49 protein-coding genes and 2 pseudogenes (2 of these 51 cut by a window edge) are annotated in these 57,671 nt (G+C 67.0%); 26 read left to right on the top strand and 25 right to left on the bottom strand.

Annotation, left to right across the window (positions count from 1 at the left end; genetic code table 11):
* Positions 1–564: the 5' portion of an energy-coupling factor ABC transporter permease gene (locus Q7514_RS05655; protein ID WP_330132272.1), read on the bottom strand. The gene continues 516 nt to the left of window position 1, outside the view; only the first 564 of its 1,080 coding nucleotides appear in the window; its start codon is at positions 562–564; the stop codon falls past the left edge of the window.
* Positions 565–688: 124 nt separating this feature from the next.
* Here Q7514_RS05655 and Q7514_RS05660 point away from each other — a divergent pair, with 124 nt between their 5' ends.
* Entirely contained in the window at positions 689–1,915 is a 1,227-nt protein-coding gene (locus Q7514_RS05660; protein ID WP_330132273.1) for an acyl-CoA dehydrogenase family protein, read from the top strand.
* 199 nt (positions 1,916–2,114) lie between these two features.
* Positions 2,115–2,798: a TetR/AcrR family transcriptional regulator gene (locus Q7514_RS05665; protein WP_330132274.1), complete on the top strand. Its 684-nt coding sequence runs from the start codon at positions 2,115–2,117 to the stop codon at positions 2,796–2,798.
* An 18-nt stretch (positions 2,799–2,816) separates the two neighbouring features.
* Here the strand turns inward: Q7514_RS05665 and Q7514_RS05670 are convergent, their stop codons facing one another.
* Positions 2,817–3,632, bottom strand: a complete 816-nt coding sequence (locus Q7514_RS05670; RefSeq protein ID WP_330132275.1) for an alpha/beta fold hydrolase — start codon at positions 3,630–3,632, stop codon at positions 2,817–2,819.
* Complete coding sequence (locus tag Q7514_RS05675; protein WP_330132276.1) at positions 3,629–5,215, bottom strand: ABC-F family ATP-binding cassette domain-containing protein; 1,587 nt, start codon at positions 5,213–5,215, stop codon at positions 3,629–3,631. Before Q7514_RS05675 ends, Q7514_RS05670 begins: the two co-directional genes overlap by 4 nt.
* 261 nt (positions 5,216–5,476) lie before the next feature.
* On the opposite strand from Q7514_RS05675, the gene Q7514_RS05680 reads away from it, so the two are divergent.
* From Q7514_RS05680 to Q7514_RS05705, 6 genes and pseudogenes are all read left to right on the top strand, one after another.
* Positions 5,477–7,258 (top strand): penicillin-binding transpeptidase domain-containing protein, encoded by a 1,782-nt coding sequence (locus Q7514_RS05680; RefSeq protein ID WP_330132277.1) that lies wholly within the window; start codon positions 5,477–5,479, stop codon positions 7,256–7,258.
* An 83-nt stretch (positions 7,259–7,341) separates the two neighbouring features.
* The gene (locus Q7514_RS05685) at positions 7,342–9,015 is read left to right on the top strand and encodes an NTF2-like N-terminal transpeptidase domain-containing protein (RefSeq protein WP_330132278.1); all 1,674 of its coding nucleotides are present in this window, start codon (positions 7,342–7,344) and stop codon (positions 9,013–9,015) included.
* Positions 9,016–9,076: 61 nt separating this feature from the next.
* Positions 9,077–9,814, top strand: coding sequence for a sulfite exporter TauE/SafE family protein (locus Q7514_RS05690; RefSeq protein WP_330132279.1), 738 nt, complete (start codon positions 9,077–9,079; stop codon positions 9,812–9,814).
* A gap of 79 nt (positions 9,815–9,893) precedes the next feature.
* Entirely contained in the window at positions 9,894–10,808 is a 915-nt protein-coding gene (locus tag Q7514_RS05695) for an SDR family oxidoreductase (protein WP_330132280.1), read from the top strand.
* The gene (locus Q7514_RS05700; RefSeq protein WP_330132281.1) at positions 10,809–11,396 is read left to right on the top strand and encodes a TetR/AcrR family transcriptional regulator; all 588 of its coding nucleotides are present in this window, start codon (positions 10,809–10,811) and stop codon (positions 11,394–11,396) included. It begins immediately after the preceding gene.
* 98 nt (positions 11,397–11,494) lie between these two features.
* A pseudogene (locus Q7514_RS05705) lies at positions 11,495–11,780 on the top strand (IS481 family transposase); the annotation flags it as partial.
* 389 nt (positions 11,781–12,169) lie between these two features.
* On the opposite strand, the gene Q7514_RS05710 reads toward Q7514_RS05705, so the two are convergent.
* The 6 genes from Q7514_RS05710 to Q7514_RS05735 form a co-directional block, all read right to left on the bottom strand.
* Positions 12,170–13,261, bottom strand: coding sequence for an IS110 family RNA-guided transposase (locus tag Q7514_RS05710; RefSeq protein WP_330132282.1), 1,092 nt, complete (start codon positions 13,259–13,261; stop codon positions 12,170–12,172).
* Positions 13,262–13,566: 305 nt separating this feature from the next.
* Positions 13,567–15,033, bottom strand: coding sequence for a peptide MFS transporter (locus Q7514_RS05715; RefSeq protein ID WP_330132283.1), 1,467 nt, complete (start codon positions 15,031–15,033; stop codon positions 13,567–13,569).
* Between the two features lie 67 nt (positions 15,034–15,100).
* Complete coding sequence (locus Q7514_RS05720) at positions 15,101–15,481, bottom strand: DUF3054 domain-containing protein (protein WP_330132284.1); 381 nt, start codon at positions 15,479–15,481, stop codon at positions 15,101–15,103.
* Between the two features lie 43 nt (positions 15,482–15,524).
* Positions 15,525–16,079, bottom strand: a complete 555-nt coding sequence (locus Q7514_RS05725; protein ID WP_330132285.1) for a YceI family protein — start codon at positions 16,077–16,079, stop codon at positions 15,525–15,527.
* Between the two features lie 134 nt (positions 16,080–16,213).
* The gene (locus Q7514_RS05730; RefSeq protein ID WP_330132286.1) at positions 16,214–17,356 is read right to left on the bottom strand and encodes a lysylphosphatidylglycerol synthase transmembrane domain-containing protein; all 1,143 of its coding nucleotides are present in this window, start codon (positions 17,354–17,356) and stop codon (positions 16,214–16,216) included.
* 39 nt (positions 17,357–17,395) lie between these two features.
* Entirely contained in the window at positions 17,396–18,871 is a 1,476-nt protein-coding gene (locus Q7514_RS05735; protein ID WP_330132287.1) for an adenylate/guanylate cyclase domain-containing protein, read from the bottom strand.
* A gap of 216 nt (positions 18,872–19,087) precedes the next feature.
* On the opposite strand from Q7514_RS05735, the gene macS reads away from it, so the two are divergent.
* The 3 genes from macS (at position 19,088) to Q7514_RS05750 (ending at position 21,605) form a co-directional block, all read left to right on the top strand.
* On the top strand, positions 19,088–20,257 hold the full coding sequence (gene macS, locus Q7514_RS05740; protein WP_330132288.1) for a MacS family sensor histidine kinase: 1,170 nt from the start codon (positions 19,088–19,090) through the stop codon (positions 20,255–20,257).
* A 10-nt stretch (positions 20,258–20,267) separates the two neighbouring features.
* Positions 20,268–20,891 (top strand): response regulator, encoded by a 624-nt coding sequence (locus tag Q7514_RS05745; protein ID WP_408016048.1) that lies wholly within the window; start codon positions 20,268–20,270, stop codon positions 20,889–20,891.
* Between the two features lie 63 nt (positions 20,892–20,954).
* Positions 20,955–21,605, top strand: coding sequence for a DUF1707 SHOCT-like domain-containing protein (locus Q7514_RS05750; protein ID WP_330132290.1), 651 nt, complete (start codon positions 20,955–20,957; stop codon positions 21,603–21,605).
* Positions 21,606–21,626: 21 nt separating this feature from the next.
* Here the strand turns inward: Q7514_RS05750 and Q7514_RS05755 are convergent, their stop codons facing one another.
* The 3 genes from Q7514_RS05755 to trmB are packed head-to-tail and all read right to left on the bottom strand — an operon-like array spanning position 21,627 to position 26,311.
* Positions 21,627–24,830: an MMPL family transporter gene (locus tag Q7514_RS05755; RefSeq protein WP_330132291.1), complete on the bottom strand. Its 3,204-nt coding sequence runs from the start codon at positions 24,828–24,830 to the stop codon at positions 21,627–21,629.
* Positions 24,831–24,839: 9 nt separating this feature from the next.
* A complete protein-coding gene (locus Q7514_RS05760; protein ID WP_054718760.1) occupies positions 24,840–25,532 on the bottom strand; it encodes an NYN domain-containing protein in 693 nt (230 codons plus the stop codon).
* The gene (trmB, locus tag Q7514_RS05765) at positions 25,529–26,311 is read right to left on the bottom strand and encodes a tRNA (guanosine(46)-N7)-methyltransferase TrmB (RefSeq protein WP_330132648.1); all 783 of its coding nucleotides are present in this window, start codon (positions 26,309–26,311) and stop codon (positions 25,529–25,531) included. Before trmB ends, Q7514_RS05760 begins: the two co-directional genes overlap by 4 nt.
* A 33-nt stretch (positions 26,312–26,344) precedes the next feature.
* Here trmB and Q7514_RS33165 point away from each other — a divergent pair, with 33 nt between their 5' ends.
* From Q7514_RS33165 to Q7514_RS05785, 5 genes are all read left to right on the top strand, one after another.
* On the top strand, positions 26,345–26,545 hold the full coding sequence (locus tag Q7514_RS33165; protein WP_408016040.1) for a pentapeptide repeat-containing protein: 201 nt from the start codon (positions 26,345–26,347) through the stop codon (positions 26,543–26,545).
* 10 nt (positions 26,546–26,555) lie between these two features.
* Positions 26,556–27,140 (top strand): hypothetical protein, encoded by a 585-nt coding sequence (locus Q7514_RS05770; RefSeq protein ID WP_408016041.1) that lies wholly within the window; start codon positions 26,556–26,558, stop codon positions 27,138–27,140.
* A complete protein-coding gene (locus Q7514_RS05775) occupies positions 27,137–28,513 on the top strand; it encodes a hypothetical protein (protein ID WP_330132293.1) in 1,377 nt (458 codons plus the stop codon). Before Q7514_RS05770 ends, Q7514_RS05775 begins: the two co-directional genes overlap by 4 nt.
* 61 nt (positions 28,514–28,574) lie before the next feature.
* Positions 28,575–28,925 carry a DUF6802 family protein gene (locus Q7514_RS05780; protein ID WP_330132294.1) on the top strand — a complete coding sequence of 117 codons (351 nt, stop codon included), beginning with the start codon at positions 28,575–28,577 and terminating at the stop codon, positions 28,923–28,925.
* A 275-nt stretch (positions 28,926–29,200) separates the two neighbouring features.
* A complete protein-coding gene (locus tag Q7514_RS05785; RefSeq protein ID WP_330132295.1) occupies positions 29,201–31,033 on the top strand; it encodes a phosphoenolpyruvate carboxykinase (GTP) in 1,833 nt (610 codons plus the stop codon).
* 77 nt (positions 31,034–31,110) lie between these two features.
* Here Q7514_RS05785 and Q7514_RS05790 read toward each other — a convergent pair whose 3' ends face one another.
* On the bottom strand, positions 31,111–31,587 hold the full coding sequence (locus Q7514_RS05790) for a VOC family protein (protein ID WP_330132296.1): 477 nt from the start codon (positions 31,585–31,587) through the stop codon (positions 31,111–31,113).
* 130 nt (positions 31,588–31,717) lie between these two features.
* Here Q7514_RS05790 and cysK point away from each other — a divergent pair, with 130 nt between their 5' ends.
* From cysK to katG, 4 genes are all read left to right on the top strand, one after another.
* Complete coding sequence (cysK, locus tag Q7514_RS05795; RefSeq protein ID WP_330132297.1) at positions 31,718–32,653, top strand: cysteine synthase A; 936 nt, start codon at positions 31,718–31,720, stop codon at positions 32,651–32,653.
* 8 nt (positions 32,654–32,661) lie between these two features.
* On the top strand, positions 32,662–33,240 hold the full coding sequence (epsC, locus tag Q7514_RS05800) for a serine O-acetyltransferase EpsC (RefSeq protein ID WP_330132298.1): 579 nt from the start codon (positions 32,662–32,664) through the stop codon (positions 33,238–33,240).
* Between the two features lie 148 nt (positions 33,241–33,388).
* The gene (locus tag Q7514_RS05805) at positions 33,389–33,832 is read left to right on the top strand and encodes a Fur family transcriptional regulator (RefSeq protein ID WP_330132299.1); all 444 of its coding nucleotides are present in this window, start codon (positions 33,389–33,391) and stop codon (positions 33,830–33,832) included.
* Positions 33,833–33,871: 39 nt separating this feature from the next.
* Positions 33,872–36,061, top strand: a complete 2,190-nt coding sequence (katG, locus tag Q7514_RS05810) for a catalase/peroxidase HPI (protein WP_330132300.1) — start codon at positions 33,872–33,874, stop codon at positions 36,059–36,061.
* Between the two features lie 125 nt (positions 36,062–36,186).
* Here katG and Q7514_RS05815 read toward each other — a convergent pair whose 3' ends face one another.
* From Q7514_RS05815 to Q7514_RS05825, 3 genes are read right to left on the bottom strand one after another with little or no spacing between them, the layout of a single operon-like run.
* Positions 36,187–37,635, bottom strand: coding sequence for an aldehyde dehydrogenase (locus Q7514_RS05815; RefSeq protein WP_330132301.1), 1,449 nt, complete (start codon positions 37,633–37,635; stop codon positions 36,187–36,189).
* Between the two features lie 36 nt (positions 37,636–37,671).
* Positions 37,672–38,832 carry a hypothetical protein gene (locus tag Q7514_RS05820; RefSeq protein WP_330132302.1) on the bottom strand — a complete coding sequence of 387 codons (1,161 nt, stop codon included), beginning with the start codon at positions 38,830–38,832 and terminating at the stop codon, positions 37,672–37,674.
* A gap of 19 nt (positions 38,833–38,851) precedes the next feature.
* Positions 38,852–40,036: a phosphotransferase family protein gene (locus Q7514_RS05825; protein WP_408016049.1), complete on the bottom strand. Its 1,185-nt coding sequence runs from the start codon at positions 40,034–40,036 to the stop codon at positions 38,852–38,854.
* Between the two features lie 115 nt (positions 40,037–40,151).
* Between Q7514_RS05825 and Q7514_RS05830 the strand changes: the two genes are divergently transcribed.
* A complete protein-coding gene (locus Q7514_RS05830) occupies positions 40,152–40,517 on the top strand; it encodes a hypothetical protein (RefSeq protein WP_330132304.1) in 366 nt (121 codons plus the stop codon).
* A 57-nt stretch (positions 40,518–40,574) separates the two neighbouring features.
* Here the strand turns inward: Q7514_RS05830 and Q7514_RS05835 are convergent, their stop codons facing one another.
* The 3 genes from Q7514_RS05835 to Q7514_RS05845 form a co-directional block, all read right to left on the bottom strand.
* A complete protein-coding gene (locus Q7514_RS05835; RefSeq protein WP_330132305.1) occupies positions 40,575–41,003 on the bottom strand; it encodes a CBS domain-containing protein in 429 nt (142 codons plus the stop codon).
* Positions 41,004–41,105: 102 nt separating this feature from the next.
* Complete coding sequence (locus Q7514_RS05840; protein WP_330132306.1) at positions 41,106–41,993, bottom strand: ROK family protein; 888 nt, start codon at positions 41,991–41,993, stop codon at positions 41,106–41,108.
* A gap of 18 nt (positions 41,994–42,011) precedes the next feature.
* Positions 42,012–42,767, bottom strand: coding sequence for a class I SAM-dependent methyltransferase (locus Q7514_RS05845; protein WP_330132649.1), 756 nt, complete (start codon positions 42,765–42,767; stop codon positions 42,012–42,014).
* A 184-nt stretch (positions 42,768–42,951) separates the two neighbouring features.
* On the opposite strand from Q7514_RS05845, the gene Q7514_RS05850 reads away from it, so the two are divergent.
* A complete protein-coding gene (locus Q7514_RS05850; protein WP_330132307.1) occupies positions 42,952–44,166 on the top strand; it encodes a glycosyltransferase family 4 protein in 1,215 nt (404 codons plus the stop codon).
* Here Q7514_RS05850 and Q7514_RS05855 read toward each other — a convergent pair.
* Positions 44,092–45,909, bottom strand: coding sequence for a hypothetical protein (locus Q7514_RS05855; RefSeq protein ID WP_330132308.1), 1,818 nt, complete (start codon positions 45,907–45,909; stop codon positions 44,092–44,094). The two genes, Q7514_RS05850 and Q7514_RS05855, sit on opposite strands and share 75 nt — an antisense overlap.
* Before the next feature lie 40 nt (positions 45,910–45,949).
* Between Q7514_RS05855 and Q7514_RS05860 the strand changes: the two genes are divergently transcribed.
* Complete coding sequence (locus tag Q7514_RS05860; protein WP_330132309.1) at positions 45,950–47,236, top strand: polysaccharide biosynthesis protein; 1,287 nt, start codon at positions 45,950–45,952, stop codon at positions 47,234–47,236.
* Positions 47,237–47,258: 22 nt separating this feature from the next.
* Here the strand turns inward: Q7514_RS05860 and Q7514_RS05865 are convergent, their stop codons facing one another.
* Positions 47,259–48,509: a DUF3068 domain-containing protein gene (locus tag Q7514_RS05865; RefSeq protein WP_330132310.1), complete on the bottom strand. Its 1,251-nt coding sequence runs from the start codon at positions 48,507–48,509 to the stop codon at positions 47,259–47,261.
* Positions 48,510–48,760: 251 nt separating this feature from the next.
* Here Q7514_RS05865 and Q7514_RS05870 point away from each other — a divergent pair.
* A pseudogene (locus tag Q7514_RS05870) lies at positions 48,761–49,690 on the top strand (acyltransferase family protein); the annotation flags it as partial.
* A 71-nt stretch (positions 49,691–49,761) separates the two neighbouring features.
* Here Q7514_RS05870 and Q7514_RS05875 read toward each other — a convergent pair.
* The 4 genes from Q7514_RS05875 to Q7514_RS05890 form a co-directional block, all read right to left on the bottom strand.
* Positions 49,762–54,120 carry an alpha-(1->3)-arabinofuranosyltransferase gene (locus Q7514_RS05875; protein ID WP_330132311.1) on the bottom strand — a complete coding sequence of 1,453 codons (4,359 nt, stop codon included), beginning with the start codon at positions 54,118–54,120 and terminating at the stop codon, positions 49,762–49,764.
* Entirely contained in the window at positions 54,101–54,274 is a 174-nt protein-coding gene (locus Q7514_RS05880) for a DUF2613 domain-containing protein (protein WP_169687267.1), read from the bottom strand. Before Q7514_RS05880 ends, Q7514_RS05875 begins: the two co-directional genes overlap by 20 nt.
* A 98-nt stretch (positions 54,275–54,372) precedes the next feature.
* Positions 54,373–55,455 carry an isochorismate synthase gene (locus tag Q7514_RS05885; protein WP_330132312.1) on the bottom strand — a complete coding sequence of 361 codons (1,083 nt, stop codon included), beginning with the start codon at positions 55,453–55,455 and terminating at the stop codon, positions 54,373–54,375.
* 81 nt (positions 55,456–55,536) lie between these two features.
* A complete protein-coding gene (locus Q7514_RS05890; protein WP_054718659.1) occupies positions 55,537–56,004 on the bottom strand; it encodes a universal stress protein in 468 nt (155 codons plus the stop codon).
* A gap of 120 nt (positions 56,005–56,124) precedes the next feature.
* Here Q7514_RS05890 and Q7514_RS05895 point away from each other — a divergent pair, with 120 nt between their 5' ends.
* On the top strand, positions 56,125–57,318 hold the full coding sequence (locus tag Q7514_RS05895; RefSeq protein ID WP_330132313.1) for a glycoside hydrolase family 3 N-terminal domain-containing protein: 1,194 nt from the start codon (positions 56,125–56,127) through the stop codon (positions 57,316–57,318).
* Between the two features lie 80 nt (positions 57,319–57,398).
* Positions 57,399–57,671 carry the 5' portion of a TetR/AcrR family transcriptional regulator gene (locus tag Q7514_RS05900; protein WP_330132314.1) on the top strand. It continues 336 nt past the right edge of the window, so only the first 273 of its 609 coding nucleotides appear in the window; the start codon lies at positions 57,399–57,401; its stop codon lies beyond the right edge, outside the window.

Here is a 57,671-nt window from a genome sequence, read left to right on the forward strand (position 1 = left end):
GATCGCGGCGAACACCGACGCGCAGCCAGCAGCAAATGCGATGGTGAAGGTGCGTGCAGTAGGTGACACCGTGTCGTGAAGGGCGGTGTCGTGAGGGGTAGCGGCATCGCGACGGGCGAAGAACGTGCGAAGAGCGACGGCGGTGCCGTATCCGCCGGCGACCCCCACGAGAGCTATGACGGTGGTGTTCGCCCCGAGTGCGGTGAGGCCTCCGTCGGCGAACACGAAGGCCTGCACGGTGAGCACGAACGTCAGGCACAGCGCGGCGGCGAAGGGGCCGAGGAGCAGTGCCGCCACGGCCCCGCCGAGGACGTGGCTGCTCACTCCGGGCAGGACCGGGACGTCGATCATCTGCAGCGCGAACACGAGTGCGGTCACGAGTGCCGCGGTCGCGGCGGACCTTTCGGTCAGCTCGGTCCGCGCGCGCCATGCGGCGAGCGCGACACCGATCACGGCGACGACGCAGAACAACACCGATGCACGCGGGGTGATCAGTCCGTCGCTCATGTGCATGGCCAGAGTGTCGACGGCCAGGTTCTCGACGGCCAGGCTCTCCACGATCACGATGCCCCCTCTCACGTTCGTGGGCGCAAGGCTAGCGCCGGGTGCGCGATTTCCGAGCGACTTTCGTCGGGTCGGTTTCGTGTCGACCGTATACACAAACAGGAACATGTTCTATATTTCGTTCATGTACGAGTGGTCCGACACAGACCTCATGTTCCGCGACGCGCTGCGCGGATTCATCGAGAAGGAAATCCGCCCCCACGTCGACAGGCTCGAGTCCGGTGAGCTTCCGCCGTTCGACATCATCCGCAAGATGTTTGCCGCATTCGGTATCGACGAGATGGCCCGCGAGTCCCTCGAGCGAGCCCTCGACAAAGAAGAGAAGGGGGAGCGTGCGTCCGGTGCTTCCGGCGGAATGGGTGGGTCACCGGGCATGGCAGCGCTGCTCAATATCGAGATCGCCGGGGTGAGCCTGGGACTCGTCGCATCGATGGGGGTGAGCCTCGGGCTCACCGCCGGCACGATCCGCGGTCGCGGCACCCTCGCTCAGAAGAAACGCTGGCTGCCCGAATTGGTGACCTTCGAGAAGGTCGGCGCCTGGGCCATCACCGAACCCGATTCCGGATCCGACGCATTCGGCGGCATGAAGACCACCGTGCGCCGCGATGGTGACGACTACATCCTCAACGGTCAGAAAACCTTCATCACCAACGGTCCCTACGCCGACGTCATCATCGTCTACGCCAAGCTCGACGACGGCGACGCGACGATCGACCGACGCGAGCGTAAGGTTCTCGCGTTCGTACTGGACAAGGGGATGGAGGGTCTCACACAGAGTCCGCCGTTCAAGAAGATGGGCATGAACTCCTCGCCCACCGGCGAGCTGTTCTTCGACAACGTGCGCATCACCCGCGATCGTCTGCTCGGGGAAACCGAGGACGGCGGGAAGAGTGACGGCAAGAGCAGCGCGAAAGAATCCTTCGCGGCCGAGCGGATCGGTATCGCCTATCTGTCGCTCGGCATCATCGAGCAATGCCTGGCGTTGTGCACCGAATATGCGAAGTCACGCAAGTTGTGGGGCACCGCGATCTCACAGTTCCAGCTCATCCAGCTCAAGCTCGCCGAGATGGAGATCGCACGGGTCAACGTGCGGAACATGGTGTTCAGCGCGATCGAACGTGCGCAGGCGGGAAAGCCGGTGAGCCTGTCGGAAGCGTCGGCGATGAAGCTGTACTCGTCGCGTGCCGCCACCGAGGTCGCGATGGAGGCGGTGCAACTCTTCGGTGGTAACGGCTACATGGCCGAATATCGTGTCGAGCAGCTCGCGCGCGACGCGAAGTCGCTGATGATCTACGCGGGGAGCAACGAGATCCAGGTGACCCACATCGCGAAGGGGCTCCTGGCAACCTGACCGATATGACCCTTTCGGGGTGAATTTCCGTAGATGCGGGTGCGGTTGGTAATACAAAACCGCGCCGATGGATACCGGGTAGTGGTAATCGCCCGGTGTCTTCGCATATCTTGGCACGTGGGTCTACGGACCGAGAGTAGTTTACCTGCGACAGGTGATAACTATTAACTGATGTGCACAAGTATCGGGGAGGATCACGATGCACGGGGGAGAGAATGGGCCGCGAGATCGGCCGATAATCCGGTTCGACGACCGACCGACCACGCCGATCAGTATCGACGGCCGGTCGGCACGCGCCGAACGCACGCGCCAAGCGGTCATCGACGCGCATATCGCGTTGATCCGTGATGGCGAACTCAAGCCGACCGGCGCGCAGATCGCCGAGCGGGCACGAGTCTCACTGAGGTCACTATGGGGCCACTTCGGCGATCTGGAGACGCTCTTCTCGGCAACGGGGGCCGAGTTGATGCGTCGTCAGGACGACGCGCACGAACCGGTGGACCCGAGCCTGCCGCTCACGGAACGCATCGACCGGTATTGCCGTCAGCGCGCCGAGGCGCTCGAGTACATCGCGCCTTTCTCGCGATCGGCAGAGGTTCGGGCGCCGTTCTCGGAGGAACTGCAGCGCAACCGTCACCGCTATCTCGAGAGAGCGGAGATCGAAGTCCGGATACTGTTCGCCCGGGAGTTCACCCGGGCCGACGACACGGCGCGTGTTCAGATCGTCCAGGCGATCGCCATCGCGTCGACGTGGCCCGCCTGGGTCTCGCTGCGCGACGTGGTGGGTCTGTCCGTGCCGGACTCGACCGAAGTGATGAAGCGGATGATCAGCGCTCTGGTGGAGTCGGTCATGTCGCCGGCGCCGCAACCGTTGGCCGTCTGATCGGAGTCCGAGAGTAGTTCACGGTCCGGTGTGCGCCGCGAGGAACGGTCCGATGACCGACAGCACCTCGGGCGCTGCCGCGACCGTGCCCGCGTGATCGACACCGCGAAGGATCGCCAGTCGCGCACCGGGAATCGTGCGCGACAAGGAACGGGTGTCGTCCACGCGCAGGTGATCCTCGGAACCGGCGACCGCCAGCGTTGGCACTGCCACCTCGGCGAGTGTTGCGTCGTCGATCCCCGGTTCGCGATCGGACCGGCGGAAATACGCGACGAGTGCGTCGGCGTCGTTGGCGCGGAATGCGGCGGCAGTGGTGGGGTCCACCGGCACGTCCCGATGGGCGCCCCACTCCGCGAGGAACCCGTCCATTCCCTTCTCCGCGAGCACATCCACGCATCCCGGAAAGAACAACGAGTCCATTGCCCCGCGCTGCGGACGGGCGCTGCCGCCGAGCGAGATCAGGCTGCGGAGCCGCTGCGGCGCGGCAACCGCCAGCGCCAGGCCGGCCCGCGCGCCGAACGAATACCCGAGGTAGTGCGCCTGCTGAACACCGGCTGCATCGAGAACCGCCATCAGGTCGCCGACGATCGCGTCCATCGCGTAGGCGTCCTCGTCGTGGGGTGTGTCGCTGCGCCCGTGGCCGCGCAGGTCGGGCAGGAGCAGTCGATAGTGCTCTCGCAGTACTGCCGCGTACCCGAGTCCTCGCCACACCGCCGACGACAGTGCGCTGCCGTGCACCAGCATCAACGCGGGTGCGTTCTCGTCGCCCGACCGGGCGGGCTGTGACGAGAACGCGATGCGGGTGCCGTCCGCGGGATTGGTCGTGTAGCTCACCCGTCCAGTCTCGCGCACTCTTCCGGCGCCCCGGCGTCCCCTGGAACAACCGACCGTGTCACTCCGATCTCGTCGAGGAATCGCTCGTCGTGGGACACCACCACGAGCGCGCCCTCGAACGCCTGCAATGCCTGGGTCAGGTGCGCGAGGCTCGGCAGATCCAGGTTGTTGGTCGGTTCGTCCAGGATCAGCAACTGCGGAGCGGGATCTGCTGCGAGGAGAATGGCCAACGCGGCGCGGAGCCGCTCGCCACCCGACAGGACTCCCACGGGCACGTCGGCGTCGGTGCCACGGAACAGGAAGCGCGCCAGACGTGCCCGCACTTCCTGTGGAGGCAGGTGCGGTGCGCGTAGTTCGGCATTGGCCACCACGGATGCGGTGTCGTCGAAGATATCGAGGCGCTGGGGGAGCAGCGCATACGGCACCAGCGGCCCGGCGTCGACGATCCGCCCCAGCAGTGTGGTCTTGCCGGAGCCGTTGGGTCCGCGCACCGCGATGCGTTCCGGTCCGACGATCTCGAGCGGCCCATCGGCGACCCGCCGCCCCGGGTGCACCGAGGTGTCGGGCAGGTCCACCCGGATCTCACGGTCGTTGCGCACCGCATCCTGTGCCCGATCGAGCTGGGCCCGGGCGGATTCGAGGTTTCCCTCGTGCTCGCGGCGATATTTACCGGCGGACTCCTGTGCTTGTCGTTTGCGCATGTTCATGATGATCTTCGGCTCACGCTTGTTCTCGAACATCTTCTTGCCGTAGCGCGCTCGCCGATCGAGTGCAACGTGTGCGGCGGAGAGCTCGCGGGCCTGCCGACGAACATCACTGCGCGCGTCCCGCACCGCGGCCTGAGCCGCCTCCTGTTCGGCTTCGATGATCTGCTCGTAATCGCTGAAGCCGCCGCCGAACATGCGCAGACTGCCGTCGCGCAATTCGGCGATCGTGTCCATCCGATCGAGCAGGTCACGATCGTGACCTGCGACGATCACGGTCCCCGGAAATCGGTCCAGAGCATCCTGCAGGCGTTCGCGAGCGGCGGTGTCGAGATTGTTGGTCGGCTCGTCGAGCAACAGCACTCCTGGTTCGGCGAGTAGCCGCGCGGTGAGCCCGAGCAGGACGGTCTCTCCGCCGGAGAGCGTTCCCACGGTGCGGTCGAAATCGTTTTCGTCGTGCAGGATTCGATCGAGACCGAGCCGGTGCATGGTGGCGAGCGCGCGCTCCTCGACGTCCCACCGGTCGCCGACGGTGTCGAAGTCGTCGCCGGTACCGTCTCCGGATTCGATTCGCCGCAACGCTGTTCGCACTGCGTCGATCCCGAGGACGGTCGCCACGGAAACAGCAGGGTCGAGTGTGATGTCCTGTGGCAGGTACGCGACATGTCCGGACGTGGTCACCGATCCGCGTGCTGGTGTGAGCTGTCCTGAGATGAGTTGTAGCAGTGTGCTTTTACCGCTTCCGTTACGTCCGACGAGCCCGGTGCGGCCGATGGTGAACGTTGCGTCGAGACCGTCGAAGACGCGGGTGCCGTCGGGGTGCTCGTACGTGAGCGCAGACAGCGTGACACTGCTGGATGCAGAAAGGGGTACAGACATGCAGACTCCTGGAGGTGAGAGACGGCCCGCACGCATCGTGCGGTGAGTCGAGAACCTCTACAGGAGCAATGCCTTCTCCGAACGCCGGGAACAGATGCGACTCCTACGATAAAGGCAGTGTCGGCGGTCGCGCAAGCGATTTGATTCCCTGTGGGACGCCACACAGTTCGGTTGTCGCACAGTTCACCGGATCGTGGTGTCGGGCGGCGGCACCGTTCTCGGATCTCCGGCATGATCGTGACCATGCATATCGGTCGACGGATGGTCACGCTCGTAACAGCGGCTTGCCTCACCCTCGGCGTGGTCGGTTGCGCGACGGGGCCGGATCAGCCCGACACGGTCGCTGAGGAGTTCGCTGCCGCGCTGGACTCCGGTGACGCGGCGTCCGCTGCTGCGCTGACCACGGATCCGGCTGCTGCGGAGGAGATGATCTCGGGTCTGTTCGAGGGGCTGGGCAACGACGATCCCACCGTGACGGTCGCGGGCATCGGTGACGGCGACACCTTCGATCTGGACGTGTCGTGGAGCTTCGGCGAAGAGCGGGACTGGTCGTATCGCACGACCGGCTCCGCGATGGAGGATCCGGCAGAAGAGACAGATGACGACGACGGATGGAGGGTCCGGTGGGACCCGGCCGTACTGGCTCCGCAGCTGAGCGAGGGCGCCTCACTGCGCTACACCCCGACGACGGGCACGCCGCCGACGATCTTCGACAGCGCGGGGCAGCCGCTGATGAGTGAGCAGATCGTGACGCTCGTCAACCTCGATTCGTCCGCCGACCCCGCTGTGGTGGCGCCACTGCTCGCCACGGCTGCGCCGACGATCACCGCAGATTCCCTCGCTGCCGACCTCGAGGCGGCGGCCGGTGCACCGATGACCGCTGTGGTCCTGCGCGAGGCGGATCTGGCGCCTGTGGAAGAGCAGCTCTCCGCGCTGCCCGGCGTCACGCTCGCGCCGCAGCCGCGGCTGCTCACCGCCAACCGCGATCTGTCGTCACCCGTGTGGTCGGGCCTGGATGAGATGTGGCACGAGAATCAGGCCGCGACCGCGGGCTGGGCGGTGCAGTCGGTGGCCGCCGACGGCACTGTTCGCTCGATCGCCGGCGTAGACCCCACCGAGGCCCCCGACCTGCACACCACCATCGATCCGGATCTGCAGTCTCGGGCGGAAGCCACGCTCGCGTCGTTCGACCGGCCGGCGGTGATCGTCGGGATCGACGCCGACACCGGTGCAGTGCGCACCGTCGCGCAGAACGCTGCCGCCGATCTGGAGGGCCCGGTCGCGCTCACCGGCCTGTATCCACCGGGTTCGACGTTCAAGGTCGCGACGACGTCGGCGGCCCTGCAGGCAGGGCTCGCCGAGCCCGACACGATGCTTCCTTGCCCGGGGGTTGCGACGGTCGGTGATCGGACCATTCCGAACGACGAGAGCTTCGACCTCGGCGAGGTACCGCTGCACACCGCGTTCGCGAACTCGTGCAACACCACGATGGCCGGACTCGCCGTGGACATGCCTTCCACGGCGCTGACAGAGGCCGCATTGCAGTTCGGACTCGGCGTCGACTACGTCACCCCCGGGCTCGTGACCGTCACCGGAAACGTCCCGCCGATGGAGACGGGGGCGGCGCGTGTAGAGGGTGCGATCGGGCAGGGGCAGGTGACCGCGTCGCCGTTCGGGATGGCGCTCGTCGCCGCGTCGATCGCGGGTGGGAAGACGCCGTTGCCGACGATCGTCGAGGGGCAGCCGGCGACCGCCGATCAAGAGGTCGCACCGGCCCCGGCAGACACAATTGCCGCACTGCGAACGATGATGCGAGAGACCGTAACCGACGGCACGGCAAGCGAGCTGAGCGACTTTTCCGAACTCATCGGAAAGACCGGAACCGCAGAGTACGGTGGCAACAACGGGGCAGCCGACAATGTGAGCGGGGCACACGGCTGGTTCATCGGCGCGCAGGATAACCTGGCGTTCGCAGTGTTCATTGCGGGTGCCGACAGTTCGGCTCCCGCTGTGGGGGCGGCCGGAGAGTGGCTGGGGAGGTGACCTCTCGGATGTAGCGCAATCGTGATCGCATCGTAGACGACTCGTGCTTGTGACCGATGTTGCTGGAGTGAAGGTTGGGAAGTATGGGATTTCGGGAGTGGCAGCGCCGGCGAGGCGTTCGCACCGTCGTCCTCGGGACTGCCGTGGCCGTGGCTGCGGCGGTAGGTCTGAATACCTTCGTGTTCGACGACCCGCGCAGCGATGCCGAAATCCTGATCGACGATTTCGTCGAGGCACTCAACGACCGTGAGCCCGGCGACGCCGCCGAACTCACCTCGTATCCGAACGCCGCCGAGCCCGTGCTGGCACAGATGTTCGACGGGCTGTCCGATGGCAGCGTCGACTACGACGTCACCCAGCTCGTCGAGCTCAACGCGGACTCCGGGTACTTCACCCTCACCGCAGACTGGAATTTCGGAGAGAACAAGGACTGGCACTACCAGGTCGACGGTTCCGTCCGGAAGCTGGCCGTCGGCTGGCGCGTGTCGTGGAGCCCCGATGTGGTCGTGCCCGACCTCGCGGGCCGGACTGTCCACCATGTGCGTACGGATGCCGCACCGCCCAAGATCTTCGATCGCACGGGCAAGCCCCTGATGGAGGAACAGACCATCAATGCGATCGTGCTCAATCCGGCATTCATGCCCGATTCCGTCGCCAGCACGACGCGGCTCGCAGAGATCCTCGCGCCCGTCGCGCCCGTCATCACCTCCGAGCTCATGCAGGAGCGGCTCGCCGGCGATCCCGGAGCTCGTATCACTGCGGTCAAACTCCGCGACCAGGACTATCAGTTCCTCGAAGACGACATCGTTTCGGTGCCGGGCGTCGAGGTCATCAAGACACCCACGTTGATCAGCTCCGACCGGCGTGTCTCGACGCCGCTGCTCGATTCGCTCCGCTCGGCGTGGCAGCTCGAACGCGACCGCACCGCCGGGTGGGCCGTGACGCTCGAAGACCCCGAACAGGGGCCGATCCAGGTCGCGGGATCCCAGGGGCCCCCGCCTCCGGATCTGACGGCCACCGTCGATTCGCACGTGCAGCTCGCGGCCAAGGAAGCAGTCGTCACCGTGGGTACTCCTGCGGCGCTCGTCGCGATCCAGCCGTCGACCGGCGGGATCCTCGCTGCAGACGTCAACAACCAGGCCATGGAACTCGGACCCGTGGCCACTCGGGGCCTGTACTCGGCGGGTTCCGTTTTCGATCCTGTGCGGTTGGCGGCAGGACTCGACCGCGGGGTCGCTCCCGATTCGGTGAACACCGAAGATCTGGCAGAGACCGCAGGCCGCCTCGGGCTCGGCGTGGGGTACTCGGTACCGGGCTTCGACTTCGAGACCGCACAGATCGGGCACGGCCGGTCCGGAGTGGTGCAGTTCACCGGCGACGGCGACGACGAATTACTCGTGAGCCCGCTCGGCGCCGCGTTGCTCGCCGCATCGATCGCGCGCGGCGAGGCTCCCGCGCCCATGCTCGTGCAGGGGCAGCCCGCGTCGGTCACCGATGCACCCGAGCCGTTGCCGTCGCACGTGACCGACGCTCTGCGCGGACTGATGATCGACAACGTGCAGAACGGACCCGCGTCCTTCCTGAAGGGGCACCCGGGCCTCGCGGGCATCGCCGCCTCCGCCGGCGACGACCGCTGGTTCTTCGGCTATACCGGCGACGTGGCGTTCGCGGTGTTCGTTGCCGACGCCGACGGCGGCGACCGCGCGGTGAAGATGGCCGACAGATTCCTGACCGAATTGGCGAAGCCGCCCGCGTGATCCTCGCGAGCACCGGCGCCGACCGACATCACTGATCCGGGTACCGGTACGTTCGATCATCGTGACGATTGTCGATGTACTGCTGCTCGTCGTCGCAGGGTTCTTCGCCGGCGTCGTCGGGTTCGTCACCGGTCTCGCGTCACTCGTGTCCTACCCCGCATTGCTCGCGGTGGGGTTGTCGCCCGTCGCCGCGAACGTCACCAATACCGTCGCGATGGTCGGTGTCGGCGTGGGTGCGCTCAGCAACTCCGCTCGTGAAGTGGTCGACACGGGGCCGCGGGTGTGGCGGTGGACGGCATACGCGGCGCTCGGTGGTCTCACCGGCGCTGTCGTGCTCCTCGTCGCGCCACCGGGGTCGTTCGAGGCCACGGTGCCTTTTCTCGTCGCGTTCGCGTCGCTGGCCCTGCTTCTGCAGCCGAAGATTCGTGAACTGGCCGGTGGGCGTGATCTTCCCCGCGTGTTCGCCGCCGCACTGTTCGTCGTCGCGGTGTACGGGGGCTATTTCGGGGCGGGTGCGGGCGTCATCTTCCTCGCACTCACTCTGATCTGTACCTCCGAGTCGATCTGGCGCGCGAGCATCCTCAAGAGCTATCTGCTCGGCGTCGCCAACCTGGTCGCGGCGATCGGTTTCGCGTTCTTCGGACCGGTCCACTGGATCGCTGCGGCGGCCATGGCGGTGGGGGCCTTCGCCGGCGGCTGGTGTGGTCCTCCACTGGTCAAGCGGATCCCTCCGAACCTGCTGCGGGTGGGGGTGGCCATCGCAGGGTTCGGTCTCGCCGCGTGGCTTGCTTTCGGCTGACTCGGTACTTCGGGTGCTCTCGGTACTTCGGGTGCCTCGGTGACCCTTATATAAATGATCGTTCATTTATAGTGAGGATATGAATACTACGCTTCCTCTGGACGGCAAGGTCGCCCTCGTAGCCGGCGCCACTCGCGGTTGTGGCCGCGCGATCGCGGTCGAGCTCGGAGCCCTCGGCGCCACCGTCTATTGCAGCGGCCGCAGTACACGCGAGCAGCGTTCCGAAATGAACCGACCGGAGACGATCGAGGACACCGCCGAACTGGTCGACGCGGCGGGCGGCACGGGGATCCCGGTCCGCTGCGATCATGGCCAAGAGGTCGAAGTTGCGGCCCTGGTGGACCGCATCCGGACCGAACACGGTCGACTGGACATTCTCATCAATGACGTCTGGGGTGGCGATCCGTTCACCCGCTGGGTGAAGGGTGTGTGGGAGCACCCGATCGAGGACACTCTTCGGATCGTGCGGAACGGCATCGAGACGCATCTCATCACCGCGCACTTCGCGCTGCCGCTGCTGATCGAGACCGGAGGTGGCCTCGTGGTGGAGGTCGGCGATGGCAAGGCAGGCGTTCCGTTTCGTGGGGTCGTGGCCTACGACCACGTGAAGGAGGCGGTCGTGCGGCTGGGCTTCTCGCTGTCGGCGGAACTGCGCCCGTACGGCGCGACTGCGCTGTCGGTGACTCCCGGCTTCCTTCGATCTGAATCGATGCTCGATCATTTCGGCGTCACAGAGGCGACGTGGCGCGATGCCGCTGACTCCCACGGCGGCTACTTCCGCTACTCCGAGACTCCCCACCTGCTCGGCCGCGGCATCGCCGCACTCGCCGCCGACCCCGACCGAGCCCGCTTTGCAGGGCAGTGCCTCGGCTCGTGGGACCTCATGCACACCTACGGCGTCTCCGACGTCGATGGCGAGCGTCCGGACTGGGGCGTGGTCGACCAGGAAGCGCGTCTGGCCGACGCCGAGGACGCGCTTCCGAGCGTCGAGTAGATGCCGCGCCCGCGTACTGTCTCCGACGAGGACGTCCTCGACGGGGTGCTCGCGCTCGCTCATCGCGTCGGCCCGGGCAAACTCACGCTCGCCGCGGCTGCTCGCGAGGTCGGGCTCTCTCCCGCCACGCTGATCCAGCGCTTCGGCACCAAGCACGCGCTGCTGCTCGCTGCCGATCGTCGCGGTGTGGAACGCTGGGTTCTCCCCATCGAGGAAGCGGAGCACCCTTCACCGCTGGACCGGATCATCGAGGGGCTGGTCGGTGCTGTGGACCCCGATATGACTCCGGAAGCGATGGCCAACTCGGTGGCCATGTTGCAGCTCGACTTGGCCGAACCGGATTTCCACACGGTGGCCTTGCTCGGCGCGCGCCGGCTCCGCGCAGCGATCGAGCATCACCTGGAGGCGGCTTCGATCGCGGGGGAAATCCGTGACACCACGGACGTCACCGCGCTCGCAAAGCTCATCGAGACGACATACCACGGCGCGATGATCGGTTGGGCACTGCACCGCGAAGGGTCTCTCGCTGACTGGATGCGAGAGCAGATCGAGGCGGCCCTGCAACCCAGCCGCGTTCTGTCGTCCTGAACACGCGCATCCCCCACAGGGTGTCAGACGCAGGTGCCACCCTCATCGATGTGAGCACGTCCTCACCTCTACGCACGGTCGCCGGCTTGCTTCTCTGATCGCCGACGCAGCTGTCGACACGGCGGGAGCATCGGATCGTGTCACTGCGGTTCACGAAGCGGTGGGGGCTACACCGGATCGGCTACCACCTCGGAATCCCGCGCTCGACGGTCGGGCGGGTGCTCGCCCGCTACCGGATACCGCCGCTGCACCACCTCGATCAGGCCACCGGGCTCCCGGTCCGAAAAGCCCAGATCTGTCCGTTATGAAAAGCAGATCCCGGGTGAGCTGGCCCACGTGGACATCAAGAAGCTCGGGCGGATCCCGGACGGCGGCGGCCGGCGCATGGCCTACGCCGCGACCTACTCCTCAGACGATGCTTGCGCGACGACCTACACCGATTGGCTCCACCACTACACAACCTCACAGGGAAGTACAGCTGATATGTAGAGAAGTTTGTCAAGAGGGCAAGGTGAGGCGCCGTCGAGGAGCGACCCCGACGGCGCCTCGTTGCTTCGCCCTCGAGTCTGCGTGGTGAGCGTGTCGACAATACAACGCGCGGTCAGACTGATATACGCGGATTGGATACCGCAGGACGGGATTTCGGCTGGACCGCATCCGCGTGTCTAGGATCGAGCGTCGGTCTCTCAGGGCCTGCTCATAGCTGTTTCGCGGGTCGATCCACGCGCTGCCACCACCGAACCCATGGGACGAAGCAGTCCATCAGGTGGGCTCTAGCAATCCATCACCGCCAGCGACCAGCACCAACCCGCCAGCTCCCGGGCGATCGCCGCATTCGCGACGACGGGTCGTTTGCGGCGTTCGAGGAAGCCCACCCACCGCTGATGCAACCGACGATTACCTTCATCGCCTCGGGCGCGGGCCGCAGCCGGCGCCCGGTCCCACCGCGACCGCATCACCGCCCCGACGTGATAGCGGGCGCGGTGATGCCAGGCAGCTTCCACCAGCAACCTACGAGCGTGAGAGTTGCCGGTCTTGGTGATCGACCCCTGGACTCGGGACGGCCCCGAGGAGTACTCCGAGGGAACCAGCCCGACGAACGAGCCGATCGTGTTGCCGGTGAACCGATCCCAGTCCCCGATCTCCACCGCCAGACCGAACCCGGTCAAGGTGGATACTCCACGCAGGCAGCACATCCGGCGCACGATCGGGGTGAATTCACTCGCCGTGGCCATATCCTCGATCGCCGCATCGAGTCGTCGGCGCCGGGCCTGCATGGTGAGCACCTGGTCGTAGTCGGCGTCGAACGCCATCCGCGTCGCCGGCCAAGTCAGCTGGGGTGCGGCCTCGGTGCGCAGCCAGCGGTCGTGCGCTCCGGTCCACGCCTGTCCGCCGTAGTAGACGATGCCGTGCCGCAAGAGCAGTTTCGACAGGCGGTGACGGGCTCGCATCAGATCTCCGCGGCAGTCTTCACGGGCTCGCACCAGATCGCGGGCCGCTTCCTGATCCACGGTGGGGATCGCCACCGAGGTGATCTCGTCGAGTCGCAGCAAGCGGGCCAGGTGCAGAGCGTCGCGGGCGTCGGTCTTGACTCGGTCCCCGGATGGTTTCTGCAGCTTCGATGGGGCGGCGACCTCGCACCGCACCTGCGCGGCAGTCAACGCCCGATACAGCCCGAACCCGGTCGGGCCGGCCTCGTAGGTCACTGCTGCCGGACCCGGAAGGTCCGCGATCCAGGACCGGATGTGGTCGTAGGACGGGGTCAACCGTGTCTGGAATACCTCGCCGGTGACGCTGTCGATGGCTGCTGCCGCGACCGAACGTGCGTGCACGTCCAGTCCAATGCTCGTACGCTCGGTAAACACCGGGGCCTCCCACAATTGTCGGATAGGCCGGACAGGCGGGTTCGCCTGCTCGGTAACCCACGAATCTTGTGCGTGAGGCCTCGGGCCACAGCCACCGGCCCACAAGTCATCGGGGGTGTCCCTCGATCATCGCTTCACCTGCCTGTGCAGGAGACTCGATGTCAACGTGGAGCACGCGCAGCGCAGCGAGCATGAACGACGTTGACCTCGGCCCTGCGCGGGCGCACCCTGACCGGACCGAGGGGACACTCCTCAGTCCCCCGGGGAGGCAAGGTCACGCCAAGTCGTGAGTCACTCCATATCGTCTAGTGCACGCCGTGCATGAGCTTCCGGATACGTGGAGTGAGCGCGATCAGGATCAGGCCGACGGCGATCGAGGCGCCGCCGATCCACAGGTAGTACGGCACCTCGTTGTCTTCGTCGTAGTACCCGGCCAGAGTGCCGGCCATGGCGCTTCCCAGCGCGACCGACAAGTAGAACAGGGCGACCATCTGCGTGTGGAAGTTCTTGGGCGCGAGTTTCGTCGTCAGTGACAGGCCGACCGGCGACAGGAACAGTTCGGCCAGGGTGAACAGCAGCAGAATGCCGACGAGGCCGAGGAGAGGGGCACTGTTGGCGCCACCACCGGCCATCGGGATGAAGCACAGGAACGCGATTCCCATGATGATGGTGCCGCACGCGAACTTGATGGGCGACGACGGTTGCCTCGGTCCGAGCTTCGTCCAGGCGGCAGCGAACACACCCGCGAACACGATGATGAAGACCGGGTTGATGGACTGGACCCACGACGGCGGGAAGTCCCAGCCGAACAGATTGCGGTTCAGGCGTTCATCGGCGTACACGGCGACCATCGTGAACTGCTGTTGGAACAGTGACCAGAATACGGAGCTGGCGAGGAACATCGGGATGAACGACCAGACTCTGCTGCGTTCGATCGACGTGATCTGCTTGCTGGTCAGGATGAGTGCGAAATAGGCGACTGCCGCGAAGATCGTCAGCCCGACCACGATGTCCGACATGTTGCCGGAGGTGATGACGCCGGTCGTCGCGAGGACGGCGACGACGACGATCGCGAGAGCTGCCCCGCCCGCGACCCGCAGCCGGAGGTCGGCGGGGAGCGGATGCGGCGGCGCCGCGCCGATGTCGCCGAACTGCCTGCGGTAGATCGTGTACTGCGCGAGACCGAGGAACATGCCGACTGCAGCCAGGCCGAAACCCCAGTGGAAGCCGTACCGGTTCTGCATGAAGCCGGTGAGCAGCGGTCCGAGGAGAGCACCCAGATTGATGCCCATGTAGAAGATCGAGAAGCCGGCGTCGCGGCGGTCGTCCTTTTCGTCGTACAGGTCGCCGACCATCGACGTCGCAGTGGCCTTGAGGCCGCCGCTGCCGAACGCGACGCAGATCAGGCCCACCCCGACTCCGATGAACCCGGGAAGTATCGCCAGCGCGATGTGTCCGATCATGACGAGCACAGCGCTGTAGAACAGTGTGCGTTCGGCACCGAGGAGGCGGTCGGCGATCCAGGCACCGACGATCGTCGACAGGTAGACGGTGCCGCCGTAGGCGCCGACGATCGAGGTGGCCGCCAGCTGGCTCAGGCCCAATCCGCCGTCTGCAGCCGAGTAATACAGGTAATAGATCAGGATGCCCTGCATGCCGTAGAACGAGAACCGCTCCCACATCTCGACACCGAAGAGGTTGGCGAGGGGGAGCGGTTGTCCGAAGAACCGGTGGTCGGTCCTGATCTCGGAGGTCGGGGCAGTGTCGCTCATGACGTCACTGTGGCACCGACGTGCATTCGGCGTGGCCGATTTCGGCCCAACCATCACATGGTCGTGATCACCCGGTGCTCACGCGACGGCGGGTGACGACCCGGGCGATGACGCGCCACCCGATGAGCACGGCACCGAGGAACAGCGTCGCGACGATGACGAAGGCCGCCGCGGTGCCCTGACCGGTCAGGGCGCGCAGCAGCATTCCGCCGACGAGCGTACTCACCCACAGGACCAGACCTGTCGGGACGGCAGCGTAGGCGTCGAACTTGTCGCGGTAGAGCCATGCGGTGAGGAACCACCCGATGGTGAGCCCTCCGAGGAACGGCCAGGCCGTTCCGGCCAGGCCCACGAGGTCGAGCCCTTCGTCATGGCTGGATCGTCCGAGTGCGGCGAAGACGATGACCAGGATGACGTCGATGACCAGCGCGGGTGCGTACTTTCTCACGGGTCCAGGGTATCCCCGGTTCTCGTGGGCCAGGCCAGAGGCATCAGGCCTGCTGAATGGCCTCGATCTCGATGTTCAGGGTGATCTTGTCGCCGACGACTGCTCCGCCGCCTTCGAGGGGCATCTCGATGGTGATGCCGAAGTCCTTGCGGTTGATCACGGTGGTGGCTTCGAAACCGGCGACAGCGCCCTGGCCCATTCCCGGGTTGACACCGTTGAACTCGAGCGTCAGCTCGATCGGGCGGGTGACGCCGTGCAGAGTGAAGTCGCCGGCGAGAACGTAGTCGCCGCCCTCGGCCCGCACACCGGTGGTGGCGAAGGACGCGACGGGGTAGTTCGCGGCGTCGAAGAAGTCGGCGGACTTGATATGGGCGTCGCGGTCGGCGTTCTTGGTGTTGATCGAGTCGACCTGGATCTCGGCGTCGGCGGTGGCGGTGCCGTCCTCTGCGACGACGATGCTGCCGGAGAAGTTCTCGAAGGTGCCGCGGACCTTACTGACCATGAGGTGGCGGACGGAGAATCCGACGCTGGAGTGGACGGGGTCGATGGCCCAGGTGCCTGCGGCGAGGCCGGGAAGGGTGGTGGTGCTGGCGGTCATGTGGTGCTCCTTGGGGTTGTTCCGGTCGTGATGTTCGGTCACGATGATTCGGGAAGCTCGTTGAACCTTCAACTGCTTGCGAAAGAAGCATGACACAATCTAGTTGAGTTCGCAACTACTTTTGGTGAACAGAGTCATTCGGGCTGCAGCACCGTGCGTGCTGCGCCGGAAGCTGTGCCTTCCACGGAAGGGGCTGAGTTGCCCGTATCGGGCGCCGTACGTTCGGCGACCGGGTCGATCTCCGTGCCGGCCCTCGCTCCGCGATACAGAACCGCGACGGTGATCCACCCGATCACCGCAACGAACACGACGCTCACCGCCCGGTAGACGAACACTGCGGCGAGTGCCTGCGATGCGCTCAGTCCTGCCGCAGTGAGCGTTGCGATCAACGTGCCGTCGACGAATCCGAGACCCGCGGGTGCCAGCGGAACACTCCCGACCGCCTTCGCTGCGGTGAACGCGATGATCAGGCCTGCCAACGAAGGTGTGCCGCCGACTGCCCAGCACGCGAATCCGAGGCAGATCATGTCGAACACGCGATTCAGACCCGACCACGCGGACGCGGCCAGCATGTCCCGTCGACGAAGCTGCACCGCTTCGAGCTGGGACAGGGCACGTTCGAACACGGCGACCCCGGCGTCGGCCGGCCTCTTGGTCAGCCGGTTGAACCGCTCCAGATTCCATGTGACGAAGGTCTTGACCGACGAAGGATTCTGCGCGACATATCGCAGGCCGAGGAGCAGTGCACCGGCCGCCGCGACCGACAGTAGCAAGGTGATGGGACTGATCGACGAGCCGACGGCGAAGGCGCCCACGACCCCCAGCGCAGCGAGTGCGGCGGTGGAGATGACCCCCGACACCGCGAGCTGCCAGGACGCGACCACCGGGGTCGCGCCCCAGCGGCGTGTCTGTCGGTAGGTGAACGCGGTCGAGAAGACGAGACCTGCGGGGAGTGTCACTGCCATCGCAGTACTTCCATAGACCACCGAGGTCGACCGAGGCAGACTCACCTGAACTCCGCCCGCACGCAGCACTTTGCGGAGGAGGCCTGCGAACGCGCTCAGCGACAGGAGTTGCGCGACCACCGCAGCCGCGACCCAGCCCCAGTGCATCTCCGTCAGAGCTCGCCACGATTCGCTCATCGAGGGCCACAGGTAGATCCCCTCGACGACGAGGAGTGCGATCAGCGCAACCGCGAATACCCACTTGATCCACCGAAAGCGACCCCGTCGCGGTGTAGCGTCGGGGCCATCTCGGTCTTCATGCGGCTGCGCCACTCGGCCAGCGTATCGAACGCCGTCGACACGGCCGTATGGTTACCCGGTGGTAGACGCTGGTTCGGGAGATCGCGCAGGCCATGCCAGCTGTGTCATGCGCCCCCGTCCACGCAATTGGACCTCGTCGCCCAGCTCCCAATGGCCGCGCTCCTCGTCGTCCGCGAAATACAGAGCACTCGACGATGCGAGCACGCGGCTGGGGCGCAGTTTCGCGAGTTCTGTCAGCCGCGACGCCTCGTTGACCGGGTCGCCGATCACCGTGTACTCGAAGCGCTCCGCGGCACCGATGTTCCCGGCCACTGCCAGGCCCGCCGAGACCCCGATGCCGATGTCGAGCCCGGTGATCTCGTCGAGTGCGAACCGCAGCTCGCGTGCCGCAGCCAACGCGGCGGTGGGGGCGTCGGGGCGGTCCAGCGGTGCACCGAAGATCACCAGTGCGGCGTCACCCATGAACTTGTTCACGAACCCGTGGTGCTTGTCGACGACGTCGACGACCACCCGGAAGAACTCGTTGAGCAACTCCACGACCTCGTTCGGGGGTCGTTCGGCCGCGGTGGCGGTCGAGCCCACCATGTCGACGAACAACACGGCGACATAGCGCGTCTCGCCACCGAGTTCGGTGCCGTACTGCAGGGCCCGGCGTGCGACATCCTCGCCGACGTGCTGGCCGAACAGTTCCCGCAGCCGTCGTCGCTCGTCCGACTCCGACATCATCCGGTTGAAGCCCACCTGCAGCCGACCGATCTCACTGCCGTCGAACACCTCGACCTGGACCCCGGACGCGCCGCGCTGGACGCGTTCGATGGCCCAGCGCAGCTGCTTGATGGGGTCGGAGATCTGCGACGACGTCAGCAACGACAGGACGAGCGCGAGCCCGATCGACATCACGGCCAATGCCAGCACCGACCATGCAAGCGCGTCGGAGCCGAATTCGTTGTCGGTGGTCAGTTGTGTGACGCACAGCAGCACGATCCCGGCGACCGGCATCAGGGTGCCCAGACCCCACGTCATCGCCAGACGGGTACCGACACCGGGCGCCATGGTCCGATCGAAACGTCCTTCGCTCAGAGCGCGTGCCGCCACCGGCCGCAGGATGCGTTCGCCGAGCATGTAGGTGAAACCGAACGTGCTCGTCGCGGCCATCGCGACGGTGATCGCAACGGTCACCGCCAGCGACGGCATCTCCTCTGCGGTGAGGAACACGAACAGCACCCCACCGAGCAACCACAGCACGAGGTGCACGATCGCCTGCCGCAGAGGCGCATGCAGGGCAGCCATCTGCTCCGATCGCGTCGGCGGGCCGCCGCGCAATTGCCACCGCACCACGGACCGCAGCATCAACGCTGCCGCGCTCAGGCTCACGACCCCGGCGAACCCCAGGTAGACGGCGAAGACCGCGAAATTGCGGACCCGGTCCGCGATGATGTTCTCCGACTCCTCGATCGGCAGGCCGTACCGGACGAACGCGAACACCAGCATGGCGCCGAACAGATTCGAAGCGCCCATCGAGACCATGTAGAGCGGCCAGCGACTTCGCAAAGTCGCCGCGACTGCTCGATATGACCTCAACACGACTTCAAATCAAACCACTGTGCGGACGGTCACATGACCTTGTGGTCGCACTTGGGGGTGACCGAGTGGTTGGATTCACCGAAAAAGCGGCCACGAAGGCTGCGAAAACGAAGGCTGCGAAAACGAAAGCAGCCACGACCGAAAGCGAGGAGCGCGGAGATGGTGGACTCCATACCCGTGCTCTCGCGGACAGCAGACCCCGACGCTCCGCTGTGGCGCGCCGCGCAGGTCTTCCGATTGGTCACCGTCGTCTACGCGGTCAGCTCACACTTCTCGACCGTCCCGTACTACACCGACAAGTCGTTGAGCTGGTTCCTCATCGGCGTCCTTGTGGCGTGGTCGCTGACCTCAGCGTTGCTCCTCTCGCGCGGGCGGCGGGGACGCCCGGTGGTGGTTGCCGTCGACCAGATCACGGCGATCGCACTGATGGCATCGACCCGGTTGATCTCCGATCACGACTGGTACAGCCACCACCAGACGATGCCGACCACGCTGTGGGTCGCGAATGCTGTCATCTCGGCCGCGCTGTTCGCCGGTCCGCTCGCCGGCATCGCCTCGGCGATCGTGATGGCTGCGGTCAGCGCGGTGGTGCGCGACCAGGTCAACCTCGACCTGTGGGCCGACGCGACCGCGCCCGTTCTCGTCGCCTGCGGTGTCGCGATGGGATTCGCGATGAGGACCGCCCGGGCCGCGCACCGTCAGCTCGAGGAAGCAGTGCGGATCGCGGCGGCCACGGAGGAGCGCGACAGGCTCGCACGGCAGGTCCACGACGGTGTCCTGCAGGTGCTCGCGCTGGTGCAGCGTCGTGCGGACGAGGACTCGGGGCGCGGTATCGACCGGGCAGAACTCGCACGGCTGGCCGGTGAACAGGAGGAAGCATTGCGTCGCCTGATCTCCGAACAGGACACCGAGGTCGATCGAGGCGGACAACACGTCGACCTGACCGCGATGTTGCGCATGCGGGTCGACGGGGATGTCACCGTTGCCGCGCCCGCGGATCCCATTGTGATGGACCGGCCGCGCGCGGGTGAACTCGTGGCGCTCGCAACCACCGCCCTCGACAACGTCGATCACCATGCCGGACGCGACGCCAAGGCGTTCGTGCTGCTCGAGGACCTCGGAGACGAGATAGTCCTCTCCATTCGTGACGACGGCGTCGGCATCGAATCAGGACGGCTGGCCGAAGCATCTGCGCAGGGGCGTCTCGGCGTGTCGAAATCGATCGTCGGCCGGGCGCGGTGGCTCGGCGGTGTGGCGGAAGTCGAGACCGCGCCCGGCCAAGGCACCGAGTGGGAGATACGTGTCCCCAAGGAGGAACCGAATGGCTGAGATCACCGTGATGGTGGTCGACGACCATCCCATCTGGCGCACCGCAGTGTCCCGCGACCTCACGGAGTCCGGCTTCCTGGTGGTGGCAGAGGCCGACAGCGTGAGGACGGCCAGAGCTCGGGCCATGGTCGAACCCACCGTGGTGCTCATGGACATGTCGTTGCCTGACGGCAGCGGGACGGATGCGACCCGCGCAGTGCTCGACGTGTCGCCGCGGTCGCGGGTACTGGTGTTGTCGGCGTCGTCCGAACGCGCCGATGTGCTCGGTGCCGTGAAGGCAGGGGCGTCCGGGTATCTGGTGAAGAGCGCGTCGGCCGCGGAACTCGTCGAAGCCGTCGTCAAGACCGCTGCGGGGCAGGCCGTATTCACGCCCGGCCTGGCGGGGCTCGTGCTCGGCGAGTATCGGAAGCTGTCGGTGTCGAAGGTGCGTCAGTCGTCGGCACCGACCCTCACCGACCGAGAAACCGAGGTCCTGCGACTCGTCGCGAAGGGGATGTCGGCGAAACAGATCGCGTCGCGCCTCGTGCTGAGCCACCGCACGGTCGAAAACCATGTGCAGGCGACGCTGCGCAAACTGCAGCTGGCCAATCGGGTGGAACTGACCAGATACGCGATCGAACAGGGCCTCGACTGACGTTCTGAGTCATCTCGGGTTCTGAACCCTGCATCGTGCTCGGACGACTCTAAAGTGGTCGGCATGGACCCGAAAGATCTGAGAGTTTCGGACGCGGAACGTGAACACGTGGGTGAACTGCTGCAGCGCGCAGTCGGCCAGGGCATGCTGTCGCTCGGTGAATTCACCGAACGAATGGACACCGTGCTCGCGGCGAAGACCCGCGGAGACCTGAACCAGGTGCTCGTCGACCTGCCCGGTATCCAGATGCGCCCGGAGTTCCAGCAGCAGCCGCAGACTCCACCCGCACGGGCATACGAGCCACACGTCGCCACGGCTACTCCGCCGATGTACCCGGCGGGTACCGGGACTGTGCTCAAAGGCCGGATGTCGACGATCGCGCGTAAGGGCCGCTGGGAGGTACCGCCGGTGTTGCAGGTCGACACCGTCGCGTCGTCGGTGTCGCTCGACTTCACCGAGGCGGTGATGCAGACGCAGGTCGTGCGGATCGAGGTCAGCGACTACCTCAGCTCGATCAGCATCGTGGTGCCGATGGAGGCGACCGCCGACATCAACGGTCTCGAAGCCATCGCCTCGTCGGCCACCTCGAAGGTGGGCACGGGTGCCCCGTACGGCCCGTTGCATCTGGTGGTGACGGGCAAGATGCGCGCCGGGAGCCTGACAGTCGCGCACCCCATGGGTGCGCGACTGCGCAAGTTCCTCCGGGGAACCTGACCGCGCTGAGGACGACCCTTCCTACGGTCGGCGCTGCCGGGCGATCAGCTCGCTGACGCTGATCGTCCGCGCGTCGTCATCGTCGCCGCGATGGCGCCGGCCCTGGGTGTCGGGTCCGCCTGAATCCCGGCTCAGGGGTGGCCGACGGTGGTCGCCGCGCTGGGGCAGCTCCGGTCTGTCGTCGGGGTTGTCCGCGATGGGATAGTCCGGGTCCTGCACCTCGCGTTGCTGGGGTGTCTCGGGTTGCTGGGGTGCCTCGGGACTGCGGCCGGCGGCCGACGGTGCCCGCCGCATCTGCGAAAGCCAGCTCTCGATGGCCTGCGGATCGCGATCCTGAGGGCGAGGAGCCTGAGGTTGAGAAACATGAGGTCGAGCGCTCTCGCCGGTGTTGCTCGTCGGAGCCTGAGGACGCACGTCCGTGCGCGGCAGCGGCGGAGGTACCGATCCGCGCTGTCGCCGCGGTAGCGGCGGCATCGCCGCGGTCGGCGGCCGTTCGCGCGGGGGCTGGGCCTGCTGTGGAGGACCCTGTTGTGCCGGACCCTGCTGGAGCGACTGGGCGGGACCCTGCTGTCGCGGTGACCCCGGCTGCTGCGGACCTGCCGCCCCACGCCGGGGGAGCGGACCGCTCGCGTTGCCGGGTGCCGGCATTCCGCGGGTAGGCAGCGGAGGCTGTGCCGGACCCTGCTGTGCCGGACCCTGCTGTGCCGGATCCTGTTGACGTGGAACGGGCGGTTGGCCCGGCTGCCCCCGACGTATCGGTGCGGAAACCTGATCGCCGCGGCGAGGCGGAAGTCCAGCGCTGCCGCGCGGTGCCGGTCCACCCGGCTGACTCGGCTGACGAGGTGCGGGCGGACGTCCCTGTGACCGCCGCGGAGGCGGAAGATCGCGTGTCCGCCGCTGCTCGGAGGCCGGGCGCGGTGCAGCGATCGTGGGCATCGGCTGCGTCATCATGTCGTTCGCACCCTCTGCATCGCCGAACGCGCCCTTCGGGAACCGGTGTGAGCCCGTTGCCGTGATCGTCGAAGGTCCGAACATGCCGACGGTGATGAGCTCCGGGACGTCCTCGGGCATGAGTTCGTCGGCGAGGATGGGCTCGGCGAGACCCGCCTTCGCCTGGATCCGTTTCATCCATGCGGGCGCCCACCAGCAATCGTCGCCGAGTAGTTTCATCACGGCCGGGACGAGGAACATGCGGATCACGGTCGCGTCGATGATCAGCGCCGCGATCATGCCGTAGGAGATGTATTTCATCATCACGAGCTCGGAGAACGCGAACGCGCCGGTGACCACGATGAGGATCAGCGCCGCGGCGGTGATGATGCGACCGGTGTGGGCTGTGCCGATCCGGATGGATTCGGTGGTGCTCGCTCCTTGCGATCTGGCCTCGACCATGCGTGAGAGCAGGAACACCTCGTAGTCGGTCGACAGGCCGTAGATGATCGCGATGATGAGCACGAGCACCGGCGACATGATGGGACCGGGCGTGAAGTTCAGCAGGCTCGCGCCATGTCCGTCGATGAATATCCACGTGAGGATACCGAGGGTCGAACCGAGCCCCAATGCACTCATCAGCGCGGCCTTGATCGGTAGCACCAGCGACCCGAATGCCAGGAACATCAGCAGGGTCGTGAGTGCCACGACGAACACGACCATCAGTGGCAACGTGTCGAGCAGCGCCGCGATCGAGTCCTGCTCGATCGCCGGGGTGCCGCCCACGTACACCTCGACACCATCGGGCCACGACGCGGAATGCAGGTAGTCGATCGTGTCGGCGGTCATGTTGCGATCGACGAGACCGGCCTTGAGGACGCGGACTCCGTCCTGCGCGGGACCTTCGATGGAGAATTTCTCGACCAGCCCGGGCGCAGCGCTACCGGTCTCGATGATCTTGTTGAGGTCGCCGCCCTCGGCGCCCTGGACAACGAGCTTGACCGGTTCGGTGCGTTGGCCGGGGAACAGTTCGTCGAACTGCGCTTGCGCAGCGCGGGTCGCGTGATCCGGCGGAAGATAGGTCTCGTTGATGCCGCCGAACTTGATGCCGGTCAGCGGAGTGATGAGAAGCAGCAGACCGATGACCGTCGGGATGGTCACCTTCATGGGGTTGAGCATCACCCAGCGGGTCAGGCGGCCGAGGAAGCTGTTCTCGATCTGCTCGTTCGACTGGATCTGGCCGAACTTCTTCATGCCGAACTTGTCGATGCGCTTACCGAGGATCGCGAGGATGGCGGGAAGGACCGTCACCGACGTCAGCGCAGCCAGCGACACGGTCGCGATCGCACCGTAGGCCACCGACTTGAGGAAGCCCTGCGGGAACAGCAACAGACCGCCCAGGCTGGTGATCACCATGGTCGCCGAGAACACGACGGTGCGCCCGGACGTGATCACGGTGCGGCGCACCGCGGCGGCCGTTTCGTAGCCTTCGGCAAGTTCTTCCCGGAACCGCGACACCATGAACAGGCCGTAGTCGATCGCCAGACCGAGCCCGATCAGCGACACCACCGGGGCGACGAATGAGTTGACCTCGGTGAAGTTGGTGATCAGACGGACGATGCCGTTGGCAGCGACGACCGTCAGGCCACCGGTGATCAAGGGGAGTGCCGCGGCGATGACACCACCGAACACGAAGAACAACAGGACGCCGACCGCGGGGATCGCGAGGATCTCCATGCGCTTGATGTCGTTGGCCATCGTGTCGTTGAGCGCGTTGGTGACCGGCTGGAGGCCGGCGAGCTGGACGTCGACACCGTCGATGTAGAACACGTCTTTCACGTCGCGGAAGTTGTTCGCGATCTCGGTGTCGTTGTCGCCGGCGATCGCGATCGACGCGACACCGTGCTGCTTGGTTTCGTCGGCGAGAGCCGGTAGCGCCGGGGCCGCGTCGGTGGGCCAATACGCGCCGTTGATCTTGAGGATCTTGTCCGAATGCTCGGCGAAGATCGTGTTCAGGCTGTCCACGACGGTCGCCGTGAACTCCGGGTCGTCGATCGTCGTGCCCTCGGGTGCGGTGTAGAGAACCAGGACGTCACCGTTGGTGTCGCGGCCGAACGTGCCGTCGGCCAGCTTCGCGGCCGTGACGGACTCCGAGCCGGGGTCGTCCCAGCCGCTCTGACTGAGGTGGTCGTTCAGGCTCAGGCCGTACCCGGCGAGCCCGAGCAACGCCGCGACCATCACCGCAATGACGGTGAAGCGCGCGCGGACGACGAGCTCTCCCCAACGGTCGAACACGTAAATCTCCTATTCGGCGACGCTCTTGCGCCCCGCAAGAAGGGCTGAAAGCGGTCGGAACGGCTGCAGCCACGCACCCTCGTCGGGCAGCGTTTCGAGGCTGACTCGCGGCAGCGGCTCACGGAACACACCGGGGATGTCCTCGAGATCGACGAAGTCGAGGATCTCCGAGGTCACCGCCCAGCTTGCATGCTCGCGGAATCCGAGCACCTGCACTGCGACGCCGGCTGCGGCAAGTTCCTCGAGTGGTTCCCGGAACGCCTGCCCGTCCGCGGACGCGACCATCACACCGGCGAGGCCCTCGCTGCGCCGCAGCTCGATGTGCTCGAGCATATCGGAGTCGACGTCGCTGTCCTCGTCGATCTTGGGCTTGGCGAACACCGCGAAGCCCACGTTACGCAAAGCTTCCACCCAGGGGCGCACGACGTCGGCGCTGCCCGGCGCGATGTTCGTGAAGACCGTCGCTTCGGCTTCGAGGGGCGAGGTGCGGTGACGCGACAGGTCGGCCGTGCGGCCGAGGAGCCAACGGCCGAGTGCATCGAACCGCGGCCGGTATGCAGCAGTCGGGCGGCCACCGAGGATCGCGCCGAGGCCCATGTCGAGGTTCGGTGCGTCCCACACGAGCAGCACGCGCCCGGGTCGTTCGGTGCTCTCGATCAGGGCGGTGTCGGTCGCACCGGACACTTCTTCATGGACGCTCATGCTCCGATCTTCCCCCAGATCATCTCGGCGATGTGGCTGCCCACCTGGTGAGCCTTGTCCTCGAACTTCGTGACGGGACGTTCGTGGCTCACGGGGGACTCCCACGTCACATCTGTGAGCTGGGGTTCGGCGTTACCCGCCTCCAGGATCCACTCTGCATATTCGGCGTGGTCGGTCGCGACATGCAACACGCCACCCGGCTTCAGCCGGCTCGCGATGAGTGTGAACGTCTTGGGTTGCAACAGCCGGCGTTTGTGGTGCCGTGCTTTCGGCCACGGGTCGGGGAAGAAGACCCGGACGCCGGTCAGTGATTCGGGCGCGATCATGTGCTCGAGGACCTCGACGGCGTCGCCGCGCAGGATCCGCAGATTGGACACGGGCGCATCGGTGTCCGATGTGCGTTCGATCCGCTGCAGAGTCTGCGCGATGCCCGGGCGGTAGACCTCGATGGCGATCAGGTTGATGTGCGGCTCGGCCTGCGCCATCGCGACGGCAGCGGTGCCGGTGCCGGATCCGATCTCGAGCACGAGGGGAGCCGAGCGGCCGAACCAGGTGTCGGCGTCGAGCAGATCATCGCCGACATCGCGACCGAGTTCGGGCCAGCGGCGGTCCCACGCGTCCTGCTGCGGATCGGTGAGAGATCCGCGGCGAGAGCGGAAACTCGTCACCCGCGGGTACAGGCGGTTCCCCCTGGACTGCTGCTCGTCGAGCGTGTCGGTCGTGTCCTGATCGGCGTGGTTCACCCGACCATTGTCACGTATCGGCAGAGTGCGTGGCAGGAGTGACCGGTGTGACCACAGGGTTTTCTCAGGATGCAGGCCTCGGAGACCACGCTCGGGCGTGCAGGGACGTGGTCTCTGACACAATCCGTCGAAACGGCCGGGGGGCGTCATGACAGGGAAGTCGAACGCGCAGTATTCAGGCGCGCAGTATTCAGGCGCGCAATATTCAGGGGCGCAGTATTCAGGGGCGCAGTATTCGGAGTTGGGCGCGTGGTGCCGGATCGCCGATGAGGTGGATCGGTTGGATCCGGACGCCGGACGCATGCTGCACTCTGCGCTCGCCCGGCACAGCGCACCGTTGCGGATCCAGGTCGCGGGACGTGCAGGTGTCGGACGAGAACACGTGCAGTGCGCACTCGCCCGGCTTTGCGGGCTGTCCCGTGCGTTGGAGCCTGCCGTCGTCGATGTCCCGGGGGTCTCCGACCCCGTTCTCGACGCCGACGTGATGGTTTATGTACTGCCCGCCCGGCTCGATCCGACCTCGGTGCATCCTGCCGACCGGCGGTTCCTGGAAACGCTCGATTCCCGTCGCGTCGTTGTGGTGGTCACCGGCGACAGGGCAGTCCCCGGCCTCGCGATGCCCGTGTGCGCGCAGGACGATCCGAATCTGGAGACAATGATCACCGACCGTGTCGACGGTGCGCGCTCCAGGCGGTTCGAGGATTTCGTGCGCACGGTCGCGGGGATCGCGGCGTCGCCGCAGGCACGGGACGTGATCGAGGCGGCACTCGAGGACGCCGCCGCGTGCGGCCTTTCGGTGTCCGAGCCTGCTGTGTCCGAGCCTGCTGTGTCCGAGTCTCCACTGCGCGGGACGATGGTCCGGTGAGCGATGCCGACGATGTCCTGCGTCGCTGGAACCCGCGCGGCTGGGTACGGCTGCACCGATCGTCGGTCTCGGAACAAGGTGGGGCGGTGGTGCGGGTCGCGGGGGTGGCGGGATCCGGCCGCACCACGCTCACGGCCGAACTCACAGAACTCGGCGGCGTCGAGTATATGGAGGACGGGGACGCTCCGGTGGTGCTCATGGTGCTCGACGCGTCGTCGGTTCTCGGTCGTACCGAACTGGCCGAACTCGACGCGGCGGCGCGCGGCGCGGCCGAGGTGGTGTTCGCGTTCACCGGCATCGATCGGTATCCGGGGTGGCGGTCGATCAGCGACCGGGACATCGAACTTCTGCATCGGCATGCGCCGTGGCTCGCACGCGTGGTCGTGATCCCGGTGTCGGCCGTCGCTGCGGCCCGTGCACGTGAACTCGGTGGTGATGCCGGTCGGGTGCTTGCGCTCGAGTCGGGGATCGTCGGCGTGCACGAGGCGCTCCTCGCCGCGGCAGCTGCATCCGCGACGGGCCGGGCGACGCGCGCCGCAGTGGTGGCGCAGACCCGCAGCATGATCGTCGACGAGATCGCTGTGCTCTCGGCCGCCGACGACACCGTGGAGCTCCGCGCAGAGCGCGAACGTCTCGCGACGCGACCGGTCAGCGTCGAACCTCGCCCGGACTTCCCTCGAGCCCGGGTGGAACTGATGCAGGAGTTCGCTGTGCGAGTGCGGGAGGCGTCGGTGGTGTTGCGCGACGTGCTGGACGAGGGCTCCGCCGATCCGGGCAGCGTGGAGCTTCTGCTGACTGCGCATTCACAGCGTCTCCGGGACGAGGTCGCGGCCGCCGTCGAGCGCAGGCTCGGAGTTGTGGCGCAGCCGCCGAGTGCGGAACCGGTTCCCGTCCCACAGGTGCCCGGCCGTCGCCTCGATGATCGCCTTGCGCTCGTGTTGGGGGCATCTGCCGGTGCGGGCCTCGGTCGAATGGCGGCCACGATGCTCGGCGCGATTCCGGTGTCGGTGTCGGTGCTGGTGACGGTGGTGTGTGGGGCGGTGGCCGCGTGGTGGCTGGTTCGCCTGCGCAGACAGCTGGCGCGTCGCGAGCTGATGCGTCGGTGGGTCGTCGACGAGTTGAGCTCGCTTCGCGCGGACCTCGAGGCGTGGATCCGCACGATGGCGTTCGACGCAGAATCGAAGCTCGGCCACGACGCTGCCGCGCGGGAGCGCGCACGCACCAGCGATCTGCACGAGCGGGTGGCAGCGATCGACGCGCGGATCCGTCGACGCATCGGAGAACAGCGGGCCCGTATCGCGGCGTGTGAACGGGACCTGTCGATCTTGAATCAGGTGGAACCGATCGATCATCCGGTGCGTCCAATGAGGTGAGGGAGCGGCTCAGGAGAACACCGCAGAGCAAGCACCGCAGAACCGGATCTCAGGAGCAGGCATGGCGGACACATTCCTCGGGCCCGACGGGCTCGGCGACCAGCACCTCGGCGGCCTCGACGTGTTCGATGCTGCGAGCGCCGCCGCATGGGCGGATTCGGTGGACGCGACGACCGACCTCGACGGTGACGGGTTCCACGACACCGTCGCCTTCGACAATGGGCTCGGTGCGCTGGTCGTGGCCACCGACACCGATCTCGACGGTCGCACCGATCGGCTCACTGCCGTCGCCGACGACGGAGAATTCGGTGTCTGGGAGTTCCACCGCGAGCTCGACGGAACACCCAGGTGGGACAGGATCGACGAAGGTACGATCGGAATGGACGAAAGTCATTCGACCGAGCACAAGTGAGGCGTATCGCCTGTACGAGTACGGAAGAGGGATGTATTCTGCGCGCCTCTGAATCGTTTCTGTGACATTTCCGACCGGCCCCGAGTGTTCCCGGCTGGTAGTCCAGCGTTAACCTCTATGAATAGGACATCCGGCGCCCGCGTCCTCCGTTCGGCCACGGACGAAGCGGGTGGTACCCCTGCCGAGAGGGGAAAGCCCGGGTTCGCCGCTGTCACTGCATTACAGATGCAGGTCGGGGGAGGGATCCGGTTCCGGGCACACCCCAGGAGAGTTTGATGACCTCAGCGACCATTCCCGGTTTGAACGGTACCGACGACAAGCTCCCGACCCAGCATGCCGAGCTGCTTGCGTGGGTCCAGGAGGTTGCCGAGCTCACCCAGCCCGATCGCGTCGTGTGGGCCGACGGATCCGACGAGGAATGGGAACGGCTGACTACTCAGCTCGTCGAAGCCGGCACCTTCACGCGTCTCAACGACGAGAAGAAGCCCAACTCGTTCCTCGCGAACTCCGACCCGTCGGATGTCGCGCGCGTCGAGTCCCGCACATACATCTGCAGCGAGAACGAGATCGACGCGGGCCCGACCAACAACTGGATGGCGCCCGACGAGATGCGCGCCACGATGACCGAGCTGTACCGCGGCAGCATGCGCGGACGCACTCTCTACGTCGTGCCGTTCTGCATGGGTCCGCTCGGCGCCGACGATCCCAAGCTGGGTGTCGAGCTCACCGACTCGGAGTACGTCGTCGTCTCCATGCGCATCATGACCCGCATGGGTGCCGCTGCTCTCGAGAAGATGGGCGTCGACCGCCCGTTCGTCAAGGCGCTGCACTCGGTGGGTGCGCCTCTCGAGGCGGGCCAGCAGGACGTGGTGTGGCCGTGCAACGACACGAAGTACATCACCCACTTCCCCGAATCCCGGGAGATCTGGAGCTACGGTTCCGGCTACGGCGGCAACGCACTGCTCGGCAAGAAGTGCTACTCGCTGCGTATCGCATCGGCGATGGCCCACGACGAGGGCTGGCTCGCCGAGCACATGCTGATCCTGAAGCTGATCTCGCCCGAGAACAAGCCGTACTACATCGCCGCGGCGTTCCCGTCGGCGTGTGGCAAGACCAACCTTGCGATGATCCAGCCGACCATCCCCGGCTGGCGCGCCGAGACCCTCGGCGACGACATCGCGTGGATGCGTTTCGGTGAGGACGGCCGTCTCTACGCCGTCAACCCGGAGTTCGGTTTCTTCGGTGTCGCGCCCGGCACCAGTGCTGATTCGAACCCGAACGCGATGCACACCATCGAGGCCGGCAACACGATCTACACCAACGTTGCGAAGACGGACGATGGCGACGTCTGGTGGGAGGGTATCGGAGGCGAGGCTCCCGCCCACCTGACCGACTGGCTCGGCAACGACTGGACCCCGGAGTCCGATACAAAGGCCGCACATCCGAACTCGCGCTACTGCACCCCGATGTCGCAGTGCCCGATCCTCGCCCCCGAGTGGGACGATCCGCAGGGGGTGCCGATCTCGGCGATCCTGTTCGGTGGCCGCCGTAAGACGACGGTTCCGCTCGTCAGCGAATCCTTCGACTGGCAGCACGGCACCTTCCTCGGCTCGACTCTGTCGTCCGAGCAGACTGCCGCTGCCGAGGGCAAGGTCGGCAACGTTCGCCGCGACCCGATGGCGATGCTGCCGTTCCTCGGCTACAACGCAGGCGACTACCTGAACCACTGGATCAACCTCGGCAAGAACGCCGACGAAACCAAGCTGCCGAAGATCTTCTACGTCAACTGGTTCCGTCGGGGCGAGGACGGCCGCTTCCTGTGGCCCGGTTTCGGCGAGAACTCTCGTGTGCTGAAGTGGATCGTCGATCGCATCGAGCACAAGGCCGACGCCCAGTCCACGGCAATCGGCTACGTGCCGACCGCAGCCGACCTGACCCTCGACGGCCTCGATGTGGACGCTGCCGACGTCGACGAGGCCCTGAAGGTCGACGTCGACGAGTGGAAGGCCGAGATCGACGGCATCGCCGAGTGGTTCGAGTTCCTCGGTGAGAAGGTGCCCTCGGGCATCCGCGACGAGTTCGAGGCTCTGAAGCAGCGCCTCGGCTGATCGATCGAACGACACCATGAATGCCCCGCCGGGTTCAGTCCGGGCGGGGCATTCGGCGTCTCGGGTGCGATTGCAGCTCAGCTGCTCTGCGAGGCCAGCCATTCGTCGATGCGCCGCTTCGCTTCGTCGGGGGAGACGTCCTCGACTCGGGTCATGATCGCCCACCGGTGTCCGAACGGGTCGAGGATCGTCGCGAACCGGTCGCCGGTGACGAACGTCGAGGGCTGCTCGAAGACATGTGCGCCGAGTTCTACGGCCCGCGCGAACACCACGTCGGAGTCGGCGCAGTACAGCACGTACGAGTGGTTCACGTCGTTCGTTCCGTCCGGGGCGTGCAGGCCCATCGTCGGGATGGGGTCGCTCAACTGCATGCGACCGTTACCCAGATCGAGTTCCGCGTGCGCCACGGAGCCGTCGGGACCGTCGGTGCGGTCGACGAGTGCAGCCCCGAACGCGTCGCAGTAGAAATCGATGGCCTTCGCGGCCCCGTCGACGACGAGAAACGGAGTGAGGGTGGTGTAACCCTCGGGAATGGGATTCACGGAATTCGTCATGCTCCCCAGTGTTGGACCTGAGGGTCGCACCTGTATTGAAGGAACCCGACATGGTGCGTCGTGGGCAACATGATGCAATAGGTATATCGCACACCACAGCCGGTCCCTGGCGGCCGGGAGAGGATCAGCTATGAGCGGGATCTACAACAATGTCACCGAGCTCGTCGGTCGTACCCCGATCGTCAAGCTCAACCGGCTGACCGAGGGCCTCGGCGCAACCGTCGCTGCCAAGCTCGAGTTCTACAACCCGGCCAACAGCGTCAAGGATCGAATCGGCGTGGCGATCATCGACGCCGCCGAGAAGTCCGGCGCACTGAAGCCCGGTGGCACGATCGTCGAGGGCACCTCCGGCAACACCGGTATCGCGCTCGCCATGGTCGGCGCAGCCCGCGGCTACAAGGTGATCCTCACGATGCCGGAGACGATGTCGACCGAGCGCCGCGTCATGCTCCGCGCCTACGGTGCCGAAATCGTCCTCACCCCGGGTGCCGAGGGCATGGCCGGTGCGGTCGCGAAGGCCAAGGAAATCGTCGAGTCGACCGAGAACGCGGTGTCGGCGAGCCAGTTCGCGAACCCCGCCAACCCGCAGATCCACCAGGACACCACCGGCGAAGAGGTCTGGAACGACACCGCCGGCGAGATCGACATCTTCGTCGCGGGTATCGGCACGGGTGGCACGCTCACCGGTGTCGGCCGCAACCTCAAGGCCCGCAAGCCCGGTGTGCAGATCATCGGTGTCGAGCCCGCCGATTCGCCGATCCTCACGGGCGGCAACCCCGGCCCGCACAAGATCCAGGGCCTCGGCGCCAACTTCGTTCCCGAGGTACTCGACCGGGAGATCTACGACGAGATCATCGACGTCCAGTTCGACGACGCCGTGAAGATCGGTCGCGCTCTCGGCACCGACGAAGGCATCCTCGGCGGCGTGTCGGCCGGCGCGAACGTGTGGGCCGCTCTCGAGGTCGCCAAGCGCCCCGAGAACGCGGGCAAGCTGATCGTCGTGGTCGTGCCCGATTTCGGCGAGCGCTACATCTCGACGCCGCTGTTCGAGCACATCCGGGACTGATCGTCGCTGTGAGCATTATTCGTACTCTCCGCGAGGACCTGCAGGCTGCGCGCGGCAACGATCCCGCCGCGCGCAGCAATGTGGAGAACGCGGTCGTGTACTCCGGTCTGCACGCGATCTGGTCGCATCGCGTCGCGCACCGGATGTGGGCGGTGCCCGCATTGAAGGGACCGGCGCGGATCCTTTCGCAGTTCACCCGGTTCCTCACCGGAATCGAGATCCATCCCGGTGCGACGATCGGCCGGCGCTTCTTCATCGACCACGGTATGGGCGTGGTCATCGGTGAAACAGCGGAGGTCGGAGACGACGTCATGCTGTATCACGGTGTGACGCTCGGCGGCCGGTCGCTCGCGAAGGAGAAGCGGCATCCGACGCTCGGCGATCGCGTCACCGTCGGCGCGGGAGCCAAGGTCCTCGGACCTGTCGTGATCGGCGCGGACAGCGCGATCGGCGCCAACGCGGTCGTCACACACGACGTGCCGGCCGACTCGATCGCCACGGGTATCCCTGCGACTGTCCGGTCGCGGAAGAAACATGAACCGCTGGTGGATCCGACCACCTACATCGATCCGGCGATGTACATCTGACGGGGCTTCGCCCCAGCCCGACGCCCCCTCCCCACGGTGATGGAAACCTTCATTCGGTCGACGAAATGAAGGAACCGCTCACCCGGGTGGGGGCGTTTCTGTCCCGAAAACGCGACTCGTTCCAGAAAAGTGCGCCATAGTAGGTGGCGTGTCCCCAACACCCGGATACGTAGCGCAACTGCGTGGTGCAGGGCTGCGTGTGACCCGTCCTCGGGTCGCGGTGCTCGAGGCGGTCCACGGTCATCCGCACTCCGACACCGACACGATCTTCGGCGCGGTGCGCACCGTGCTACCCGACGTGTCCCGTCAAGCCGTGTACGGCGTACTCCACGCACTGACCGCAGCCGGACTGATCCGGTGTATCCAGCCCGCCGGTTTCATTGCCCGGTACGAATCCCGGGTCGGCGACAACCATCATCACGTCGTGTGCCGCGTGTGCGGCGCGATCGAGGACGTGGACTGCGCGGTGGGACAGGCGCCCTGTCTCACCGCGTCCGACCCGAACGGTTTCGTCGTGGATGAAGCCGAGGTCGTCTACTGGGGCACGTGTGCCGTCTGCTCGACACCACAGGTTGCACGATCCGATCCGTAATCGCGGTCGCTACAACCACTCTGGGAAGGAAGGGCCGAAGTGTCCAACAGTGAAAGCGAAAATCCGGTCATCGAGTCGCCGAAGCCGAAAGCGCACCGTCCGCGGAGTAACCGAGACTGGTGGCCAGAACAGGTCGATCTCTCAGTTCTGCACGCACATTCGTCGAAGTCGAATCCGCTCGGCGCCGACTTCGACTATCCGTCCGCTTTCGCCGAGCTCGATGTGGACGCGCTCGAGGCCGATGTCATCGCAATGATGACCCAGTCGCAGGACTGGTGGCCCGCGGACTTCGGGCATTACGGCGGGCTGTTCATCCGATTGAGCTGGCACGCCGCGGGTACCTACCGAATCAGCGACGGGCGCGGCGGCGGCGGACAGGGAGCGCAGCGGTTCGCACCGCTCAACAGCTGGCCCGACAACGCCAACCTGGACAAGGGCCGTCGCCTCCTGTGGCCGATCAAGCAGAAGTACGGCAACAAGATCTCGTGGGCGGATCTGCTGGTCCTCGCAGGCAACTGCGCGCTGAAGTCGATGGGCTTCAAGACGTTCGGCTTCGGCTTCGGCCGCCCCGACATCTGGGAGCCCGAGGAAGTGTACTTCGGTCTCGAGGACGAGTGGCTCGGCACCGACAAGCGTTACACCGGCAAGCGCGAGCTCGAGAAGCCCCTCGGCGCGACCACCATGGGCTTGATCTACGTCAATCCCGAAGGTCCGGAGGGGCAACCGGATCCGGTCGCCGCGGCCTTCGACATCCGCGAGACGTTCGGTCGGATGGCGATGAACGACGAGGAAACCGCCGCTCTGATCGTCGGCGGCCACACCTTCGGCAAGACTCACGGAGCCGGCGACGGCGATCTCGTCGGACCCGAGCCGGAAGCGGCTCCGATCGAGCAGCAGGGGCTCGGCTGGAAGAGCTCTCACGGCAGCGGCAAGGGGGGTGACACCGTCACCAGCGGTCTCGAAGTGGTGTGGACTCCCACACCGACCCAGTGGGACAACAGCTTCCTCGAAACTCTCTACGGATTCGAGTGGGAGCTGACGAAGAGCCCGGGCGGGGCGTGGCAGTACACGGCGAAGGACGGTGCCGGTGCGGGAACGATTCCCGACCCGTTCGGAGGTCCGGGCCGCGCCCCCACGATGCTCGTCACCGACGTGTCGATGCGCGAAGATCCCATCTACCGTGAGATCACCCAGCGCTGGCTCGAGCATCCCGAAGAGCTGGAATTGGCGTTCGCGAAGGCGTGGTACAAGTTGCTCCACCGCGACATGGGTCCGCTCAGCCGGTATCTCGGTCCGTGGATCCCGGAGCCGCAGCTGTGGCAGGATCCGGTACCGGTCGTCGACCACCCGCTCATCGACGACGCGGACGCTGCCGCGCTGAAGGCGAAAGTGCTGGAGTCGGATCTGTCGGTACAGCAGCTCATCGGTACGGCATGGTCAGCCATTGCGAGCTTCCGCAGTACCGACATGCGGGGCGGCGCGAACGGTGCCCGTATCCGTCTCGAGCCGCAGAAGAGCTGGGAGTCCAACGAACCAGACGTGCTGAACGCAGTTCTGCCCGTGCTCGAACAGATCAAGCACGACTTCGATGGTTCAGCAGCCGGTGGCAAGAAGGTCTCACTCGCCGACCTCATCGTCCTGGCTGGGGACGCCGCGGTCGAGAAGGCCGCCGCGGATGCGGGAGTCACCGTCACGGTGCCGTTCACTCCGGGCCGCACCGACGCGTCGCAGGAGGACACCGACGTCGACTCGTTCGAGGTCCTCGAGCCGCGTGCCGACGGATTCCGCAACTATGCGCAGGACGGCGAGAAGGCCCCGTTCGAGCACCTGCTCGTCGAACGCGCGTACATGCTCAACCTGACAGCGCCCGAACTGACAGTGCTCATCGGCGGTATGCGTGCGCTCGGTGCCAATTACGGCGGTAGCAAGCACGGTGTGTTGACCGACCGTCCGGGAACATTGACGACCGACTTCTTCGTGAATCTGCTCGACATGGGTACCGAGTGGTCTACTTCGGAGACATCGGAGAACCTGTACGAGGGCCGCGACCGCGGGACCGGAGCAACGAAGTGGACTGCGACGTCGGCCGATCTGGTATTCGGTTCGCATTCGCAGTTGCGTGCGCTCTCGGAGGTCTACGCCTCTGCCGGTGCGGAGCGCAAGTTCGTCGACGACTTCGTCTCCGCGTGGACGAAGGTGTCGAACCTGGACCGTTTCGACGTGAAGTAGTCCCTCGACGACCCAGCAGGCGCCGACGAGGATCGAGCGGGAGGTTGTGTGCGGATTCCCCGAAAGGGGTGCACACAACCTCCCGCTCGACGGGCCGGATGAGGGCCGAACAGGGGGCTGGGAGATCAGCCCTGGTAGCCGGGCGGGTACAGCACCGACTTCGTCTCGCAGAACGCTTCGAGCCCCTCGGGGCCGTTCTCCCGGCCGATACCGGAGTTCTTGTATCCGCCGAACGGTGATCCGGGATCGAACGCGTACCAGTTGATTCCGTAGGTGCCCGTGCGGACTCGCGAGGCGACGTCGAGGCCCTTCTCCACATCGGTGGTGTACACCGACCCGGCGAGGCCGTAGTCGGAATCGTTCGCGATCTTGATCGCGTCGTCGACGCTGTCGTACGGCAGCACCGACAGCACCGGCCCGAAGATCTCTTCGCGGGCGATGGTCATCGAGTTGTCGACGTCGGCGAAGACCGTGGGTTCGACGAAGTAGCCCGTGTCGAGACCGGCGGGGCGGCCACCACCCAGCACGAGGCGTGCACCCTCTTCGAGGCCCTTCTTGATGTAGTCCTCGACGCGGTCGCGCTGCTTCGCGGAGATCAGGGGGCCGAGCTGGGCGGCTTCGTCCGACGGTGGGCCGACGGGGAAGAAAGCGGCGGTGGCGACGATCTTCTCGACCACCTCGTCGTACCGGGAACGCGGTGCGAGGATCCGAGTCTGGCCGACGCAGGCCTGCCCGGTGTTCATCAGACCGGACATGACGAGCATAGCGATGGTGGAGTCGAGATCGGCGTCCTCGAGGATTATCGCGGCGGACTTGCCGCCGAGTTCGAGCGAGCAGCGCTTGAGGTTGCGCGCGGCGATCTCGCCGATGTGCTTGCCGACTGCAGTGGAGCCCGTGAAGGTGATCTTGTCGAGGTCCGGGTGCGAGACGAGGTGTTCGCCGGTCTCCGCGCCACCGGGCATCACCGACAGCACACCTTCGGGGAGGCCGGCCTCGGCGAAGATCTCGGCGATCACGTTGACGGCCAGTGGGGATTCGGGTGCGGGCTTGAGGACCACGGTGCAACCGGCGAGCAGTGCGGGACCGAGTTTGTTGGCACACAGGAACAGCGGCACATTCCACGCGATGACCGCGCCGACCACACCGACGGGTTCGCGGGTCACTCGCGTCCGCCCGAACGAGCCGTTGCGTTCGTCGACCCAGGGAAACGTATCGGCCAGTCCTGCATAGAAATTCAGTGTCGCGAGTGACGGAGTCATCTGCATCATCTGCACAGACGCGGCGGGCTGCCCCATCTCGGACGAGACGATCTCTGCGATCTCCGCGCCTCGTTCTTCGATGATCTTCGCGGCCTTGCCGATCACCTCTGCACGCGCGGCCGGGGTCATCCGCGGCCACGGTCCGTCGTCGAACGCGGTGCGTGCTGCGGCTACCGCTGCGTCGACGTCCTTCGGTCCGGCGACGGGTACCGAACCGACCCGTTCTTCCGTGGCCGGGGAGAATACGTCGAGCCTCTCGTCGGTCGACGGCGCCGTCCACGTGCCGCCGATGAACAGCTTGTCGTAATCCGTCATTGCCTCATCCTTCTCGATGCGGTGTGCTCGTACTCGTCACGGTGATCGGGTCTCGTCGGCGTCGACGAACCCGGTGAATCCGTACTGTCGGTGCGGTCCGATCACCGCGACCTCGAACAGTCCGGTGCCGACGACTGCGCTGCCGTCGCCGCCGGTGATGTGGAACCTGGCCAGATGGTCGGTGGGGCAGAACATCAACATCGCCGGGTCGATCTCGCGGGTGTCGCGGCGCAACGACTGCACGACGAGGTCGCCCTGCCACATGCCGTGTCGCCAGTCGGGTTCGAGCCCGTATCCCGTGCCGATCGCCAGCAGGTTCGCGACCAGCAGTTCACATTCGACGACCAGCGGATCGCGGCCGGGGCGGTGGAAGGTGAGTGTCGCACTCGTGACCGTGCGGGTACCCGGCGCGAACCGCAGGGCGTGCTCGGGTCTTCCCAGCCATTCGGGTTCGGTGTCGGGCCGGATGCGGATAGCTTCCTCGAGCAGGCGGCGGCCGGTGTCGTCCTCCTGCACGATGACGACGATCGTGTCGCTGCCGAACTGCATCACCGAGTAGATCCAGAAGAATCCGGGTGTGCCGTCGGCGGCCTTGCGGCCGGGTGGTTCGGCCTCGCCGACCGGCCGCACACCCCACGATCTGTCGCGGTTGCCCCGCCAGACCTCCGGATCGACCTCGCGGCTGTGCCCGTCGACGGTGAGGGTGCCCGACCACGTGCCGGATTGCACGAACCGCGACGTGTCCATCACGACACGTTCGAGTTGCCGTAGCTTCTGTGGATCTTCCTCCGTCGCGGGTACGTCGCCGTCGAAGGTGAGATCGAAGGACAGGTCTGCGGTTTCGGGATGCCCCGCTTCGAGTACCACGCGCAGTCGCTGCAGACCTGCGAGCACCTCCACTCGCAGCGGTCCCACCGCGGTGTCGGTGCGGTCGGTTCCGAGCGCCTTCGAAGCCCGGACGACGATGTGGTCGTTTCCTCGGCGTAGCACTGCGAATCCGTCGCACACACCGAGATTCGGATACTGGCCGAGACCGACGACGAGGAACAGGTCGGCTTCGTCGGACGGATAGCAATTGAAGTAGTAGCGGTCGTAGAAGTTGCGGTCGGAGGTTGCTACCCGGCGGATCGGTTCGGCGGTCTGGTGTACCGGGTAGTCGTCGAGCGGCGACAGTGAGCCGCGCGGGTCCGCTGTCACGTCAGTGCCTCCCAAGCTCTCACGTCAGTGCCTCCCAATAGGTTCCGTCGAGCATCGATTCGAGGGTCGTGCGATGCATGATCATGGCGTCGGGGTCGTCCGGCTGTTCGGAGGTCGAGCCGACGACGGACTGACCGAAGTGCGCGGCCCGGGTGGCGATGCGCAGCATGATGATCGCGTGCTGCACCGCGGCGTAACAGGTGTGGAAGTCGAGGTGTTGCGGGACGTGCCCGGTGCGCTGCGCGTAGGTGTCGGCGACCTCGTCACGCCGCAGGAAACCAGGTAGTCCCTCGAGTCCCGCGAGACCGGCGATGTCCTCGAAGAATCTGTGCAGAAAGATCATCCATGCCAGGTCCATTTCACGGGCGCCTGTCGCGGCGAGTTCCCAGTCGAGTACTCCGGCGGGTTCGAAGTCGTCGAACATGATGTTGCCGATGCGTGCGTCGCCCCAGCACAGCACCGCCGGGTGGGGGTCGTCGGGGACGTGTGTGTCGAGCCAAGTGAAAGCACGTTCGATCAGTGGGGAACGCGGCCCGGTCCGGGTGGTCCACTCGTAGTAGGCACGTTGTGCCGCGACATGCGCGCGGATCGCGTCGCCGGCGCAGGGGTGTGAGGCAAGGCCCGCGGTCGTGGGGTCGACGGTGTGGATCTGCGCGAGGACATCCACAGTGCGGTCCTGCAGGGTGGCGCGCTGGTCGTCGGTGGCCTCGGTGACCCACGAACCGAAGTTGTAGGGCATCACATCGGGCGGCACGACGCCGTCGATGCGCGACATCACGAGGAACGGTGCGCCGAGCACGGCGGTATCGGATTCGGTCCAGTGCACGTGTGGCACGGGGATGGTGGTGGCGGCCGCGACGGCGCGCATGACGCGGGCTTGAGCGTCGAGGTCATAGTGCGGGAACACCGGTATCGCGCTGTCGGCGGGGGCGACGCGGGCGACGAGCCGGTGGTCGGTGCCGTCCCAGCGGGCATCGAACAGCAGGGTCTCGCTGGACATGCCGTTGGATTCGGGGATGTGTACGTCGCCGACGACCGGGTCGATGACACGCTCGGTGAGCCAGCGTTGCAGGCCGGTGCGTACGACGTCTGGATCGCGGCGGGACTCGCGTGGACGGGCGGCCTCGCCGTGGTGGGCTGTGTCGTGCGGGTCGATCGCCACGAGGGCCCCTCCCTTGCATGTTGCAGGTTTCGTGTGCCGCATCACATCGGCACGCCAACACTAGAACACGTTCCATCTTTTTGAAAGGGAGCGTCGGGTCGTGGCGAAGACCGGCCGGGCCCGCCACACTGGAGAGTGCCGACCGTCAGGAGCAAACATGGCAGAGAACAATCCGTTCGGATTCGACCCCGAAGACATCGACCGGGTCGTCCGCGAGGCCGGAGAAGAACTGCGCGAGCTCAAGGGCCGGATCTTCGCATTCCTCGACCAACCCGTAGCAGCGCCGCAACAGTCCCAGCCGAAGCCGCGACCCGAGACCACGGGCGACGCGGGTGACGGCGTGTGGGTCGTCTACACGGCGGATGCCGGCGGCGTCGCCCGCGTCGACCAGGTGTATCCATCGGAGCTCGAAGCGCTCCGCAGTCTCAAGGGCAACACCGACCCTGCCCGGTCGGCGCGGTTCCTGCCGTTCGGGATGAGCGTGAGCGTGCTCGACCGTCAGGCCGACTCGCCGACCGAATGACCACGCAGACCTGATGACCAGGGCAGAGTAGGGCCTGCGGAGGAGAACCGAGCCGGGTCAGCCGTTGTGGATGTACGACCGGAGCTGGTCGCGTTCGGCCTGCAGCTCGTCGATCCGGCTCTTGACCACGTCGCCGATACTGACGATCCCCAGCAGTTGCCCGTCGACGACGACGGGCAGGTGCCGGATGCGACGGTCGGTCATGGTCTCGGCCAGGCTGTCCACGCTGTCGGTGGGCAGGCACATCGCCACATCGGCCGTCATGACCTCGGAGGCCGCGGCGACGAGTATCGACGGGCCCCGCTCGTGGAGCTGCCGGACGATGTCGCGCTCGGTGACGATGCCGACGACGACGGTGCCGTCGACGACGACCATCGCCCCGATGTTGTGGCGCGCGAAATCCCCGATCAGCTCACAGACCGTGGTTCCCGGGGGAACCGTCTGCACCGCTGAACCCTTGTTCCGCAAAATTTCGGCAATCCTCATCGGATACCACCGATCCGTCCCACCGGGCCCGTTGGGCTTGTCGAGGTAGCGCTGGTCCAGTCAGGGTAGGTCCTCGGAACCCGTGTGCCGCCGAATGGTTACCTACTCGTGACCATGCGTGAGGGCAGCGGAGCCCACGAGTGTTCCCAGCGCACCCAACGACGCCGGCACGATCCGCAGGTCCCGGATGAACTCCAGCCGGGCCTGCCGCGCGGCGGACGCCAGCATCGGACGCCACAGCGGTGTTCCCGATTCCGCGAAACCACCGCCGACGACGACGAGCGAGACATCAGTCAACGCCGCCGCAGATGCGATGACCTGGCCCAACGCAGTTCCTGCGCGCTCGAGTGCCGCTGCCGCGACACCGCTGCCGTCCTGCGCCGCTGCCGCGAGCGCAGCGCCGTCCTCCCCCTCCCAGCCGTGTGCCCGGGCCCATTTCGCCGCGGCGGTCCCGCTGGCCACCGTCTCGATGCAGCCTGCGCCGCCGCACGTGCACTTCTCGAATCCGTAGGCCGAGACGATGTGGCCGATGTGACCGGCGTTCCCGGTGCGGCCGGCCACGAGGCGACCGTCGAGCACGATGCCACCGCCGATCCCGGTACCGAGTACCACCCCGAGGAGATCGTTCGCTCCGCGACCGGCGCCGAATCGCTGCTCGGCCAATGTTGCGGCCGCACCGTCCATCGCCAACGCGACGTGCGCGCCGGGAAAGAGGCTGCGCACAGCCTCCACCAAGGGAAATCCTGACGACCACTCGGGGATGTTGATGGAGGAGACGGTGCCGCTCCGCGTGTCCACGGGCCCTGCCGCCGCGATCCCTACCGCAGTGATCGGTTCGGCACCCGCGACCTCGCGTAGCAACGCGGCGCACGTGTCCCACACGCCGGCCCCGGGTACGGGCACGGTCTTCGGTTCGACGGGTGTCCCGTCGTCCGCGACGAATGCCGCGGCGAACTTCGTGCCACCCACGTCGAGAGCCAATGCGGTCATGCCCGCGAGGTTAGGCGATCAGCGGCGCCGCAGCACGAGCACCAGGTTGCTCACCAGGAACTCGCGCACCCCCGGCACCCGAACGAGCGACCACGCCCACTGCGGGTGGTAGCGGGGGAACGCGGCGAGCAACTCGCCGTCCGGCGTCGACCGGGCCCAGTCGAGGCCGTCGGTGCACCCCACCTCGAACAGCGACACACCGTATCGGTTCTTCGGTTCCTTCCCGTGTTTCCGGGCATAGCGACGCGCTGCGTACTCGCCGCCGAACGCGTGCCACGGACCGGTCTCGTGTCCACCGAACGGACCCCACCACAGCGTGTACGAGAGCACCATCAGCCCGCCGGGTCGCGTCACCCGCAGCATCTCGTCGGCCATCACCCACGGCTGCGAAACATGTTCGGCGACATTCGACGAGAAGCACACGTCCACCGACCCGGTGCGCAGCGGCAGCGCGAGGCCCGACCCGCGGATCGCGCCACCCACCTGCAGTCCGGCCGCGTGCATCTCGGACGGATCGGGCTCGATCGGCACGTAGCGCGACCCCACTTCGGCGAATGCGTCGGCGAAGTAGCCGGGTCCACCCCCGACGTCGACGACGGTGGTCCCCGCGAGACTGTTGCCGGTCAGGCCTGTGTAGAGGTCGCCGACGAGATCGACGGTGTCGTGGGCGAGACCACCGTAGAATTTGTCGGGTGCGGTCTGCTCGAAACGGAAACTGCCGAGCAGGCCGATGGAGCGCCGCAGGGTAGCGCGGCGTTCGAACAGCCGGGTCACACGCGGAGCGGACGTGGTCTTCGATGGCACGTCGAACCACAGTAGTGCCCGCACGGCTGTGCACACCGCGGCCCTCGCCGACTCCGAAGGCCGTCGTGCACCTCCATCGCGAGCGCACCCGCTAGTGTGTCCGTGACATCCACCGCGTCCATACGGGCGTGCGCAATCACCGGGGGGTATCCGCGTGCGGGAGGTTCTCTTGCTCTGCTGGCGTGACAGCGGGCACCCGCAGGGAGGTGGCAGTGAGCGCTACCTCGAGCAGGTCGGGGCGCAACTCGCTGCCCGCGGCATCAAGGTCACCCTGCGGACCGCGTCGTACCCGGGCGCGAGCAAGCGCGACACCATCGACGGTATCGCCGTCAGCCGCGGTGGCGGCCGCCTCGGGGTGTACCCGCGCGCCCTCGCGGCCATCGCCGCCGGACGCCTCGGATTCGGCCCGCTGAAGGGCATCCGCCCCGACGCCGTCATCGACACCCAGAACGGCATCCCGTTCTTCTCCCGATTCGTCGCCGGCGCACCCGTCACCGTGCTCGTGCACCACTGCCACCGCGAGCAGTGGCCCGTCGCGGGACGTGCGATGGCGAAGCTGGGCTGGTGGATCGAATCCACGTTGTCGCCGCGTGTGCACCGCCGCAACCAGTACCTGACGGTATCTCTGCCGTCGTCCGACGAACTGCGGATGCTCGGCGTCGACCACGACCGCATCGCGGTGGTCCGCAACGGTGCCGACGCCATCCCTGCAGACGTCATCCCCGGTAGCGAACACACCCGTACCCCGCACCCGAGCGTGTGCGTGCTGTCGCGGCTCGTGCCGCACAAGCAGATCGAGGACGCACTCACTGCGGTCGCTGCGCTTCGCACGCGCATCCCCGCCCTGCACCTCGACGTCGTCGGAGGTGGCTGGTGGGAACAGAACCTGCGCGACGTCGCCGCCGAGCTGGGCATCGAGGCCGCCGTAACCTTCCACGGCCACGTCTCCGAGGACCGCAAGCACGAGGTGCTGGCACGGTCCTGGCTGCATGTGATGCCGTCCCGCAAGGAAGGATGGGGGCTCGCGGTGATCGAGGCCGCACAGCACGGCGTCCCGACGGTCGGATACCGCAGTTCGAAGGGCCTCACGGATTCGATCGTCGACGGCGTGACGGGTGTCCTCGTCGATTCCGCCGGCGACCTCACCGACGCGGTCGCAGAACTGCTCGGTGACGCCGAGCGCCGCACCGAGCTCGGCGACAAGGCCCGGATCAGGGCGGGTGAATTCTCTTGGGAGGCCACCGGATCCGGTGTGCTCGAGGTACTGGCCGACGTCGCGTCGGGACGGTGGGCGTCAGGCCTGTTTCCTCGAATCGCGCCGGAGACGACCGGCGAGGGCACGGAGCAGCTCCGATACTCGGGTATGTAGACGGGTTGCGAGCATGCCGGTGGCCCCGGCGGCCACCACCAGCATCAGCAGCAGGTGCGCAAGGATCGCCACGTTCCGACCGGTCGTCTCCCGCGCCCACGCGCCGTCGACCTGATAGAGAGCCAGATCGTCGTCGCTGTAGACCTGGGTGAGCATGTCGAGGGTCTCCTCCGACCGGCCGTGATCGCCGGGGGTGCCGTGCTCGACCACGACCCATCCGACACCCCGCGCCGTCAGCTCGGACGGATCCGACCCATCGAGCAGGAGACGCTCGACGTCGACGGCACGTGCGCCCTCCCCCTCCACCGCGCCGCCTTCGACGATGAGGGTTCCGGTCTGCAACACGTCGGCGCGCAGCATACGGGGCGCCGGGTCGAGGACCGCCACCGGGCCGGAGTAGTCGAACCGGCGGAACATTCCAGTGGGCAGCACTGCGGCGTCACCCTCGCCCGCGGTGACGATGCTCGCGACCTGTTGCCATCCTTCCGGGTATCGGACAGGTCGTACCTGTCCGCCGACACCCCATGCCAGGTCGGGGAGCGCACCCACCACGGCGACGACCGACAGCGCCGCCCACGCGATGTCGCTGCGGGCGCGGTCGGGAGTGAAATGCTGCCGCAACGCCCCGACTCCGGCGGCAGCGGCCAGCACGTAGAGCGGCATCAGCAGTGCCACCCACTTCTGGGTGTCGCGCAGCAGCCCCGCCCCGGGGACGTTCACCATCGCCCATTCCCCGAATCGCAGACCCGGTGCGGTGGCGCCGAGAGTCGTGCCGAGTACCGCGACGACCGCGACGACCGCGAGCGCGACGATCACCGGGTTGCGACGTCGGCGCCACAACGCGGGCAGTCCGCACGCGACGACCAAGAGCAGCAGGACGGTCCCGATGAGCGCCCACGGCGTCGTGCGTGAGCCCGGAACTGCATCGGCATTCCAGATGCCGCCGAGACCGGCGACCGACCCGATCGTGCCCAGGAGCGGCTCGGCGCGGGCCGCGAACGCACTCACACCTGCCGGGTCGGCCTCGGTGCCGCCACCGGACAGAGCGGTTGCGACGAGCCACGGTGCCGACACCGCCACGGTCAGGGCGGCGGCACCCACGAGCCGCCCCACCCGCGACACGCGGCCCCCGGGCATCGCGAGGACCACGACCGCGGTCACCCCGGCGAGAAGTACCCCGGTCGGGGTCAGTCCCGCGACCCCGAGCCAGAACGCGAGCGCCCACCATCCGCCACCTGCGCGTCGACGCACCGCGACCGCCGCGCAGATCGCCCACGGCAGCGCGGCGTAGCCCGCGAGGAGACTCCAGTGCCCCTGCAGCAACCGCTCGCCCACGTACGGGTTCCAGATCGCGACGGTCACGGCCGTCACCTGCGCAGGCACGCCGGAGCCGGGCAGTAGAACCGAAACGAGCCGCGCTGCACCGAATCCCGCCGCCCACAGTGACGCGGTGAGAAGGACGGTCACCGCGACACCGCCGTCGACGACCGTCGTCACCCACGCAAGCAGCGCATCCTGAGGGACCGCCCGGGCCGCGGCGTCGGACAGCCCCAGCGCCGAATCGGTGAGATACGAACGGGGGGTGCTCACTGCGTCGCGCAGCAGCAGATAGCCGGGTGAGGTGAACATCGGACCGAGCACGACGACGGTCAGGACAAGCGACCACACCGCTGGAACGAACGTCGGTGCCAGTGCCGGCGCGCGTGGCGTCGCGCGATGACGGTGCAACCCCTGCGTGGACATGGCCGCAGACTACGGTGCGCACGGGTGCGAGGATGGGCGGATGCCGCCAGAGAACACGACGCGTCGCTCCGGGACCGGAACTGCGGTGGCCGGGATGACGATGGTGACCCTCGGTGCGATGACCGCCAACATTGCGTCCTACCTGCTGCATCTGCCCGCGGGGCGGTGGCTCGGCCCGGCCGGGTACGGGGAGTTCGCGAGCCTGCTCGCGGCCCAGTTGGTTCTTGCGGTACCGGCGCTGGCATTGCAGACCGTGATCGCGCGTGAAGCTGTGCACGGTGCCGGCACCGCGGTGCTGCGTCGGCTCGGTCACCGATGCGCATTGATCGCCGTCATCGCCGCTGTGGCTCTCGTGCCGGTGGTGTCGTGGGCACTGGACACGAGCATCGCGGGTGCGTTCGGGGCGCTGGTGACGGCGCCTCTGTTGGTGCTTCTCGCGACCGAACAAGGACTGCTGCAGGGACGGGCCCGGTTCGCGGCGCTGAGTGTCGTCCTCGCCGCTGCCGGGATCGCGAAGGTCGTCCCTGCCGTCGCGGTGCTCGCCGCCGGTGGCGGCCCGGGTGCTGCGCTGCTGGCCGGCGCGGCGGGAACCGGAGTGGTGGCGGTGGCTGCCGCGCTGTTCGTCGGTCGCAGCGAGCCCGAACACCCCGGCGAGCCCGAACATCCCGGGGACGCGGAGGCTGCGCCCCGCATACCGGGAGCCGCGGCGGTGATGCGCGCGTCGCAGGTCCAGCTCGCGCTGATCGCGTTGACGTCGCTCGATCTGATGCTCGCGCGCATGCTGCTCGATGCAGACTCCGCCGGCCTCTACGCGCTCGGCGCGGTCGCGACGAAGGTGGCGTTCTGGTTGCCACAGGCCGTGGGGGTGGTGTTGTACCCGCGGATGGCGAACCCGGCAGAGTCGGCGTCTGCGGTGCGTTCGGCCCTCGCGGTCCTCGTCGGTCTCGGCACGGCCCTTGTCGCGGCTGCGGCGATCTGCGCGCCCGTCGTGCCGCTGCTCGTCGGCGACGCCTACGAGCCCGTCCAGTCCCTGCTGTGGTTGTTCGCGCTGCAGGGCGCGTGCCTCGCGGTGCTGCAGGGCGCATTGCTGTCTGCGATCGCCGGGGATCGCACCTCGCTGGCCGGTGTCGCGTGGGTGGGTCTCGCAGTCGAGGCCGTCCTGATGTCGACGGTCGCGTCGACGATGAAGCAGTTCATCGCGGTGGCAGTCGGCGTCGCAGCCCTCACGGCCGCGGTGGTCTCGGTACTCGCGGTCCGCGGGGCTTCCGCGGCGACGAAGACAACTCGGCTCGAACACACGAACGCCGCCCCGCGCCGGGAGGCGTGAGGCGGCGTTCGTTCGGCCTTGATCAGTCCTGAGTGGGGGGCTTGTTCAGGTCTGTGCGGGGAATTTCCTGTGTCGGGTCGGTCGTCCAGTCCCGCTGCTCCGGCTCCTGTGGAAGATCGGTGCGCGGGATGACCTCGGTGCGGTCGTCCGTGAAGTCGCGCTGCGTGTCGGCGGCATGCGCACCACCGGCACCCGCTGCTGCGGCCGAGGCCGGACCGGCGGGAGCCGGGCTGCCCGCCGCGGCGGCACGGCGACCGCCGTTTCCGCCACCGCGGAGACCGAGGACGAAGCCGATGATCAGCAGGATGACGCCGAGGATTCCGGCGATGATCGGCAGGGTCCTGCCGAAGAGCGACAGCTGGTCCTGGCCGTCGCGGGCCTGCTCGAGCTGGTACTCGATCGTCGGCTCGTCGAACGGCAGTGTCACGTCGAGGACGGTGACCTCGGGGGTGTTCGCCTCACGCGCGTAGTACTGGTCCTGCTGTTCCTGACCCTTGACGACGACACCGGTGATCGGGTCGACCCACAGGTCGCGGACGTTGTTGTACCAGCGGGTCATCTCGACGGGCTCGTCGCCTTCACCGACACCCCACGTCGAAGCGGGGAGCTCCAGCTTGTACGTCGGGGCACTGGGGTCGGCCTCCGACATGTCGACCGGGCCGATCTCGTGCTTGAAGTGGTAGACGGGCATGCCGTTGATCTCTTCCTCACCGACGAAGTCGATGGGGTAGGTCTCACGCGCATTGATGTCGTAGTACGGGTACGACTCCTGCTTGACGTCGAACGGGAACTTGTACTGCAGGCCCTCGCGGTTGTCGATCTCCTCGCCCGGCGAATCTGCGGACGTCTGGATCGTGCTGACCCGATCCGGGAACTCCTCCTGCGACACAGGCATCGACGACACCCGGTCGATCGTGAGGCGGTCGACGGTCGCGGACACGAGTCCGGTGTCTCCCTGCATGTCGAGTCGGCGCACCGTCTGACCGGCCTGGAGCGTCATGATCTCGCCGTCTGCCGGATCCTCGACCGTGACGAAGCGCTGGGCGACGATCGGGACGTCGGTGTCGACCTGAGCGTTACCGGCGAGCAGGGCGCGCGAATTCAGAATGTCGCCGGTGCCCTCGGCGACCGTGGTCACCTCGAGGTCGAGCGGCGTCTTCTTGAGCTTCCCCACGGTGTACGTCGGGATCAGAATTGCGATGGCCAGAAGGAATGCTCCCAGGCCCACCAGAATCATTGCCAGTATCCGGCCCGAGCTGGAACGCTCAGCCATGCTGTATCTCCTCACTCAACGGTTTCATCGAGTACCCCCACCGGCAGCAGGGCTGCACGGATCGCCTGGCATCCGACCCGCGAACACCACGTGAGCCCAGACACTAACAGTCCGGGGTTCGATAACGCGCGCCCGCACGCCGCGCGGCCCACACTTCTCGTTTCGGGCACTACACGGCAGACTGGTCGCCGATGACCGCTCCCAACATTCCGTCCCGCTCCGCGGCAGGCTTCCTTCCCGCGCTGGAAGGAATGCGAGGAATTGCCGCCGTAGGTGTGCTGATCACCCACGTCGCATTCCAGACCGGAGCGGTGCACGACCCCTGGATCGGCAGGGTGTGGGGCCGATTCGATCTCGCGGTGGCCCTGTTCTTCGCGCTCTCGGGTTTCTTGTTGTGGCGCCCGCATGCGGCCGCCGCGCGCGACGAGGCCGATCGGCCGTCGACGCGTCGGTACTTCCTCTCGCGCGCCGCCCGGATCCTGCCTGCCTACTGGGTGGCCGTGATCCTCATCCTCTGGCTGCTGCCCGGCGCGGGTGGCGGTCCGACGGTGTGGTGGGCGAACCTCGCGCTGGTGCAGGTGTTCGTTCCGCTGACCCTCACCGAGGGACTCACCCAGATGTGGAGTCTGTCGGTGGAGGTGGCCTTCTATCTCGTGCTGCCTCTGCTCGCCTGGTCGGTGAGCCGCCTGCGCGGTGACACGGCCCGCTTCCGGATTCCGGTCCTGCTGGGTGCGGCCGTGCTGTCGCTGGCGTGGGTCTGGGTGCCCGTGCCGACTCAGGACCACATCAACCACGACAACTGGCTGCCCGGTTACATGCCGTGGTTCGCCGCGGGCATGATCCTCGCCGAACTCGCCGTGCACCCTCCGACGTGGATGCACCGCCTTGCCGCGAAGCGGCACATCATGGCGATCGCGGCGCTCGTCGCATTCGGTCTCGCGACGACGCCGCTCGCAGGGCCGAAGACCCTCACCACTCTCGAACCGTGGGAGTACAACGGCAAGATCGTGCTGGGTGCCGTCGTCAGTTTCGTGTTGTTGGCTCCGCTCGTGCTCGCGCCGCGCGCCGAACACCGCATCCTGGCGAGTCCGCTCGCGCTGACGATCGGCCGCTGGTCCTACGGCATCTTCATCTGGCATCTCGCCGTGCTCGCCGTCGTCCTGCCGGTGTTCGGCATTCCCGCGTTCCAAGGACGCTTCTGGTTCGTGCTGGCCGTGACGATCGTGCTGAGTGTCGCGGTGGCATCCGTGAGCTACGCGTTCGTCGAAGAACCTGCTCGGCGGGCGTTCCGCCGCTGGGAACGCCGCCGCCAGAACTCGGGCACCTCCGCGGTACGGGACGCCGCGACACCGACCGCGACCAGCCCGACCAGCGCCGCGAACTGAATCAGGTACGAGTGTCCGACGTAGCCGTCGGGTGAGCGCCACGGTCCCGTCGACAACAAGGCCATTGCGAGCATCGTCGATCCGCCGGCGACACCGACGAGGATCCGCGACGCGGTCGTCGTACCCCACCGCGCGGCCACGGCGAGCACACCCGTCGCGCCGAGAACAGTCACTGTGACCCCCACACCGCCGGCGACGATGCCGGAGGTGGCCGCGACCCCGAGAAGAGCAACAGTGGTCGAATGCCATGTCCGTGGTGCGGGACCGGGATCCGGCACAGGTCGGCGGCGAGGCAGGAGGGGCCGGAACGCGAGGGCGAACAAAGGAAGAAGGAGAAGGAGGCCCCCGAAGATCCCCAGGCGATACCACCGATCGGTCGCGAATTCGAGGGTGACGGTGCCTTCCGCACCCGCGGGCACGATCCAGCCCTGCTGCCATCCGTCCACCACGACCGGCGTCAGCTCGGTGCCGTCCGGCGTGGAGGCGACCCATCCGACATTCGTGCTCTCCGGCACCACGATCAGCTGATCGGAGTCGGACGCGGGTACCTGCAGTTCACGCAGGTTCTCGGTCCACGAGCCCATCTCGAGTTCCACGGGATCGGTGCGTGGCGGTTCCGCACCTACGAGCGGCAACTGCAGGCTCGACGCCACGAACGCGGTGCCCGGCTCGACGTCCACATCGATCCGGCCCGCCGACATCCCGACCGCGTCGGTGTCGCACAGGGTCGCCGGCACCTCCGCGCCTTCCGCGAGGTCGCGGACCGACCCGGTGACCGAGGTGCGGTAGCTGCGGCCCTCGATCGTGATCACGGGCCCGGCCTCGCACCCGACGGTGACGACGCGGTCGTAGATCGAATCCTGCGCGCCTATCGGTCCGTCCTCACCGAGGACGGTGATCTCGGCGAGACCCGGCGGTGTCTCCTTCGAGAACCCGAGGATCGTGCGATCGATCATGTCGTCGTGATCGACGAGGGTGAGCTGCACCCGGTCGGTGAGGTGCGGGGTCAGCTCGATCGCCGTGCCATCGGCACCGAATGTCGCCGTGGAGTCCTCGTCGAGTTCCCGGACCTGCGGGCCGTTTCCGAGGTTCACCGCCACTCGGGTGGGTGTGGCGGGGAGCGCTCCCAGCGACGTCGCGAGATCGAGACCCGTCACCACCTGCGGTGACGGCAGTTCGAGCGTCAGCGTGGGATGTGGCGCGCCGGGTTCGAGTGAATTCTCCTCCGCGGTCCACGACGTGCGTGGATCTCCGTCGGTGGCGGCGAACGCCGAGCCCTGCAGGTCCACCACGTCGGCGGCGCCGCGGGCGACGACCCGATCGGATCGGTCGATCGCCTCGTCCAGCGCCGGTCCGGGGCGGGCCCGCACCCACAACTGCGGGGTCACCCACGACTCGGTCGGAACGTTCAGGGTGCGGGTGAACACGTTCGGTTCCTCCGGCGCGGTTGCCAACCCGAACGCGCACCGCACTCGGTCGGGGGTGTCGACGCAACTACCGCGACCCGGAAACTCCTGCCGAAGATCCCAGCCGCGCACCGAGGCACCGTCAGCGGGGCCGGGCACGACAATGCGTCGCCGGATGTCGAGGAACTGGGGGTCGGTGCGGTCTGTGTGGTCCTCGAGCGCGACCTCGGACAACCCGAACTGGTTGCCGCGGCTGCCTCCCTCGGCATACGTCGCGGTGATCCGGATCCACGTCGTCGTGCCCAGCGGCAACGCGACGGTCTGCGGGGTGCCCGGCTTCTCGACGCGCACGGCGGTACTTCCCCGGTCGGTGGTCACCTCGAGCCACTTCACCGGCGCACCCAGTGCACCCGAACTCGTCGTCAGGTGCAGGATGCCCGCGTCGATCGGGGTGTCGAGGTCGAGTTGCAGCCATTGCCCGATCGCGGATTCGAGGCCGTTGCTGTGCCAACCGGTGGTGGGGTCGCCGTCGACCGCGGCGGCCGGGCTGCTGCCGACCGATGTCCCGCCGAGCTGCGTGGCATCCGACGCGGCGCTCGACACACTGATCCGTGCGCCTTCCCATTCGGCCTGCACGAGTTCGGTGTCGGGCACGGGATAGTCGGGCACCAGATTGTGGGTGCGTCGGTCGTCGCCTTCGGCGCGGATCGTCGACGAATGGTGATCGACCTGACCGTAGTCGGTTTCCCGATCGGTGGGGGTGTCGGTCACGGTCAGTGTGTCCGGTTCCCGTCCCGCGCGTGCACTGTCCGCCGCGAACAGCCTCGGACCCACATGCGTGGGATCGGTGGTGTTCAGGCTCAGCAGCGACTCGGGTCCGCCCTGCACCATGGGGACCGACGCGGCGTCCACCGAATACGGCCCGACAGGCGCGTCCGCAGGTTCGTCGACCCGGTAGATCTCGACCGCCCGATAGACCGGGCGCAGATCGGCGTCGGCGACGACATCGTCGGGTTGGACGCGTTCGATCTCCGAGCCGAACTCGGCGACCCGCTCGATGCCCGGTGATCCCTCGACGGCCCGGTGCACCAATGCCGGACGTGCCGCCGGGGAGGTTTCGGGATCGAGATCGTTGCGCACCACCAGATAGCCGATTCCCATGCTGCGCAGTGTCGCCGCGAGCCCGGGCGACGGACGGCCGTCGGCGATGAGCCGCTGCACGGAGTCGAGGGCCCGGATCGCGCCCGGCGGTACCAACGGCACCGCGTCGCGTGAGGCCCACGGCGTGGACGCGAGAGCCTGGATCGGCTCGTCGCGGGTCAGTCCCCAGATCTGGCTGCCGAACGGCGCTCCGGGCAGGATCAGGGCGCGTTCGCCGCGCTCGTCGGTGTGCTCGTCGAGCCACTGCGCGGTCTCTCTCCAGTACTCGGGCACCTCGTCGTATGCGCCGCGAGGTGCGAGTTTCCCCGTCCACGCGAGCGACGTCGCGAGGGTCGCGGCGACGAGGACCAGCGTGGAGAAGGCGACCATCGGGTTGCGTTCGGGATGCGCGAACGCGGTGCGGGCGCGGCGCCACGGCACCGAACCGGGCAGCGGCACCCACCGCAGCAGATGCGCCAGTCCGAGAGCGAGGGGGAGCCGCACGAGCGGCTCGAGTTTGTGTACGTTGCGCAGCGGTGCGCCCGCGGAATCGAGGAACAGGCGCACCTGGTCGGCCAGCGGGGAACTCAGCTCACCGACGTATCCGGCGCCGAGACCCGCGACCCCGACGAACAGGATCAGCGTCCACCGGCCGCGCGCCGGCATCGTCCGCATCGCCAGGCCCGCGAGCCCTGCGGCGGCGAGCAGACCGGTGACGAGCACCGCGGCGGGTTGGGTGACGAGCACTGCGCCGGCGATGCGTTCCGGCGACACGAACGGTGTCCAGCTGCTGGTGCCGCGCAGCACCTCGGCCAGCGACGTCCATTCGGTCGTCACCCCGGACGACTCGATGAAGTCGAGGAACGGGGGACTCACCCTGCCGAGCAGCAGCAGCGGCACCATCCACCACGTCACGGCGACCACGCACAACGGCAGCCACCACACGGTGAAACGCCACCAGCGTCGGTTCGGTCGGTGCGCGATCCACCACAGGCCCGCGACGAGGCATGCCGCAGCGGTGGCCACGGCATTGATCGCGCCCATCAGGGCGACGGCGACGGCCGACTGCGCGGCGAGGACACGGTGCGACACCGCATCCCGCCCGTTCAGATATCGCACCAGCGGCAGCAGCACCCACGGCGCGAGCATCAGCGGGTGCGCTTCCGACGAGATGGATCCGAGGGTCGTCAGGACTCGCGGCGACAGGACGAACACGGTCGCCGCGATCACCCGCGAACCACGGCTGCCGACACCGAGTGCTTCCGCGAGCCGGACAAGACCCCAGAAACCCGCGACGAGCAGCAGCGCCCACCACAGACGCTGCGTGATCCACGGGGGAATATGCAGGGCCTGCCCGAGAGCGAAGAACGAACCGTGTGGGAAGAAGTACCCGTACGCCTGGTTCTGCACCTGCCCGAGCGGCGCCAGGCTGCTCCACTGGTGAGCGGCGCGCGCCAGGAAACCGATCGGGTTCTGCGTCAGGTCGTACTTGGTGTCAGCAACGATCAGGCCGGGGACCTGAGCGAACGACAGAACGAGCCCGACGGCGGCGACAACATACAGCCACCGCCGCGACAGTGGTTCCGCGTTCGGTGAAGACTCGGTGTCGGAAGGTTCCGCAGCGCCGTGCGTACGTGAACTCGAAGCGTTGCCGGCGCCGTCAGCGGCTGCCGTACTCAACCTGGTTCAGGAGGGACGAATCAGCATTGCCGCTGCGATCGATCTCGGGACGAGAGTTCTCGGATACCGCAGCCGTGACTCCGAATACGGCGACAGCGCCGACCACGACGCCGGCCACCGCGCTGATCAAGCCTGGCCCCAGGAACTTCCCCATACCCAACTCCCCATCATCGATCGACTGACGTCGTTTGGTTCCGCGTCAAGGTATCACTCCGGAAAGCGGAGGCGGTGCCAGCGCACCGTCCGAACCACTCAGAGTCCGATGGTGCCGAGCAATGTGCGCAGTTTCGCGGTGGTCTCGGCGAGTTCGTCGTCCGGATCGGACTCCGCGACGATGCCGCCGCCGGCCCACGCGACGGCCCGCAGCCCGTCGGAGCTTATCTCGGCGCAGCGGATCGCGACGAGCCAGTCGCCGTCGCCGTTCGAGTCGCACCAGCCGACCGCACCGCCGTAGAAGCGGCGGTCGCCTTCCGTCGCGCGGATCGTCGCGAGAGCCGCCTCGGTGGGCGTTCCGGCGACGGCGGGTGTCGGGTGGAGGACAGCGGCCACGGTGAGTGCGTCGGTGCCCGGATCGCGCAGTGTCCCGGTGATCGGGGTTGCCAGGTGCCACACGTCCGGCGTCGACGTCAGCTCGGGTCCGGCGGGAATGTCGAGGTCGCTGCAGAGCGGGGTCAGCCGCGCTCGGATCCAGTCGATGACGAATGCGTGCTCGGTCCGGTTCTTCGTCGACTTCAGCAGATCTTCACCGGCCTTGCGGTCGGCATGAGGATCGGTGTGGCGGGCGGCGGTGCCGGCGAGCGGACGGCAAGTCACCCTCTCGCCGCGCACGCTGACCAGCAGTTCCGGACTCGCGCCGACCAGGGTGTGACCCCAATACCGATCTTCCGAGGCACTGAGGTCGAGTGCATAGGTCGTCGCGTCAGGGTGGCGTTCGATCATGCGTGCGGCCAGTGACAACGGGTCGATCGGTTCGTCGGCCTCGAGCGCCACGCGCCGGGCGGCGACCACCTTGTCGAACTCGCCGAGCTCGAGCCGCTCGATGAGCGAACGCACCCGCGCGACGTGAATGCGGGGGAGGGGGATCTGCGCGGTCATCCGCACCGCAGGCAGATCGGGAAGGTCGGCGGGGGCGTCCCACGGTCCGTCGGTGATGTCGACGGTCTCGGGTTCGGTCAGCGCGACTGCCCGATCCGGGTTGAACGGCAGAGCTCCGGCAATCAGATCGGCCTTGCCGCGGCGCAGAGCCGTGGACGCCGTGGCGACATCGGAGAACAGGCGCCGCGTTCCGATGGCGTGAACAGAGCGATCGGCGCGCGAGAGCAGGAATCCGTCCATGGTGTGACGACGATATCGTCCGCACACCGTGTCTCTTGTAGTGCGGGGTCCTCTGTAGTGCGGGGATCCTGGCGGTGTTCGTCAGCGTCCGGGCGGCACGATCAGGACAGGTCGGTGGCTGTGGCGGAGCACGTGGTCGGCGACCGAGGACTGCAGCAGCGAACGTAGCCCCGTGGTGCCGCGGGTGCCGGTGACGATGATGTCGACGTCCAGTTCGTCGGCGGCCTCGATGATCGCCGCCCACACCGCGTTGACGACCTCGACGGTGCGGCCCTCGGCATGCAGGCCGAGAGAGTTGGCCAGTTCGAGGCCCTCACGGTTGGTCACCTTCGCGTCGGAGAGCGCTACGTCCTCGTTCTCTTCGTCCGGTACCCACTCGGGTTGCATGACGCCCGAAAGCCCGGACATCCGTGCGGCCTGGCGGACCATCGGCTCCCACGCGGTGACGACGATGGCACGGCACGATTCGAGGAAGCGACCCGCGTATTGCACGGCGCGCTTGGAATTCTCGGATCCGTCGTAAGCGATGAGGATCAGGTCTGCGGCCAACGTGCACTCCTCCAGGTCGTGTACGTGAAAGCTCTCGTATCGGCGGTGGTTGCGTGCACGATACCTCGCTCAGCGGGTGGTGGGGAGGCCTCTTACCCGAGTCGGCTACCGTCGAGGATCATGCGGATCCGACACAGCCTCGCCGTCGTCCTCACCTCGGCACTCGCGGTCACGGCCTGCGGTGCCGGCGACACCGCCGACGCCCCGGCGTCGGAGTCGTCCGCGACCTTGGAATCGGCGGCAGGTCAGTCGTCGACGTCGGCACAGTCGTCGAACGACACCTCGGCGACGGCCGCGTCTCGGCCTACGGTGTGCGGCGACGAACTGCTCGCGTCGCTGTCGCTGCGTCAGAAGCTCGCGCAGCTGCTCAACGTCGGTGTCACCGGTGCCGACGACGCGCTCGCGATGATCCAGGCGGAACAGATCGGCGGCATCTTCGTCGGCAGCTGGACCGACCCGGCGATGCTCGCGCAACGTCAGATCCCCGGGGTCGCGGCGCAGAGCCCGTTGCCGCTGATGGTGACGATCGACGAAGAGGGCGGCCGCGTGTCGCGGGTGGGTGAACTCCTCGGCCCCGACCCGTCGGCCCGTGCCACGGCGCAGAGCATGACCGTCGACGAGACCTACCAGATGGCTCTCGAACGGGGCCATGAGTTGCGTGAGCTCGGCATCACCGTCGACTACGCACCCGACGTCGACGTGAGCAGCCAGCCGGACAACTCCGTGATCGGCGACCGCTCCTACTCCGACGACCCGGCAGTCGTCACCGACTATGCCGGGGCGTACGCGCGTGGTCTGCAGGATGCCGGTGTGATGCCGGTGCTGAAGCACTTCCCCGGCCACGGCTCCGCGTCGGGTGATTCGCACACCGGTGCTGTGACCACCCCGCCGCTCGACGAGCTCGTCGCGAAGGATCTCGTGCCCTACCGAGAACTCGTCTCGCCCGACGTCGGGGTGATGCTCGGGCACCTGGACGTTCCCGGCCTGACCGACGGTCTGCCCGCGAGTATCAGCCCCGCCGCCGTGGATCTGCTGCGCACGGGCACCGGCTACGGCGGCCATCCGTTCGACGGAATGATCTTCACCGACGACCTGTCGGGGATGCAGGCGATCACCGATTCCTACCCGATCACCGAGGCAGTCGAGGCCGCGTTGGTCGCGGGTGTCGACCAGGCGTTGTGGCTGACCACCGATCAGGTTCCGGCGGTCCTCGATCACCTCGAGCAATCGGTGGCCTCGGGCGAGCTGCCCGCAGCGCAGGTCGATGAGTCCGTGCGCACCGTCGCGCGTGCCAAGGGTGCGCTCGACTGCTGAGAACGCGTCGATCCCGCGGTGGACTCCGGTTCCCTACCGTAGAGTAAGAACTTGTTCGTCACGTAGGTGTTGGAGGAGTCATGGCCGGCGGTACCAAGCGACTGCCCCGTGCGGTGCGGGAGCAACAGATGCTCGATGCCGCAGTGGATGTGTTCTCCGAAAACGGGTTTCACGACACATCGATGGATGCGATCGCAGCGCGCGCATCGATCTCGAAGCCGATGCTCTACCTGTACTACGGATCGAAGGACGAGCTGTTCGCCGCGTGCATCAGCCGCGAGGGGCAGGCGTTCGTCGAAGCCCTCAAGCCCGCCGGCGACCTGTCGCTGTCGCCGCGCGAACAGTTGCGCGTG

Source organism: Rhodococcus artemisiae, from assembly GCF_036327795.1.
Lineage (GTDB): Bacteria > Actinomycetota > Actinomycetes > Mycobacteriales > Mycobacteriaceae > Rhodococcus > Rhodococcus artemisiae.

What these genes read in the sequence shown, in the direction of transcription:
- Q7514_RS05660 (WP_330132273.1), top strand. Translation starts at nt 689, where the DNA reads ATGTACGAGTGGTCCGACACAGACCTCATGTTCCGCGACGCGCTGCGC.
- Q7514_RS05665 (WP_330132274.1), top strand. Translation starts at nt 2,115, where the DNA reads ATGCACGGGGGAGAGAATGGGCCGCGAGATCGGCCGATAATCCGGTTC.
- Q7514_RS05675 (WP_330132276.1), bottom strand. Translation starts at nt 5,215, where the DNA reads ATGTCTGTACCCCTTTCTGCATCCAGCAGTGTCACGCTGTCTGCGCTC.
- Q7514_RS05680 (WP_330132277.1), top strand. Translation starts at nt 5,477, where the DNA reads ATGGTCACGCTCGTAACAGCGGCTTGCCTCACCCTCGGCGTGGTCGGT.
- Q7514_RS05685 (WP_330132278.1), top strand. Translation starts at nt 7,342, where the DNA reads ATGGGATTTCGGGAGTGGCAGCGCCGGCGAGGCGTTCGCACCGTCGTC.
- Q7514_RS05695 (WP_330132280.1), top strand. Translation starts at nt 9,894, where the DNA reads ATGAATACTACGCTTCCTCTGGACGGCAAGGTCGCCCTCGTAGCCGGC.
- Q7514_RS05700 (WP_330132281.1), top strand. Translation starts at nt 10,809, where the DNA reads ATGCCGCGCCCGCGTACTGTCTCCGACGAGGACGTCCTCGACGGGGTG.
- Q7514_RS05715 (WP_330132283.1), bottom strand. Translation starts at nt 15,033, where the DNA reads ATGAGCGACACTGCCCCGACCTCCGAGATCAGGACCGACCACCGGTTC.
- Q7514_RS05725 (WP_330132285.1), bottom strand. Translation starts at nt 16,079, where the DNA reads ATGACCGCCAGCACCACCACCCTTCCCGGCCTCGCCGCAGGCACCTGG.
- Q7514_RS05735 (WP_330132287.1), bottom strand. Translation starts at nt 18,871, where the DNA reads ATGGTCTCGATGGGCGCTTCGAATCTGTTCGGCGCCATGCTGGTGTTC.
- macS (WP_330132288.1), top strand. Translation starts at nt 19,088, where the DNA reads ATGGTGGACTCCATACCCGTGCTCTCGCGGACAGCAGACCCCGACGCT.
- Q7514_RS05745 (WP_408016048.1), top strand. Translation starts at nt 20,268, where the DNA reads ATGGTGGTCGACGACCATCCCATCTGGCGCACCGCAGTGTCCCGCGAC.
- Q7514_RS05750 (WP_330132290.1), top strand. Translation starts at nt 20,955, where the DNA reads ATGGACCCGAAAGATCTGAGAGTTTCGGACGCGGAACGTGAACACGTG.
- Q7514_RS05760 (WP_054718760.1), bottom strand. Translation starts at nt 25,532, where the DNA reads ATGAGCGTCCATGAAGAAGTGTCCGGTGCGACCGACACCGCCCTGATC.
- Q7514_RS33165 (WP_408016040.1), top strand. Translation starts at nt 26,345, where the DNA reads ATGCAGGCCTCGGAGACCACGCTCGGGCGTGCAGGGACGTGGTCTCTG.
- Q7514_RS05780 (WP_330132294.1), top strand. Translation starts at nt 28,575, where the DNA reads ATGGCGGACACATTCCTCGGGCCCGACGGGCTCGGCGACCAGCACCTC.
- Q7514_RS05785 (WP_330132295.1), top strand. Translation starts at nt 29,201, where the DNA reads ATGACCTCAGCGACCATTCCCGGTTTGAACGGTACCGACGACAAGCTC.
- Q7514_RS05790 (WP_330132296.1), bottom strand. Translation starts at nt 31,587, where the DNA reads ATGACGAATTCCGTGAATCCCATTCCCGAGGGTTACACCACCCTCACT.
- cysK (WP_330132297.1), top strand. Translation starts at nt 31,718, where the DNA reads ATGAGCGGGATCTACAACAATGTCACCGAGCTCGTCGGTCGTACCCCG.
- Q7514_RS05815 (WP_330132301.1), bottom strand. Translation starts at nt 37,635, where the DNA reads ATGACGGATTACGACAAGCTGTTCATCGGCGGCACGTGGACGGCGCCG.
- Q7514_RS05825 (WP_408016049.1), bottom strand. Translation starts at nt 40,036, where the DNA reads ATGCGGCACACGAAACCTGCAACATGCAAGGGAGGGGCCCTCGTGGCG.
- Q7514_RS05830 (WP_330132304.1), top strand. Translation starts at nt 40,152, where the DNA reads ATGGCAGAGAACAATCCGTTCGGATTCGACCCCGAAGACATCGACCGG.
- Q7514_RS05835 (WP_330132305.1), bottom strand. Translation starts at nt 41,003, where the DNA reads ATGAGGATTGCCGAAATTTTGCGGAACAAGGGTTCAGCGGTGCAGACG.
- Q7514_RS05840 (WP_330132306.1), bottom strand. Translation starts at nt 41,993, where the DNA reads ATGACCGCATTGGCTCTCGACGTGGGTGGCACGAAGTTCGCCGCGGCA.
- Q7514_RS05855 (WP_330132308.1), bottom strand. Translation starts at nt 45,909, where the DNA reads ATGTCCACGCAGGGGTTGCACCGTCATCGCGCGACGCCACGCGCGCCG.
- Q7514_RS05860 (WP_330132309.1), top strand. Translation starts at nt 45,950, where the DNA reads ATGCCGCCAGAGAACACGACGCGTCGCTCCGGGACCGGAACTGCGGTG.
- Q7514_RS05865 (WP_330132310.1), bottom strand. Translation starts at nt 48,509, where the DNA reads ATGGCTGAGCGTTCCAGCTCGGGCCGGATACTGGCAATGATTCTGGTG.
- Q7514_RS05880 (WP_169687267.1), bottom strand. Translation starts at nt 54,274, where the DNA reads ATGGGGAAGTTCCTGGGGCCAGGCTTGATCAGCGCGGTGGCCGGCGTC.
- Q7514_RS05885 (WP_330132312.1), bottom strand. Translation starts at nt 55,455, where the DNA reads ATGGACGGATTCCTGCTCTCGCGCGCCGATCGCTCTGTTCACGCCATC.
- Q7514_RS05895 (WP_330132313.1), top strand. Translation starts at nt 56,125, where the DNA reads ATGCGGATCCGACACAGCCTCGCCGTCGTCCTCACCTCGGCACTCGCG.